Annotated in this window: 48 protein-coding genes and 1 riboswitch (1 of these 49 running past the window's edge); of the genes, 28 read left to right on the forward strand and 20 right to left on the reverse strand. The window is 69.4% G+C overall.

Translation table 11 applies throughout. The annotated features are described in order from the left end of the window. Positions 1–167: 167 nt before the first annotated feature. The 4 genes from ACZ6YV_RS26055 to ACZ6YV_RS26070 form a co-directional block, all read right to left on the reverse strand. Positions 168–1,733 (reverse strand): SMI1/KNR4 family protein, encoded by a 1,566-nt coding sequence (locus ACZ6YV_RS26055; RefSeq protein ID WP_465512106.1) that lies wholly within the window; start codon positions 1,731–1,733, stop codon positions 168–170. Positions 1,734–1,769: 36 nt separating this feature from the next. Next, a complete protein-coding gene (locus ACZ6YV_RS26060; RefSeq protein WP_465512107.1) occupies positions 1,770–4,076 on the reverse strand; it encodes an FdhF/YdeP family oxidoreductase in 2,307 nt (768 codons plus the stop codon). A 357-nt stretch (positions 4,077–4,433) separates the two neighbouring features. Further along, positions 4,434–4,778 (reverse strand): hypothetical protein, encoded by a 345-nt coding sequence (locus ACZ6YV_RS26065; RefSeq protein WP_465512108.1) that lies wholly within the window; start codon positions 4,776–4,778, stop codon positions 4,434–4,436. Between the two features lie 30 nt (positions 4,779–4,808). Next, positions 4,809–5,786, reverse strand: a complete 978-nt coding sequence (locus ACZ6YV_RS26070; protein ID WP_465512109.1) for a hypothetical protein — start codon at positions 5,784–5,786, stop codon at positions 4,809–4,811. A 119-nt stretch (positions 5,787–5,905) separates the two neighbouring features. Here ACZ6YV_RS26070 and ACZ6YV_RS26075 point away from each other — a divergent pair, with 119 nt between their 5' ends. Beyond that, entirely contained in the window at positions 5,906–8,539 is a 2,634-nt protein-coding gene (locus ACZ6YV_RS26075; protein ID WP_465512110.1) for a valine--tRNA ligase, read from the forward strand. A gap of 60 nt (positions 8,540–8,599) precedes the next feature. On the opposite strand, the gene ACZ6YV_RS26080 is transcribed toward ACZ6YV_RS26075, so the two are convergent. After that, a complete protein-coding gene (locus tag ACZ6YV_RS26080) occupies positions 8,600–9,475 on the reverse strand; it encodes an SGNH/GDSL hydrolase family protein (protein WP_465512111.1) in 876 nt (291 codons plus the stop codon). A 106-nt stretch (positions 9,476–9,581) separates the two neighbouring features. Further along, positions 9,582–10,211, reverse strand: a complete 630-nt coding sequence (locus ACZ6YV_RS26085; protein ID WP_465512112.1) for a class I SAM-dependent methyltransferase — start codon at positions 10,209–10,211, stop codon at positions 9,582–9,584. 72 nt (positions 10,212–10,283) lie between these two features. Between ACZ6YV_RS26085 and folC the strand changes: the two genes are divergently transcribed. From folC to ACZ6YV_RS26100, 3 genes are all read left to right on the forward strand, one after another. After that, entirely contained in the window at positions 10,284–11,960 is a 1,677-nt protein-coding gene (folC, locus tag ACZ6YV_RS26090) for a bifunctional tetrahydrofolate synthase/dihydrofolate synthase (RefSeq protein ID WP_465512113.1), read from the forward strand. Further along, positions 11,957–12,352, forward strand: coding sequence for a DUF4233 domain-containing protein (locus ACZ6YV_RS26095; RefSeq protein ID WP_465512114.1), 396 nt, complete (start codon positions 11,957–11,959; stop codon positions 12,350–12,352). Before folC ends, ACZ6YV_RS26095 begins: the two co-directional genes overlap by 4 nt. Positions 12,353–12,450: 98 nt before the next feature. Continuing rightward, positions 12,451–14,007: an alkaline phosphatase D family protein gene (locus ACZ6YV_RS26100; protein ID WP_465512115.1), complete on the forward strand. Its 1,557-nt coding sequence runs from the start codon at positions 12,451–12,453 to the stop codon at positions 14,005–14,007. Here ACZ6YV_RS26100 and ACZ6YV_RS26105 read toward each other — a convergent pair whose 3' ends face one another. Continuing rightward, a complete protein-coding gene (locus tag ACZ6YV_RS26105) occupies positions 14,008–14,868 on the reverse strand; it encodes an NAD(P)-dependent oxidoreductase (RefSeq protein ID WP_465512116.1) in 861 nt (286 codons plus the stop codon). Positions 14,869–14,980: 112 nt separating this feature from the next. On the opposite strand from ACZ6YV_RS26105, the gene ACZ6YV_RS26110 reads away from it, so the two are divergent. The 4 genes from ACZ6YV_RS26110 (at position 14,981) to ACZ6YV_RS26125 (ending at position 20,074) form a co-directional block, all read left to right on the forward strand. Next, positions 14,981–15,328 (forward strand): winged helix-turn-helix transcriptional regulator, encoded by a 348-nt coding sequence (locus ACZ6YV_RS26110; RefSeq protein ID WP_465512265.1) that lies wholly within the window; start codon positions 14,981–14,983, stop codon positions 15,326–15,328. Between the two features lie 64 nt (positions 15,329–15,392). Continuing rightward, positions 15,393–15,803, forward strand: a complete 411-nt coding sequence (gene ndk, locus ACZ6YV_RS26115) for a nucleoside-diphosphate kinase (protein ID WP_465512117.1) — start codon at positions 15,393–15,395, stop codon at positions 15,801–15,803. A gap of 54 nt (positions 15,804–15,857) precedes the next feature. After that, on the forward strand, positions 15,858–16,601 hold the full coding sequence (locus tag ACZ6YV_RS26120) for a maleylpyruvate isomerase family mycothiol-dependent enzyme (protein WP_465512118.1): 744 nt from the start codon (positions 15,858–15,860) through the stop codon (positions 16,599–16,601). 128 nt (positions 16,602–16,729) lie between these two features. Beyond that, a complete protein-coding gene (locus ACZ6YV_RS26125; protein WP_465512266.1) occupies positions 16,730–20,074 on the forward strand; it encodes a phosphodiester glycosidase family protein in 3,345 nt (1,114 codons plus the stop codon). A gap of 59 nt (positions 20,075–20,133) precedes the next feature. On the opposite strand, the gene ACZ6YV_RS26130 is transcribed toward ACZ6YV_RS26125, so the two are convergent. Next, positions 20,134–21,177 (reverse strand): M14 family zinc carboxypeptidase, encoded by a 1,044-nt coding sequence (locus tag ACZ6YV_RS26130; RefSeq protein ID WP_465512119.1) that lies wholly within the window; start codon positions 21,175–21,177, stop codon positions 20,134–20,136. A 118-nt stretch (positions 21,178–21,295) separates the two neighbouring features. On the opposite strand from ACZ6YV_RS26130, the gene ACZ6YV_RS26135 reads away from it, so the two are divergent. Genes ACZ6YV_RS26135 through ACZ6YV_RS26145 form a run of 3 tightly spaced genes read left to right on the forward strand, consistent with a single transcriptional unit; the run spans position 21,296 to position 23,857 of the window. Then, a complete protein-coding gene (locus ACZ6YV_RS26135; protein WP_465512267.1) occupies positions 21,296–22,210 on the forward strand; it encodes an ABC transporter ATP-binding protein in 915 nt (304 codons plus the stop codon). Further along, positions 22,210–23,025, forward strand: a complete 816-nt coding sequence (locus tag ACZ6YV_RS26140) for an ABC transporter permease (protein ID WP_465512120.1) — start codon at positions 22,210–22,212, stop codon at positions 23,023–23,025. Before ACZ6YV_RS26135 ends, ACZ6YV_RS26140 begins: the two co-directional genes overlap by 1 nt. A 1-nt stretch (position 23,026) precedes the next feature. After that, positions 23,027–23,857 carry an ABC transporter permease gene (locus ACZ6YV_RS26145; protein ID WP_465512121.1) on the forward strand — a complete coding sequence of 277 codons (831 nt, stop codon included), beginning with the start codon at positions 23,027–23,029 and terminating at the stop codon, positions 23,855–23,857. 43 nt (positions 23,858–23,900) lie between these two features. On the opposite strand, the gene ACZ6YV_RS26150 is transcribed toward ACZ6YV_RS26145, so the two are convergent. Beyond that, positions 23,901–25,361, reverse strand: coding sequence for a S8 family peptidase (locus tag ACZ6YV_RS26150; protein WP_465512122.1), 1,461 nt, complete (start codon positions 25,359–25,361; stop codon positions 23,901–23,903). Positions 25,362–25,896: 535 nt separating this feature from the next. On the opposite strand from ACZ6YV_RS26150, the gene ACZ6YV_RS26155 reads away from it, so the two are divergent. The 5 genes from ACZ6YV_RS26155 (at position 25,897) to proB (ending at position 32,499) form a co-directional block, all read left to right on the forward strand. Beyond that, a complete protein-coding gene (locus tag ACZ6YV_RS26155; RefSeq protein ID WP_465512123.1) occupies positions 25,897–29,049 on the forward strand; it encodes a translation initiation factor IF-2 N-terminal domain-containing protein in 3,153 nt (1,050 codons plus the stop codon). 169 nt (positions 29,050–29,218) lie between these two features. Continuing rightward, entirely contained in the window at positions 29,219–29,533 is a 315-nt protein-coding gene (gene rplU / locus ACZ6YV_RS26160; protein ID WP_465512124.1) for a 50S ribosomal protein L21, read from the forward strand. A gap of 38 nt (positions 29,534–29,571) precedes the next feature. Next, on the forward strand, positions 29,572–29,829 hold the full coding sequence (gene rpmA / locus ACZ6YV_RS26165; protein WP_003067129.1) for a 50S ribosomal protein L27: 258 nt from the start codon (positions 29,572–29,574) through the stop codon (positions 29,827–29,829). 106 nt (positions 29,830–29,935) lie between these two features. Beyond that, the gene (gene obgE, locus ACZ6YV_RS26170; RefSeq protein ID WP_465512125.1) at positions 29,936–31,393 is read left to right on the forward strand and encodes a GTPase ObgE; all 1,458 of its coding nucleotides are present in this window, start codon (positions 29,936–29,938) and stop codon (positions 31,391–31,393) included. Further along, positions 31,390–32,499, forward strand: a complete 1,110-nt coding sequence (gene proB / locus ACZ6YV_RS26175; RefSeq protein WP_378236591.1) for a glutamate 5-kinase — start codon at positions 31,390–31,392, stop codon at positions 32,497–32,499. Before obgE ends, proB begins: the two co-directional genes overlap by 4 nt. Before the next feature lie 154 nt (positions 32,500–32,653). Here the strand turns inward: proB and ACZ6YV_RS26180 are convergent, their stop codons facing one another. The 3 genes from ACZ6YV_RS26180 to ACZ6YV_RS26190 form a co-directional block, all read right to left on the reverse strand. Beyond that, the gene (locus ACZ6YV_RS26180) at positions 32,654–33,436 is read right to left on the reverse strand and encodes a hypothetical protein (RefSeq protein ID WP_465512126.1); all 783 of its coding nucleotides are present in this window, start codon (positions 33,434–33,436) and stop codon (positions 32,654–32,656) included. Between the two features lie 2 nt (positions 33,437–33,438). Further along, positions 33,439–33,930 carry a SigE family RNA polymerase sigma factor gene (locus ACZ6YV_RS26185; RefSeq protein ID WP_465512127.1) on the reverse strand — a complete coding sequence of 164 codons (492 nt, stop codon included), beginning with the start codon at positions 33,928–33,930 and terminating at the stop codon, positions 33,439–33,441. Between the two features lie 92 nt (positions 33,931–34,022). Further along, complete coding sequence (locus ACZ6YV_RS26190; RefSeq protein ID WP_465512128.1) at positions 34,023–34,658, reverse strand: TetR/AcrR family transcriptional regulator; 636 nt, start codon at positions 34,656–34,658, stop codon at positions 34,023–34,025. 88 nt (positions 34,659–34,746) lie between these two features. On the opposite strand from ACZ6YV_RS26190, the gene ACZ6YV_RS26195 reads away from it, so the two are divergent. After that, complete coding sequence (locus ACZ6YV_RS26195) at positions 34,747–36,021, forward strand: FAD-dependent oxidoreductase (RefSeq protein WP_465512129.1); 1,275 nt, start codon at positions 34,747–34,749, stop codon at positions 36,019–36,021. Here ACZ6YV_RS26195 and argS read toward each other — a convergent pair. The 3 genes from argS to ACZ6YV_RS26210 all read right to left on the reverse strand — a co-directional run bounded on the left by argS (position 36,016) and on the right by ACZ6YV_RS26210 (position 41,291). Further along, entirely contained in the window at positions 36,016–37,740 is a 1,725-nt protein-coding gene (gene argS, locus ACZ6YV_RS26200) for an arginine--tRNA ligase (RefSeq protein ID WP_465512130.1), read from the reverse strand. The two genes, ACZ6YV_RS26195 and argS, sit on opposite strands and share 6 nt — an antisense overlap. Positions 37,741–37,811: 71 nt before the next feature. Then, positions 37,812–39,098 carry an MFS transporter gene (locus ACZ6YV_RS26205; RefSeq protein WP_465512131.1) on the reverse strand — a complete coding sequence of 429 codons (1,287 nt, stop codon included), beginning with the start codon at positions 39,096–39,098 and terminating at the stop codon, positions 37,812–37,814. Positions 39,099–39,185: 87 nt separating this feature from the next. After that, positions 39,186–41,291 carry a RecQ family ATP-dependent DNA helicase gene (locus tag ACZ6YV_RS26210; RefSeq protein WP_465512132.1) on the reverse strand — a complete coding sequence of 702 codons (2,106 nt, stop codon included), beginning with the start codon at positions 41,289–41,291 and terminating at the stop codon, positions 39,186–39,188. Positions 41,292–41,452: 161 nt separating this feature from the next. Here ACZ6YV_RS26210 and nadD point away from each other — a divergent pair, with 161 nt between their 5' ends. The 7 genes from nadD (at position 41,453) to ACZ6YV_RS26245 (ending at position 47,980) form a co-directional block, all read left to right on the forward strand. After that, a complete protein-coding gene (gene nadD / locus ACZ6YV_RS26215) occupies positions 41,453–42,052 on the forward strand; it encodes a nicotinate-nucleotide adenylyltransferase (RefSeq protein WP_378236598.1) in 600 nt (199 codons plus the stop codon). A gap of 55 nt (positions 42,053–42,107) precedes the next feature. Further along, positions 42,108–42,512, forward strand: coding sequence for a ribosome silencing factor (gene rsfS / locus ACZ6YV_RS26220; protein ID WP_378236599.1), 405 nt, complete (start codon positions 42,108–42,110; stop codon positions 42,510–42,512). After that, positions 42,509–43,123, forward strand: coding sequence for a histidine phosphatase family protein (locus ACZ6YV_RS26225; protein WP_465512133.1), 615 nt, complete (start codon positions 42,509–42,511; stop codon positions 43,121–43,123). Before rsfS ends, ACZ6YV_RS26225 begins: the two co-directional genes overlap by 4 nt. A gap of 3 nt (positions 43,124–43,126) precedes the next feature. Further along, a complete protein-coding gene (gene octT, locus ACZ6YV_RS26230; protein ID WP_465512134.1) occupies positions 43,127–43,855 on the forward strand; it encodes a diglucosylglycerate octanoyltransferase in 729 nt (242 codons plus the stop codon). Between the two features lie 10 nt (positions 43,856–43,865). Further along, on the forward strand, positions 43,866–44,711 hold the full coding sequence (locus tag ACZ6YV_RS26235) for a DegV family protein (protein ID WP_465512135.1): 846 nt from the start codon (positions 43,866–43,868) through the stop codon (positions 44,709–44,711). 144 nt (positions 44,712–44,855) lie between these two features. After that, positions 44,856–45,578, forward strand: coding sequence for a ComEA family DNA-binding protein (locus ACZ6YV_RS26240; RefSeq protein ID WP_465512136.1), 723 nt, complete (start codon positions 44,856–44,858; stop codon positions 45,576–45,578). Further along, positions 45,575–47,980, forward strand: a complete 2,406-nt coding sequence (locus ACZ6YV_RS26245) for a ComEC/Rec2 family competence protein (RefSeq protein WP_465512137.1) — start codon at positions 45,575–45,577, stop codon at positions 47,978–47,980. The genes ACZ6YV_RS26240 and ACZ6YV_RS26245 overlap by 4 nt, the downstream gene beginning before the upstream one ends. A gap of 17 nt (positions 47,981–47,997) precedes the next feature. Here ACZ6YV_RS26245 and thrC read toward each other — a convergent pair whose 3' ends face one another. Next, positions 47,998–49,263 carry a threonine synthase gene (gene thrC, locus ACZ6YV_RS26250; RefSeq protein ID WP_378236605.1) on the reverse strand — a complete coding sequence of 422 codons (1,266 nt, stop codon included), beginning with the start codon at positions 49,261–49,263 and terminating at the stop codon, positions 47,998–48,000. A gap of 11 nt (positions 49,264–49,274) precedes the next feature. Beyond that, positions 49,275–49,407, reverse strand: a riboswitch (SAM riboswitch). A 135-nt stretch (positions 49,408–49,542) separates the two neighbouring features. On the opposite strand from thrC, the gene holA reads away from it, so the two are divergent. Next, complete coding sequence (gene holA / locus ACZ6YV_RS26255; RefSeq protein WP_465512138.1) at positions 49,543–50,526, forward strand: DNA polymerase III subunit delta; 984 nt, start codon at positions 49,543–49,545, stop codon at positions 50,524–50,526. A gap of 52 nt (positions 50,527–50,578) precedes the next feature. Here holA and rpsT read toward each other — a convergent pair whose 3' ends face one another. Beyond that, a complete protein-coding gene (gene rpsT / locus ACZ6YV_RS26260) occupies positions 50,579–50,839 on the reverse strand; it encodes a 30S ribosomal protein S20 (RefSeq protein WP_125786046.1) in 261 nt (86 codons plus the stop codon). A 331-nt stretch (positions 50,840–51,170) separates the two neighbouring features. Between rpsT and ACZ6YV_RS26265 the strand changes: the two genes are divergently transcribed. Together ACZ6YV_RS26265 and ACZ6YV_RS26270 are read left to right on the forward strand one after the other, a co-directional pair. Then, positions 51,171–52,076: an EamA family transporter gene (locus ACZ6YV_RS26265; RefSeq protein ID WP_465512139.1), complete on the forward strand. Its 906-nt coding sequence runs from the start codon at positions 51,171–51,173 to the stop codon at positions 52,074–52,076. 23 nt (positions 52,077–52,099) lie between these two features. Further along, positions 52,100–52,474: a VOC family protein gene (locus ACZ6YV_RS26270; RefSeq protein ID WP_465512140.1), complete on the forward strand. Its 375-nt coding sequence runs from the start codon at positions 52,100–52,102 to the stop codon at positions 52,472–52,474. On the opposite strand, the gene ACZ6YV_RS26275 is transcribed toward ACZ6YV_RS26270, so the two are convergent. Then, positions 52,471–53,088, reverse strand: coding sequence for a class I SAM-dependent methyltransferase (locus tag ACZ6YV_RS26275; RefSeq protein ID WP_465512141.1), 618 nt, complete (start codon positions 53,086–53,088; stop codon positions 52,471–52,473). The genes ACZ6YV_RS26270 and ACZ6YV_RS26275 overlap by 4 nt on opposite strands. 113 nt (positions 53,089–53,201) lie before the next feature. Between ACZ6YV_RS26275 and lepA the strand changes: the two genes are divergently transcribed. Next, positions 53,202–55,043, forward strand: a complete 1,842-nt coding sequence (lepA, locus tag ACZ6YV_RS26280; protein WP_465512142.1) for a translation elongation factor 4 — start codon at positions 53,202–53,204, stop codon at positions 55,041–55,043. Positions 55,044–55,096: 53 nt separating this feature from the next. Here lepA and ACZ6YV_RS26285 read toward each other — a convergent pair whose 3' ends face one another. Together ACZ6YV_RS26285 and ACZ6YV_RS26290 are read right to left on the reverse strand one after the other, a co-directional pair. Further along, on the reverse strand, positions 55,097–55,543 hold the full coding sequence (locus ACZ6YV_RS26285) for a pyridoxamine 5'-phosphate oxidase family protein (protein WP_465512143.1): 447 nt from the start codon (positions 55,541–55,543) through the stop codon (positions 55,097–55,099). Positions 55,544–55,600: 57 nt separating this feature from the next. Further along, positions 55,601–57,248, reverse strand: partial view of a family 20 glycosylhydrolase gene (locus ACZ6YV_RS26290; protein WP_465512144.1) — the 3' portion only. The gene runs 116 nt beyond the window's last position; only the last 1,648 of its 1,764 coding nucleotides appear in the window; its start codon lies beyond the right edge, outside the window; its stop codon occupies positions 55,601–55,603.

Consider the following 57,248-nt stretch of genomic DNA (forward strand, 5'->3'; position numbering starts at 1 on the left):
CCCCCGCAAAACACTGGAATGGCTTACACCCCAAGAGAAACTCAACATGCTACTGTCCTAAATAGAGCATGTTGCGACGACCGCATGAATCCGCCGCCTTTCCGTGAACGGGTCGCGTTTCACGGTGGACCCGGCCCGGCCTCGCCCGGCACCGCCAAGGGGGCAGCCTAAGGTGCGGCCAGCGTGCCCGAAGCCTCGATCACCTCCGGCGCGGGGCCGTCCGGACGCAGCCTTCGGCGCAACCGCACGATCTCCGCGAGCGGGGCCCCGCCGGTGATCTCGATCGCGGCCAGCGAAGGCAGCGTGACCCCGGCGTCCAGCAGCCGCCGGACCTGCCCGTCGTCCAAGGTGAGCACACGCAGCGAGGACAGCTCGCCGACGCGTTCCAGCTCGGGCACGTCGAGACCGGCCAGGCCCAGCCTGAGCAACCCCGGCAACCCGGCCAGCGGGCCGAAGTCGATCGGGTGCTTCACCCCGGCGAGCGAAAGACTCCACAGGGCGGGGTGCACGGCGAGCCTGGTGAGATCCACCTTCGAGGTTTCGATGCTCGCCGCTTCGAGCAGCGGGAACCCGGAGAAGTCCGCGACGACGGAATCGGCGCGGTTGACTCGCAGATGACGCAACGACGACAGCGGGTTCAGCGCCGCCAGGTCCACCGAACCCGGGTCGTTGAGGTACAGCTCCTGGACGAGTTCCGGATCGCCGACCTCGCCGAGGTCCGTCGTCCCGCTCAGCACCTGGTCGTGGGCGCGGGCGGACTCGTCGTGGAAGGAGGCGTCGGCGACGAGATAGGGCGACTCGGGCTCGTCGTTGTCGTACTCGTCCGCTTTCAGCGCACGGATGACTTCTTCCATCATCGCGGTGATCGAGGCCGCGACGTACCGGAGGGGACCCCAGACGTTGCGTCCGTATTCGAGAATCTGGCCGCTGTCACCGGCTTCCGCCGGATCGAGGTCGACGGCGACGAAATCGCCGGCGTGATCGCTGCCGAAGGTGATCCACCAGTCGTTGCGGGACAAGCGTTTCACCCGGCCCGCGGGCGAGGACTCGAAGACCACGCCCTCCTCGGAGACGGGATCTTCCCAGCCGTAGGAACCGGGATCGCCGTCGAGGTAGCGCTCGACGAGCAACGGGAGCGGATCGTGGGCGTACCGGCCCAGCAGCCCCGATTCGTTGTCCCAGCTCGTCACCCGGAACAGCGCGCGGAGATCCTCGGGCAGCCGCGCGCCTATCCGTTCCTCGGCGTCGGCGAGCTCGGCCTCCGTGTGGCCGGGCTCCCAATCCGGCGCGTGTCCCTTGATCTTCCCGTACAGCCCGGCGAATTCCGTGGCGAGGCCGGTGATCCGCGCGAGCACGGCCGGGTCGGTCGGCGCACCTGTCGGCCGGGAGCGCTCGGGCAGCGGGAGACCTGGCATCGGATGCCCCGGATAGCGGAAGCCGTCGTCGAACACGAGCCAGGCCGGGGACGTCGTGCCGACGTCCGGCGTCGCGAGGAAGGCGTACTCCCCGGCGTGGCTCAGCCGGACCTCGTAGATCGACGAAGGCAAGGACCGGAACAGCTTCGAGAGCCCCGCCATGTCGGGGCTCAGGTGACGGCCGCTCTTCGTCTCCGCCTGGATGGAGAGCCCGCCGCCGGTGTTGTGGATCCGCAGCACGGCGCTCGTGAACTCGACCGAACGCGTGCTTTCCCACAGAAGGCTCGCCATCTCGCGGGCGATGTCCCCAGGTTCCATGGGCGTGAACCTAGCGGGAGGGTCCGACAAAACCGGTCAGGACACCGGCTCCAACCGCACCACGACCGCCTTCGACACCGGGGTGTTCGACTTGTCCGCCACCGAATCCAGCGGCACCAAGGCGTTCGCCTCGGGGAAGTACGCCGCCGCGCAGCCTTGTGCCGTCGGATAGGAGACCACCCGGAAGTTCGGGGCCCGGCGGTCGCCGTCCCGCCACTCCGAGACCAGGTCGACCATCGCGCCGTCGGCCAGGCCGAGCGAGACCAGGTCGTCCGGGTTGACCAGCACCACGCGCCGGGCGTCCTCGATCCCGCGGTAACGGTCGGAAAGGCCGTAGATCGTGGTGTTGTACTGGTCGTGGCTGCGCATCGTCTGCAACAGCAGCCTGCCCTCGGGCACCTGCGGATACTCGAGTCCGGAGACGGTGAAGTTGGCCTTGCCGTTGGCGGTTCCGTTGAACTGCCGGGAATCGCGCGGCGCGTTCGGGAGGACGAACCCGTCGGGCTCGCGGACCCGCGCGTTGTAGTCGTGGCAGCCGGGGACGACGCGCGCGATCCGGTCGCGGACGAGGTCGTAGTCGCCGTGGAAGTCCCGCCACGGCACCGGATGCCCGGCACCGAACAGCGCTTCCGCGAGATGGCAGATGATCGCGACCTCGGAAAGCAGCCGCTCACTGGCCGGGGCCAGCCTGCCTCGTGAGGTGTGCACCTGCGACATCGAATCCTCGACGGTGACGAACTGGTCGCCGCCCGACTGGGTGTCGCGTTCGGTGCGGCCGAGGGTGGGCAGGATCAGCGCGGTCTTGCCGGGGACGACGTGCGAGCGGTTGAGCTTCGTCGACACGTGCGCCGTCAGTGAGCACGACTTGAGCGCCTTCTCGGTCAGCTCCGTGTCCGGGGTCGCGGAGGCGAAGTTACCGCCGACGGCGAAGAAGACCTTGCCCTTCCCGTCCCGCATCGCGCGGATCGCGGCGACGGTGTCGTAGCCGTGCTCACGCGGCACCTTGATGCCGAATTCGTCGTCGAGACTGTCCATGAAGGACTCCGGCATCTTCTCCCAGATGCCCATCGTCCGGTCGCCCTGGACGTTGGAGTGCCCGCGAACCGGGCACAGGCCCGCGCCCGGTTCGCCGATCATGCCGCGCATCAGCGCCAGGTTCGCGACTTCGGAGATCGTCTGCACCGCGTGCTTGTGCTGGGTCAGGCCCATCGCCCAGCAGTAGATGGTCCGCCGCGACGTCGCGATCATCCGCGCCAGCCGCTCGATCTGCTCACGCGGCAGCCCGGTCGCCGCGGCGACCTCGATCCAGTCGATCTCCCGCAGATGCTTCGCGTAGTCCTCGAACCCCTCGGTGGACGACTCGACGAACGCGCGGTCGACGATCGTGCCGGGCGTCTCCTGCTCCCACTGCAAGAGGAGATGTCCGATCGCCTGGAACAGCGCCAGGTCGCCGCCGAGCCGGATCTGCGCGAACTCGTCGGCCAGCGGGGTCCCCTTGCCGACCACGCCGCGGACGTTCTGCGGGTTCTTGAACCGCATCAGGCCGGCCTCGGGCAGCGGGTTGACCGCCATGATCTTCGCGCCGTTGCCCTTGGCCTCTTCCAGCGCGGACAGCATGCGCGGATGGTTGGTGCCGGGGTTCTGGCCGACCACCACGATCAGGTCCGCCTGGTGGATGTCGGCGAGCGTCACCGAACCCTTGCCGATCCCGGTCGTCGCCGCGAGCGCCGCCCCGGACGACTCGTGGCACATGTTGGAGCAGTCCGGGAGGTTGTTGGTGCCGTAGGAGCGCACGAGGAGCTGGTAGAGGAACGCGGCCTCGTTGCTGGTGCGCCCGGAGGTGTAGAAGATCGCCTCGTTCGGGTCCTGCAGCGCGCGAAGCTCGTCCGCGACCAGGGTGAAGGCGTCGTCCCAGGAGATCGGTTCGTAGTGCGAGGCGCCCTCGCGCAGCACGAACGGCTCGGTGATGCGGCCCTGCTGGCCGAGCCAGTAGTCCGTCTTGTCCGCGAGCTCATGGATGGAGTGCTCGGCGAAGAACTCGCGGCCGACCCGGCGCTTCGTGGCCTCCTCGGCGACGGCTTTCGCGCCGTTTTCACAGAACTCCGCGAGCTTGCGGTGCTCGCCGTCGACCTCGCGCGGCTCCGGCCAGGCGCAACCGGGACAGTCGAAGCCGTCGCGCTGGTTCAGCAGGCGCAGCGTCTTCACCGTGCGCGCGGCGCCCATCTGCTCCATGCCGCGCATCAGGGAGACGGCGACCCCGGGGATCCCGGCCGCCCAGCTCTTCGGTTTCCCGACCTCGAGCTGTGTCTCGTCAACGTCGTTCGCGGGTGCTTCGCGGGTCATGACCCCATCGTGCGCCTTGGCGCTTCCTTGCGCGACCGAGGGGTGCCCGGCTCGCCGTCGGGCGTCTCCTCGTGCGGGCTGTGACGGGCGGTGGGGCGTCGGCAGGGGTGGTCGTGAGTGGCGATTCGTGCTCTAACCCTCTTTGCCACTCGCGAGGCCCTGGACCTGCCCGGTTCCGGGTCGTTGGCCGCTTTCAGGTACGTGAAGGACTCCTTCATTGCGCCTAGCGCAATGAAGGAGTCCTTCACGTACCTGGGGGAGGGGTCCTTCACTCGCGGCTGGTGCGCGTGGTGCGCATGTGGCGATCCGCAAGTCCGTGAAGACACCCGCCCGGCGAGCGACGCTCAGCCGGCCCGGTCAGGCGTCGGTGACGAGCCGGGTGATCTGCGATTCGTCCAACGGGAACCACGGCGTCTCGTTGACGCCGCGTTCCTGCACCGCGTTCACCGTCACCGCGGCCACGACCAGCACGATCAGGCCGGCGATCGCGGCGATCCCGGGCCACCGGTTCGACCCCGGCTCGCGGTAGCCGCCACCACCGAAACCGGAGGCACCGGCGGCACCGGCCGCGCGCCGCTGCTTGCGCCGCTTCTTCTTGAGTTCCTTCTTCGCACCCAGCCAGGCGTCCAGCTCGGCGTGCTTCTGCCAGCTCGGGTCGACCAAGTCCGGATGGGTCTCGATCCGTCGGTCCTCTTCGTCCATCTCGGTCCTCAATCCCCAGGGGTCGGCCGGCTACCCGCAGTTACCCGTCGACGGCAAAGGTTTCGCCGGGTCGTAGGTGTCGGCTTCGTCGACCGCGATCGCACCGTCGACGGGTTTGCTCTTGTCAGCGTACTGGGGTGCGAGGATGCCGGTCTTGATCGCGTCACAGGCCATGTTCGAGTGGTAGCCCGCGCCTTCCCCGAAACTGAGCCCGGCGTCGGCCTTCTCGAACGGCGGCGCCTTGCGGATCACGTAGTCCTGCTCGTCGCGGAGGAACGGGACGATGTCCGCCGGTGACCGCGCCTCGCTCGGAAGCGCGTCGAAGGCGTAGGCGGTCGCGTAGCTCGCGTGAACGATCAGCTCACCCTTGTCGCCGGGCTTCGCCGTGAGAGAGCCGGTCATGCGCGGACTCACCTGCAGCAGCCGGTTCGGCCCGATGAGGGTCAGGTATTTGCCCTTTTCGACGGTCAGCGGGCTCTTGAGCGTCGGTTCGAGACGGACGCGTTCGTTCGGGGTCAGCAGGGCGAGCAGTTCCGAGCCGTCCGCGTTCTGCAAGGCCCGGGAGCCGAGTCGCGCGGCCGCGATGGCTTCCCTCACCGTCCGATACGCCACGTCGACCTCTTGCGCGGTGAAGCCGCCGACGGCCTGCCCAGGCGGCACGGCGATCCCGGCGACCCCCTCCGCCCACGTCGCGGCGGGAGTGTGGTCGAAAGGCCGGTTGAGGTCGACCCCGCCGGACACCGGGGCCGCTTTCGCGGGCTGCCCGAAGCCGGGGACGTCGTTGACACCGCGTCCCTGCACCTGGTGCACGACGACCGCCGTGGCCACGAGCGCGATCAGCGCCACGACCAGGACGGGACCGCCGGACACCCGGAAACCGCGGCGCGCCCTCCGCTTCCGCTGTTTCTTGAGGTCCTTCTTCGTGCCGAGCCAGGCGTCGCGTTCGGCGTGTTTCTGCCAGTCCGGATTCATCAGATCCGGATGCGTCTCCAACCGGCGGTCTTCCATGAACGAGCCCCTCCCCAGTGCTTCACGACAAATCCTCATCGGTGGGGAACGGCGAGCGTTACGGCCGGTGAGCAGTGCGGATGAAAAGCGGCTTACGGAGGTTCGTAGACTTGTCAACTGTGACCGAGAACGCCCAGCCGCAGCAGACCGACCTTCCGGGTACCTGGATCCCGGCCGACGAAGAAGCCTCGCTCTACCAGCGTTGGGTAGACGCCGGCTACTTCACGGCCGACCCCACGTCGGACAAGCCGCCGTTCACGGTAGTCATCCCGCCCCCGAACGTGACCGGTTCGCTGCACATCGGGCACGCGTTCGAGCACACCCTGATCGACGCCAGTACCCGCTACCACCGCATGCTCGGCGACGAGACGCTGTACCTGCCGGGCATGGACCACGCGAGCATCGCCGTCCACGCGCTGGTCGAGAAGCAGCTCCGCGCCGAGGGCACCAGCCGCCGCGAGCTCGGCCGTGAGGCCTTCGTCGAGCGCGTCTGGCAGTGGAAGAACGAGCACGGCGGCAAGATCCTCGCCCAGATGAAGCGCCTCGGCGAGGGCGTCGACTGGTCCCGCGAGCGGTTCACCATGGACGACGGCCTGTCCAAGGCCGTCAACACGATCTTCAAGAAGCTCTTCGACGACGGCCTGATCTACCGCGCCGAGCGGCTGGTCAACTGGTCGCCGGAGCTGCGGTCGGTGCTGTCCGACGCCGAGGTGAAACACGAAGAGGTCGAAGGCGAACTCGTCTCGATGCGCTACGGCGACGGCGAGAACGCGATCGTCGTGGCCACCACCCGGATGGAGACGATGCTCGGCGACACCGCCGTCGCGGTCCACCCGGATGACGAGCGCTACACGCACCTCATCGGCACCGAGGTCGAGCTGCCGCTGACCGGGCGCAAGATCCCGATCGTCGCGGACAAGCACGTCGACCCGGAGTTCGGCACCGGCGCGGTCAAGGTGACCCCCGCGCACGACCCGAACGACTTCGAGATCGGCCAGCGGCACGACCTGCCGATGATCACGATCATGGACGAGCAGGGCCGCATCGACGGCACCGGCACCGAGTTCGACGGCATGGACCGTTTCGAGGCCCGTGTCGCGGTGCGGGAGAAGCTGCGCGAGCAGGGCCGCATCGTCGCGGAGAAGCGTCCGTACCTGCACAGCGTCGGACACTCGGAGCGCTCGAAGGAGCCGATCGAGCCGCGGCTTTCGCTGCAGTGGTTCGTCAAGGTCGGCCCGCTCGCGAAGGCCGCCGGCGACGCGGTGCGCGACGGCCGGGTGAACGTCCATCCGCAGGAGATGGAGAAGCGCTACTTCGACTGGGTCGACAACCTGCACGACTGGTGCATCTCGCGTCAGCTGTGGTGGGGCCACCGCATCCCGGTCTGGTACGGCCCGAACGACGAGGTCGTCTGCGTCGGACCGGACGAGGAGCCGCCTTCGGGCGAGGGCTGGACCCAGGACCCGGACGTCCTCGACACCTGGTTCTCCTCGGGCCTGTGGCCGTTCTCCACCCTCGGCTGGCCGGAGAAGACCCCGGACCTGAACAAGTTCTATCCGACGTCGGTGCTGGTCACCGGCTACGACATCCTGTTCTTCTGGGTCGTGCGGATGATGATGTTCGGCCTCTACGCCACCGGCGAGGCGCCGTTCAAGACCATCGCGCTGCACGGCATGGTCCGCGACCAGTTCGGCAAGAAGATGTCGAAGACCGCGGGCAACGGCGTCGACCCCATCGAGTGGATGGACCGCTACGGCACCGACGCGCTGCGCTTCACCCTCACCCGCGGCGCCAACCCGGGCACCGACGTGCCGATCGGCGAGGAGTGGGTCGCGGGCTCCCGGAACTTCACCACGAAGCTCTGGAACGCCACCAAGTTCGCCATGATGAACGGCGCGGACGCGAACGCCACGCTGCCCGCCGCGGCCGAGCTCACCGAGGCCGACCGCTGGATCCTCGGCAGGCTCGACAGCGTCGTCACCGACGTCACCGGCTACCTGGCGGACTACCAGTTCGCGAAGGCCACGGACCTGCTCTACCAGTTCACCTGGACCGAGCTGTGCGACTGGTACCTGGAGCTGTCGAAGGTCCAGGTCTTCCAGGGTGACGAGGCCCGGGTGACGGCGACGCGCGCGGTGCTCGGGCACGTGTTCGACACGGTGCTGAAGCTGCTGCACCCGTTCATCCCGTTCATCACCGAGAAGCTGTGGACGGCGCTGACCGGCCGCGAGTCGCTGGTGATCGCCCCGTGGCCGGTGGCGGACGGCTCCTACGCCGACGGAGTCGCCGACAAGCGGATCGCGGACGTGCAGAAACTGGTCACCGAGGTCCGCCGGTTCCGCGCGGACCAGGGCCTCAAGCCCAGCCAGAAGGTGGCCGCGCGGCTGTCCGGCGACGGGTTCGCCGAGATCACCGGGCACGACGAGCCGATCCGCTCGCTGGTCCGGCTCACGCAGCCCGAAGACGGCTTCGCGCCGAGCGCGTCGATCGAGGTCGGGCTGTCGGCCGGTGTCGTCACCGTCGAGCTGGACCTGTCCGGCACGATCGACGTCGCCGCGGAGCGCAAGCGTCTGCAGAAGGACCTCGGCGCGGCGGAGAAGGAACTGGCGCAGGCCGAAGCCAAGCTCGGGAACCAGGCCTTCATCGACAAGGCGCCGGAGCCGGTGATCGGCAAGATCCGGGCCCGCAAGGAGACCGCGGCCGCCGACATCGAGCGCATCAACGCCCGGTTGGCCGCCCTTCCCGCCTCCTGACGCGTGTTATGAATGGGACTTTCATGGCAAAATTTGCGATGAAAGTCCCATTCATAACATTCAGCGGAGGTGGCGCAGGATCACTCCGGCTACGCCCGCCATCCCGGTGCGGTACGGGTGGTAAGCCGCCGCGGCGAGCAGTTTCGTGTGCTGCCCGTTGATCCACGCGGCCCCCTTCGGCGCGCACGCGTCGTGCCCGGCGGACGGACCGAACGTGTCCACAAAGGACGCCTTGCCGTCGGCGTTGACCGCCTTCTCGATCGCCGAGTTCAACGCCTTCTCGACGTCGTTGAGCCAGGCGTAGTCGCCCTCGGCGAACGGCAGGATCTTCGGGCAGTAGCCGGATTCCGGCGCGATCCGCGGGTAGCCGATGACGAGCACGTCGGCGCGCGGCGAGCGGGCGTGGATCCCGGCCAGCACCTTCTCGACGTTCTTGCCGGTTTCGGCGATCTTGGCCTTCATGGTGTCGACGCCGCCGACGGTGAACTCGTCCTGGCACGGGTTCCCGGCGGGGTCACTCGCGCGCAGGGACGGGCAGGTGCCGACAAGCGTGCCGAAGACGCCGTAGTCGTTGCCGCCGATCCCGACGGTGACCAGGTCGGTGTTCGCGCGCAGGGCGCTGAACTGAGGCGGGTTGCTGCCGAGGATCACGCTCTGCCGCTCGGTCATGTCGCCGGTGTCGGCGCCGCCGCAGCTGATGTCGGTGAAGGAGCGGACCCGCAGCGCCGCGGCGAGGAGCGACGGGTAGTTCTGTGTCGATTTGCCGCAGAAGAGCGGGTCGAGGCGGGGGAGCGGGATGAGTGGTCCGGAAGTGTAGGAATCACCCAGCGCGACGTAATTCCGGTAGGACCGCCCGGCGGCGGTGGCCGCCGTGGTGGAGGCGATCAGCAGGACGACGGTCGATACGGCCGCGAACAGGACGCGTCTGAAGCGCATTTGGACCCCGATCTCCGACTGGATGGCCTCTCAAAAATGAACCGCATCCGCACCGGTCGGCGCCGCCGATCGGGTGGTCGAGCGCCGGGTTCACCCGCTTGGGGTGTCACATCGGGTGATCACCTTCCGGTCTGCGGTAGACCAGGAGAAAGCGGTAGAAGAGCAGGTTCCGGACCTTGCTCCCCGGCAGCAGCCGGGCCGCGTCGCGCCGGATCCGGTTCATCGGCGGGAAGCTCTCGTGGACGGGTGCCGTCGGCAGCGGATCGATCCCGCCGTTGAGCCGCTCGCCCGCGTACACGATGACCCTGGCCAGCGCGTTGACCGGCGAGGCCACGAGGGCGCGTGCGTAGTCGGCGGCCGTGCTGGGCCTGCCGAGACCGAGCACGGCCAGCACACCGCCGGGGACCAGCGCCTCCCGCAGCCTCGTGACCGTGTCGAACGGCACATGGTGGAGCGAAGCGAGGCAGGAGATGAAGTCGTACGCCCCGTCCGGCAGCTTCTCGCCCGCGACGTCGGCCTGCCGGTACGAGATCGTGCCGGGACCGGGCGAGCCGGCCGCGCGGGCGAGGTCGATCATCGGGCCGGACCTGTCGATCGCCTCGACGTGCATCCCGGTCGCCGCGAGCCGCCGGGCGAACCGCCCGCTGCCGCAGCCCACGTCCAGCGCCACTCCCGGGCCGGGAGGCAGCTGGTCGAGCAGCAGCGGGTGGTAGTGGTCGTTGTGGTTGAACCCCATGCGTCGAGAGTGCCAGCAAAAGCCGCACGTAGACTCGGTCCGACAGGGAGCAAGGCTTTAAGAGGAGAGTTCGTGCCGCGTGGTGACGGCCGGGATTCCGAAGAATTCGCGGAATCCCCGGACCTGGCAGATCTGGACAGTTTCGCCGGCGTCGACGAATTGGGGGCACGTGCCCACGATCCGTCCGACGACACCGACCCGGATCTGGACGCACCCGACGCCGCGTACCAGGCCGGCGGCGGGGCAGGCGGCGGGATCGGCGGGATCGGGCAGCTGGGGGACAACCTCGCGCTCGGCCCCGTGCCGGACCTCGTCGTACCGGAGGACGTGGAACTGCACGAGCTGGACGATCAGGGTGACGAGCTCGCCGCGGGCGACCCCGACGGGCAGCAGGCGCGCCGCGAACTGCTCGCCGTCGAGGCCGAGCTGAACCTGCGCTGGCCCGAGACCAAGATCGAGCCGTCCCTCGCCCGGATCGCGGCCCTGGTCAACCTCATGGGTGAACCGCACCGCGGCTACCCGGTGCTGCACGTCGCCGGGACCAACGGCAAGGGCTCGACCACCCGGATGATCGACGCGCTGCTGACCCGCATGGGCCTGCGTGTCGGCCGATACACGAGCCCCCATCTGCAGCTGGTCACCGAGCGGATCGCGCTGGACGGCGTCCCCGTCTCCGCCGCCGCGTACGTCGACCTGTACCGCGACGTCGCGCCGTACGTGACCATGGTGGACAACGCCGGCGGGCCCGACGCGGTACCGATGAGCAAGTTCGAGGTGCTCACCGGGATGGCCTTCGCGGCCTTCGCCGACGCGCCCGTCGAGGCCGCCGTCATCGAAACCGGTCTCGGCGGCTCCTGGGACGCCACCAACGTCGTGGACGGCGACGTCGCCGTCATCACGCCGATCGGCGTCGACCACGTCGAGTACTTCGGCGGCGATCCGGCCAAGGCCGCGGTGGAGAAGGCCGGGATCATCAAGCCCGGCAGCGTCGCTGTCATCGCCGAGCAGGAACCCGAAGTGCAGAAGATCCTGCTGGAACGCGCCGTCGAGGTCGACGCGGCCGTCGCCCGCGCCGGCAACGAGTTCGGCGTGCTGGAACGCGAGATCGCCGTCGGTGGGCAGATGCTGAAGCTGCAGGGCCTCGGCGGGGTCTACGACGAGATCTTCCTGCCGCTGCACGGCGCGCACCAGGCGGCCAACGCCGCGCTCGCGCTGGCCGCCGTCGAAGCCTTCTTCGGCGCGGGCAAGGACAAGCAGCTGGTCGTCGAAGCCGTCCGTGAAGCCTTCGCCGAGGTCGAGACCCCCGGCAGGCTGGAACGCGTCCGCGCCGCGCCGACCGTGCTGCTCGACGCCGCGCACAACCCGCACGGCGCCAAGGCACTCGCCACCACCGTCGCCGAGGAGTTCGCCTTCCGCCGCCTCGCCGCCGTGGTCGGCGTGATGGCCGAGAAGGACGCCCGGGGCATCCTGGACGCCCTCGAACCGGTCGTCTCCGAGATCGTCGTCACCAAGAACTCGTCCCCGCGCGCGATGCCGCTCGACGAACTCAACGACATCGCCATCTCGATCTTCGGCGAAGACCGCGTCGTGGCCGAGCCCAGCTTGGACGCCGCGATCGAAACCGCCATCGGCCTCGTCGAGCAGAGCGACGACCCCGAGGAGCCCCTGGCGGGCGGAGGCGTGCTGGTCACCGGCTCGGTCGTCACCGCGGGCGAGGCCAGGACCCTGTTCGGTAAGGAGCCGGCGTGACCGACGTGACCCCGAAGCCGCCCGCCAAGGACCCGATGAAGTCCTTCCGCGGCGTGATGGCCGGTTCCCTGATCATGGAGGGCATCACCGTCGCGCTCGCGCTGCCGGTGGTGGCGAAACTCGGCGGCGGGGTCGGCACCGTCACGGGCTGGTCGATGATCGTGATCGCGATCGTGCTGATCGTGCTGTGCGGTTTCCTGAAGAAGCCGTGGGCGGTGCCCGCCGTGCTCGTCCTGCAGGTCGCGCTGATCGCGTTCTTCGTCGCGCTGCCCGCCGTGGCGATCCTCGGGGTGATCTTCCTCGGGTTCTGGCTGTGGCTCCTGTGGCTGCGGCGGGACGTGGCCCGGCGGATGGCGGCCGGGACCCTGCCGAGCCAGCAACAGGCTCAGTAGCCCCGGCCGAACGGGTTGAGTCGGCTACCGTCCGTTCGTTCATCACCAGGTCAACCGCCGTTGGCCCACCGGCCGTGACCGCGGGATAGAACCGCGCCATGACCGCTTCCCACCACAATCGCCGCACGCTGCTCAAAGCCGGTCTCACCGGCGCCGGGGCCATCGCGGGCGGCCTGCTCCTCCCCGGAACCGCGACCGCGAACCCCGTCCCGCTGATCCGCCGTGACCGCCCGGTGCTCACCCACGGTGTCCAGTCCGGCGACGTCACCCCCGGCTCCGGCATCGTCTGGTCGCGCGCCGACAAGCCTTCGCGGCTGATCGTGGAGGTCTCCAGGGATCCCTCGTTCCGGCACGCGCGCCGCGTGCGCGGGCCGGTGATGAGCCCGGAGACCGGCGGTACCGGCAAGGTCCGCGTCGCCGGCCTGCTGCCGGGGACCGAGGTCCACTACCGCGTGACCGCCGAATCCCTCGACGGCCGCAGCTGCAGCGAGGCCGTCACCGGCCGGTTCGCCACCGCCCCGCTCGGCCGCTCGGACGTCCGTCTGCTGTGGTCCGGTGACGTCGCCGGGCAGAACTGGGGCATCAACCCCGAACGCGGCGGCATGACCATCTACCGCGCGATGGCCGACCGCCGTCCGGACCTGTTCCTCCACTGTGGGGACACGGTGTACGCCGACGCGCCGCTCACCGAGACCGTCGCGCTCCCGGGCGGACGCGTGTGGCGCAACATCGTCACCCCGGAGAAGTCGAAGGTCGCCGAGACGCTCGACGAGTACCGCGGCCAGTTCGCCTACAACCTCCTCGACGATAACCTCAAGCGCTTCACCGCGAACGTGCCCGCCTACGTCCAGTGGGACGATCACGAAGTCGTCAACAACTGGTGCCCGGGTGAGATCCTCAACGACCGCCCCGAATACACCGAGAAGCGCGTCGACGTGCTCGCCGCGCGCGCGTTCCAGGCGTTCCACGAATGGCACCCGATCGACCGGCGCCAGGCCGTCGACGGCCGCGTCCACCGCAACTTCCGGTACGGCTCCCGCGCCGAGGTCTTCGTGCTGGACATGCGGACCTACAAGGACGCCAACACCGCGGACCAGACCAAACCGGGCCGCATCCTCGGCGACCGGCAGGCGCGCTGGCTCGTCGACGCGCTCGACCGCAGCACGGCCACCTGGAAGATCGTCCAGGCCGACCTCCCGATCGGCCTCACCGTCCCGGACGGCAAGGGCATCGAGGGGGTCGCGAACGGCCTGCCCGGCGCGCCCGGCGGCCGTGAGACCGAACTGGCCTGGGTGCTGCGGGAGATCTCGCGGCGCCGGGTGCGCAACGTCGTCTGGCTGACCGCCGACGTGCACTACACCGCGGCGCACCACTACTCGCCGGATCGCGCTTCCTTCACCGACTTCGACCCGTTCTGGGAGTTCGTCTCCGGTCCGCTCAACGCCGGCGCGTTCGGTCCGAACACGCTCGACCCGACCTTCGGACCGGAGGCGGTGTTCGTGCACGCGCCGCCCGCCGCGAACACCTCGCCCGCCGATGGCTTCCAGCATTTCGGCGAGGTGAACATCGACGGCCGCAGTGGCGCGCTCACGGTCGATCTGCGGGACGTGACGGGCGCTTCGCTGTGGTCGAAGACCCTGCAGCCCCAACGATGATCAAGGCCGGCTGAGCAGTTCCGTCAGGATCGCGATGCTGCGGTCCCCGTGCCCGGCCTCGGCCGCTCGCCGTACGAGGTCGTGCATCGGACGTTGCCAGTCGACGTCGACGCCTTCCTCTGCCAGTTCGAGGTCGGCGGCGGCGCCGGCGTGGAAGATGTCCACCGACGCGGCGGGAGCGGAGTAGTCGCGGTTGTCGATTTCCTTGGTGTACATCGGAAGTGCCGAGATGATCATCTCGAACCACTTGGTCGCGTACGGCAGCAGCGTTTCGGCTTCGAGCCCGCGTGACCGCAGCAGGGCGGCACCCTGGAAGAACCCGACCAGCGCGGGCAACAGGGTGCCGCCGACGGCCATTTCGTACACCGCCGCGAGGTCGGTCTCCTCGCCGAGGTGGACGGTGTCGCCGCCCAGTACGCGCAACGTGTCCACGTGTTCCTCGAAGACCGCCTTGTCGCCGCCGTAGTACAGCAAGGTGTCCGGCGCGCCGACGGCCGACGGGATGTTCTTGACCGCGCCGTCGAGGAACCGCGCGCCCCGGCCCGTCGCCCACTCGGCCATCCGGCGCGCTCCCGCCGGTGAGCCGGTGTTCAAGGTGACCAGGGCCCGTCCCGTCAGCGAAGCCGGTTCCAGTACCGCGCGCGTGTCCTCGTAGGTGGTCAGGCAGACGATGACCAACGGGCTCGCGCGCACCGCGTCCTCGGCCGTTCCGGCTCGGCGTGCTCCGCGTGCGACAAGGGGATCGGCCTTCGAAGCCGTCCTGTTCCACACCGTGGTCGGATGCCCGGCCGCGAGGAAAGCCTCCGCCAGGGCGGAGCCCATCGATCCGAGCCCCAGGACGGTCACCGCTGTTTTCGGCATTTTTCGCTCCAGTCAAAGGAAACCTTCGGAATGACTTCATGCTGGGGCGTCGCGTACCTTTGATCAAGTACCTACTATTTTGCCGGGTACTGACAAAGAGGTAAGTGTGACGATGACCAAGAACCGCACGTTCACCTGCGGCCTCGACGCCGCGATCGCCGTCATGGGCGGGAAATGGAAAGGGCTCATCCTGTTCGCCCTCCAGGACGGGCCGGTGCGCTTCGGGGAGTTGCGGCGCGCGGTGCCCGGAATCAGTGAACGGGTGCTGATCCTGCACTTGCGCGAGATGGAGGCCACGGGGCTGCTCCATCGCGAGGTGTACCACCAGGTCCCGCCGAAGGTGGAGTACTCGCTGACCGAGTTCGGTCATTCGCTGAACACCGCGATGGCCGTGCTCGGGGCGTGGGGCGAGGAGCACATGGAGCGCATCGAGGCCATTCCCTGGTCCGACGTGAAGTGAGCGGCGAACCACCCAGTAGGCTCCGGGCGAATAGCACGAAACCCACCCAAGGAGATATACCGCCGTGACTGAACGCACGCTGGTCCTCGTCAAGCCCGATGGCGTCGCGCGCGGCCTCGTCGGCGAGGTCATCGCTCGCATCGAGCGCAAGGGCCTGAAGCTCGTCGCCCTCGAACTGCGCACCGCCGAGCGCTCGGTCGCCGAGGAGCACTACGCCGAGCACAAGGAGCGCCCGTTCTTCGGCGACCTCCTCGAGTTCATCACCTCGGGCCCGCTGGTCGCGATCGCCGTCGAGGGCCCGCGCGCCATCGCCGCCTTCCGCCAGCTCGCCGGCGGCACCGACCCGGTCGAGAAGGCCATCCCGGGCACCCTGCGCGGCGACTTCGCCCTGGAGACCCAGTACAACCTGGTGCACGGTTCGGACTCGCCGGAGTCGGCCGAGCGCGAGCTCAAGCTCTGGTTCCCCGAGGTCTGACAGACTCGTGGACGGCGCGGGATCGCCGCGCCGTTCACGAATCGGGGGGCCGTGATGACACCGGACGAGTACCTGGCACGACTGAGAGAGCTCACCACCGGTTTCGCGCAGGTGGCGCGCACCGGTGACCACGCCGCGCCCGTGCCGTGCTGCGGCGACTGGCGGCTGCGTGACCTGATCGTCCACCTCGGCAACGTCCACCGCTGGGCGACGGAGATCGCCCGGACCGGCGAACCCGCCCCGCAGGACTTCGCCGTCGAACCGGGCGCGGATCTCGCCGCCTGGTACGCCGAATGCGCGGACGGCCTCGTCGAGGCGATGCGCGAGGCTTCGCCGGAAGACAGCGCCTGGAACTTCACCGCCGCCCCCAAGATCAAGGCTTTCTGGTTCCGCCGCCAGGTCCACGAGACCGCGGTGCATCTGCTCGACGCGCATCGCGCGGCAGGGACCGAACACACCCTCGACCCGTTCGTCGCCGCCGACGGCGTGGACGAGGTCCTCATCGGCATGCTGCCGAAGGTGAAACGCTGGCACACCCCGCCCGCGGTCACCGTTCCGTTGCTGCTGAAGACATCCGACACCGGACACGCCTGGTTGATCACACCGCCGGGCGAAAACGACGTTCCCGGCTCGCGGCAGGCAGACCCCTCCGAGGCGGCAGGCGCCGTTGTCGAAGGGCCCGCGGAAGGGCTGGACTTGCTGCTGTGGCAACGGGTCGGGCTCGCCGAGTCGGGTCTCGAGATCACCGGCGACGTCGCGGCGGCGGAGGCTTTCCTCGCCGGGCCTTTCACTCCCTGAGCTTCGGCGCCCTACGCCGTTCGGTTCACGTTCACCCCGGGGTCTTCTCCTGGCGGTTCGCGTCCGCTGTGCTGAGCTGAGCCGCCTGTCACTCGATCGTGGGGTAATCCGTGAGAAGATCACGCCTGTTGTTGCTCGCTGCCCTGCTGCCCGGATCGTTCGTCGCCACCCCGGCGTACGCCGATCCGCTGGCCGCTCCGCTCGGTCCGGCGCCCGTCGAAGCCGCCCCTGCGGCCTCCTCGGCGAAGGAGGGCCCGTCCGCGTACGCCGTGGCCGCGCCCGACGACGGTCTCGTCACCACCAGCGCCACTTCGCGCGTGGCGCCGGGGCTGAGTCTCACCGAGTTCGACCGGTACGACCCGGCGGGCTGGATCCGCGGCGACACCCTCGCCGTCGACCTGACCAGCAAGACGCTCAAGCCGACGTATCTCAGCCCTGGCACGGTTTCCGCGCGGACACCGCTTTCGCAGCAGATCACCAGGGCGGGCGCGGTCGCCGGGGTCAACGGGGACTTCTTCGACATCAACGCCAGCGGCGCGCCGATCGGCGTCGGTGTCGACGCCGGGAAACTCCAGACGGCGCCCGCGCGCGGCCACAACCTGACCGCGTCGATCACCGAAGAAGGCAAGGCGCGCCTCGCGGAGGTGTTCCTCGACGCGTCGGTCACCTTGCCCGACGGCAAGGTCGTGCCCGCGTCGAACTTCAACAGCCCCGTGCTGAGCGGTGCCGCGATCGGCGTCTACACACCGCTGTGGGGCGCGGCTTCGCGGCGGACTTCGGTCGCCGGAGCCCGGCGAGTCGTCGAGATCGAACTCCGCGACGGGGTCGTCACGCAGGTCCGGCCCCAGCCCGCGGACGGCCCGATCGCCGCCGGGAGCACGATCCTGCTCGCCCGTGACGGCGGCGTGGACACGTTGTCCGGCTTGAAGATCGGCGACCGGGTGGGTGTCGCGTACGCACCGAAGAGCGATGCCGGGAAGCTGTCCGTCTCGGTCGGCGGCAATGTCGTCCTGCTGCGCGACGGCGCGATCCAGCCGGTCGACAACGTCGCCATGCACCCGCGGACCGCGGTCGGGTTCTCCGCCGACGGCACGAAGATGTGGCTGGCCACGGTCGACGGCCGCCAGGCGGACAGCCGCGGCATGACCGAACTGGAACTCGCCCGGCACCTGAAGTCGCTCGGCGCGGACGACGCCATCAACCTCGACGGCGGCGGTTCCTCGACCCTGCTCGCCCGCGAGGAGGGCGAGCAGGCGCCGCTGGTGCGCAACTCGCCCTCGGACGGCGGGGAACGCCTGGTGCCCAACGGGATCGGCGTCGCCACCGTACCCGGCAGCGGCCGCCTGACCGGGTTTTCGCCCCGTCCCGCGCAGGACACCGCCGACGCGACGCGCGTGCTTTCCGGGCTGACGCGGAAACTCGCCGCCGGGGGCCACGACGAGACCGGTGCCGCCGTCGACGGCAAGGCCCAGTGGCTCAGTACCAATCCCTTCCGCGGCACCGTGACGAACGGTGTCTTCACCGCGCACGCCGACCGGTTCCGGCCGGACGCGCCCGCGAACGTCGACGTGCTGGCGAAGCGTGGCGGCGTCCTGGGCAAGTCGACGCTGAACGTCCTCGGCTCGCCGGTCCGGCTGGGCACCAGCACCGAACAGGTCGCGTTGTCCGGCGAAGGCGCGAAGAGCACCTTCAAGGTGTTCGGCTACGACGCCGACGGCTACGGCACGTGGATCGAGCCGGACGACGTCAAACTCGACTACGACCCTGCCGTGGTGCGGATCGAGCCGTCCGGTGACGGGTTCGCTGTCACCGCGCTGAAGGCCTCGGGCGCTTCGGCGATCACAGCCACCGCCGGCGGGAAGGCGACGCATCTGGCGGCGTCCGTCGGCACGGAATCCCGGGTGGCGGCGTCCTTGGACGGCCCGGCGGGCTGGTCCGCCAGCGTCTTCCCCGCCGTCGTCGGCGCCGCGCTTTCCGAGGCACCCGGCCGTGACGGCGGCCGCGGTCTCGCGCTGGACTACCGGCTGAACGGGACCAACGCCACGCGCGCGGCCTACATCAACTCTGCGGCACCGATCGCGGTGCCGCCCGGCACCCAGCGCGTCGGACTGTGGGTCAACGGTGACGCGAAGGGCGCCTGGCTGCGGGCGGAACTCCGCGACGCCGCCAACGTTCCGTCCATTGTGGACCTTTCGCTGAGCGTCGACTGGACGGGCTGGCGCTACGTCCGCGCGGCGATCCCGGCCGGGCTCCCCGACGGGCAGCGGCTGACGAAGTTCTACGCCGTCGAGAACGTCCCGGACCAGCAGTACGAAGGACGGCTGGTCTTCGACGACCTCACCTTCGAGGTCGCGCCCGCGGCCGCCGTCCCCGCCGACCCGGCGCCGCGTGACCCGGCGCTGATCACCGACGGCGTCGCGACCGGCGGACTGCGGATCGCCGTGGTCAGCGACGCGCAGTTCACCGCCGACGACCCGAACGGCCCGCTGGTCGCCCAGGCCCGGCGCTCGCTGCGCGAGGCGGTGGCGGCGAAACCGGATCTCGTGCTGATCAACGGCGACTTCGTCGACCGCGGCACGGCCGCCGATTTCGTGCTGGCTCGCTCGGTCATCGACGAAGAGCTCGTCGGCAAGGCGCCCTGGTACTACGTTCCAGGCAACCACGAGGCCGACGGCGGACACGGGATTTCGGAGTTCCAGGCGGCGTTCGGAGAGACCCATCGCGTCGCCGACGTCGCCGGGATCCGGCTGGTGCTGATGGATTCCTCGCGCGGTTCGCTGCGCGCGGGCGGGTTCGACCAGATCCGGATGCTGCGCGAGGCGCTGGACGGCGCGAAGGCGGACAGGCGGATCCGCGGCGTGGTCGTCGCGATGCACCATCCGGTCAAGGACCCGAGCCCCACCGGGAACTCACAGCTGGCCGACCGCAAGGAAGCCACCATGCTGACCGGCTGGCTGACCGCCTTCGAACGCGAATCGGGGAAGCAGGCGGCCGCGATCGCCTCGCACGCGGGCGTGTTCAGCCTTTCGCGCGTCGACGGCGTGCCGTACCTGGTGAACGGCAACTCCGGGAAGTCGCCCGCGGCGGCCCCCGGTGACGGCGGGTTCGTCGGCTGGACGATGGTCCGGTTCGAGCCGGGGGACAAGGCGCAGCCGGTGCGGTTCGAGACGCGGCCGAACGTCGATTCCCTGACGCTGTCCGGGCCCGCGTCGCTGGCCCGTGGCCAGAAGGCGGACATCCGGGCCGTGGTGACGCAGGGCGCGCGTCAGGTGCCGGTTTCGTACCCGGTCAGCGCGGACTGGAAGGGCGGCTGGGGCACGCACGTCGCCGAGGGGTTCCTGCCCGCGATGCCGTGGGACGTCGCGTCCTTCGACCCGGCGAGCGGGGTGCTGACCGCGTTGCGGCCGGGCGTGGCGAACCTTTCGGTCACCGTCAACGGGGTGGCGAAGAGTCTCTCGATCACCGTCCGGTAGTGCTATGAAAGGCCCGTTACTGGCAAATTTCGCCAGTAACGGGCCTTTCATAGCGCCCCTCAGGCGGCTTCGTGCGCCTCTTCGCCCGAGCCGGGCAGCGCCGGACCCCGCGGCGGGATCGCGTCGGCGGCGGCCGGGTCCACCTTCCGCACCGAACCGTCGGCCGCGCTCCGCGCGATCGCCAGCATCGAGGCCAGCGCGTCCTGGATCTGCTGCTGTTCCCGGTCCGGGATGAGGCTGAGCTCGATCAGCACGCTGCCGTTGCCGAGCAGTCCGTACCCGTTGCGCGCGATGCCCTGGTAGTCACCGCCGGGGTACTGCGAGACGTAGCCGCCGTTGCCGTCGATCGACCGCTGCACCACGACCGCGATCTGCTTCGCGAAGTCCACATCGGACGGTTTGACGCCCGCGTTCGTCGGCCACAGCGTCGAAGCGGTGATCTCCTTGCCGTCGGCGTCCCGGTACCGGCCCTGCATGTGGTAGTCGACCATGATGTCCGGCTTGAACGACGCGTTCCGCCGCTGGATCAGGCTCGCCTCGGTGGCCGGGTTGTCCTTCGGCGCCACGGCCGGGTCGTGGTAGCGGTTGATGTCGTACCCCTTGCCCTTCTCGCCGTACTCGGGAGTGGCGTCGGGGTCGAAGTTGTAGCGCCAGTCGTGCTCGTTCCCGTCGGGGTTGGCGCGCACGACGATGTCGACGGTCACCTTCGAGAGCAGCTTCTGCGCCCAAGGACTGTGCCCGACGCCGACCTCGCGCAGGAATTCAAGCGCGGCCGGGGTGCCGAGCGGCTCGTCGCCGTGCTGCTGGGTGACGTACTGGATCCGCGTCTTGCCGTGGCCGACCCTGGCCGCCCAGACCGGGCGCCCCTCGTTGCTGCGGCCGATCTTGTCCACCCGGATCTTGCCGTGGCTGAGCAGGGCCAGCTTGTGCAGTTCGAAGGCCAGCTTGGCGGTGGACGGCCGCGGGTCGACGGTCCGGCCGTCCACAGTGGTCTCGGCGGTCTCGGCGGTCTCGGCGGTCTCGACGGCCTGCGCGGCGGGCGCCACCAGGAGCCCGGCGCTGACAAAAACGGACAACAGGGCGATTCTGGGCTTGAGACTCATGGTCGGTGAGTATCGACGAGCCGGGAGCGTCCAACAAGGGTGCGCTTAAACCGGTCGAATTTTGTCGGTGGCAGGTTCTAGGGTGCCTACCGTGGGTGACTCAGAGCACGAACCGGCGATGGTGCAGGCGAAGGCGTTGGTCAAGCGTTTCGGCGACTTCGAGGCCGTACGCGGTATCGATGTCGAGGTCCGCCCGGGGGAGGCCTTCGGCTTCCTCGGGCCCAACGGCGCGGGCAAGTCCTCCACCATGCGGATGATCGCGAGCGTGTCCCCGCGCACCGACGGTGACCTGCGGATCCTCGGCATGGACCCGGACGTCGAGGGGCCGAAGATCCGCGCCCGGCTCGGGGTCGTGCCGCAGCAGGACAACCTGGACGCCGAGCTCACCGTCCGGCAGAACCTGCAGATCTACGGCCGCTACTTCGGGCTCTCCCGCGCGCACGTGCGGAGCAAGGCCGAGGAGCTGATGGAGTTCGCCCAGCTCACCGACAGGGCGAACGCCGAGGTCGAGTCGCTCTCCGGCGGGATGAAGCGGCGGCTGACCATCGCGCGGTCCCTGGTCAACGACCCGGAGCTGCTCCTGCTCGACGAGCCGACCACAGGCCTGGACCCGCAGGCCCGCCACCTGTTGTGGGACAGGCTGTTCCGGCTCAAGGCGGGCGGGACCACGCTGATCATCACCACGCACTACATGGACGAGGCCGAGCAGCTCTGCGACAGGCTGGTCGTGATGGACAACGGCCGCATCGCCGCCGAAGGCCCGCCCGCGGACCTGATCAGCCGGTACTCCACCCGCGAGGTCGTGGAACTGCGCTTCCCGAACGGCGAGCAGGAAGCCGCCGCGAAGCAGATCGAGGGCCTCGCCGAACGCGTCGAGGTACTGCCGGACCGGGTCCTGCTCTACACGATGACCGGCGAGGCCACCCTCGAACAGGCGCACGCGCGCGGGCTGCGTCCGCTGTCGAGCCTGGTCCGCCGGAGCTCACTGGAAGACGTCTTCCTCCGCCTCACCGGCCGGACGCTGGTGGACTGATGGCCACAGCGCAGACGAAAGCGTCGACGGGCCGCGTGGTCTCGCGCTGGGCGGGAGCCTGGCTGCGGGTCGAAGGCCATTGGATGTGGTACCGCCGGTACTGGGTGTCCACCCTGTATTCGACAGGTCTGCAGCCGGTGCTGTTCCTGGCCGCGATGGGGCTCGGATTCGGCTCCCAAGTCCAGGCAGGCGCGGCGACGGGCGGGTTCTCGTACCTGGAGTACGTCGCCCCCGCCCTGCTCCTCGCCGGCTCCGCGCAACTGGCGGTGGGGGAGTCGAGCTATCCGGTGCTGTCGGGTTTCAAATGGCAGCAGGACTACGTCGCCGTCACCGCCACCCCGATCACCCCGGGGCAGGTGCTCGGCAGCCAGATCCTGTGGGTGAGCCTCCGGCTGACCCTCGCCGGCACGATCTACGCCGTCATCGCGGCTTTCTTCGGCTCCTGGACGAGCTTCGGCGTGCTCGTGGTCATCCTGATCGGCACGCTCACCGGCATCGCCTGCGGCACCCCGGTGATGGCGCTCGCCGCGACCACCTACGACGAGGGCGCCCGGTTCGGCCTGGTGTTCAGGTTCGTCCTGATCCCGATGACGTTGTTCTCCGGAACGTTCTTCCCGATCACCGAGCTACCGGCCCCGCTGATGTGGATCGCTTGGCTTTCCCCGCTGTGGCACGGAAACGAGGCAGCCAGGGCTGTCAGCCTCGGCACCGTCGGACCGCTCGCCACGCTGGGCCACCTCGCCTTCCTGGTCGTGCTGGCCGGGGCGGGCTGGGCACTGGCGCACAAGTACTTCTACCGACGGCTGGTGGTCTGAAATGGCAGTGCTCACCAGTGGAAAGCCGAAGCGTGGCGTGCTGCTGCGCGTCCTGCCGCCGTCGATGTACAGCGGCCGGTCGAAGGCGGTGCTGGAACGCACGTTCCTGACGTACTCGCACTTCTGGATGCTGTTCGTGTCCGGCGCCTTCGAGCCGCTGTTCTACCTGATGGCTTTCCAGCTGGGCTTCGGCAAACTCGTCGGCGAGGTCGTCGGCCCCGGCGGCCAGCCGATGAGCTACGTCGCCTTCGTCGCGCCCGGCCTTCTCGCGGCGTCGGCGATGAACGGCGCGATCCTCGACTCGACGTACAACCTGTTCTTCAAGTTGAAGTACGCGAAGCTGTACGACGCCATGCTCGCCACCCCGATCGGGCCGCTGGACATCGCGCTCGGCGAGGTCGGCTGGTCGGTGCTGCGCGGCGGGATCTACTCGGTGACCTTCCTCGGCGTGATGACGGCGATGGGGCTGCCCGGGTCGTGGTGGGCCGTGCTGATGATCCCGGCGGCGCTGTTGATCGCGATGGCTTTCTCGGCCGTCGGCATCGTGCTGGTGACCTTCCTGCGGTCGGTGTCGCAGTTCGACTACATCAACCTCGTGCTGATGCCGCTGTTCCTGTTCTCCACGACCTTCTACCCGCTTTCGGTCTACCCCGAGGCGATCCAGTGGATCGTGCGGATCTTCCCGCTGTACCACGGGATCGAGCTGATGCGCGGCCTCTCGGCAGGCGTGCTGTCGTGGAGCATGGCCGGGAACATCGTGTACCTGCTCGCGCTGGCGGCGATCGGCATCTACGGGGCGTCGAAGCGGTTCGGCAAACTCCTGTTGCGCTGACCACTTCTCGCGTTCAGAGGACGAAACGCGGGAAGTCAGAGGCTCATCGGGCCGGGTTCGAGCTCGCCCGCCGGGGCGCCACCGCGGCCAGCGCGTCGACCATGCCGTGCCCGTAGAAGCCGTTGAACCCGGCGTACCCGGTGCAGTAGGCGTCCTGCGTGCCGTCGCCGGTCAGGTCGTAGTCGGCGGGGCAGGCGATGGGTGCCGCTTGCGCGTCCAGCGTCCGTTTCAGCTGACGGGCGCCGTACCCGGGGTGTTTCGAGGCGAGCAACGCCGCGACACCGGCGACGTGCGGCGCCGCCATCGACGTCCCGCACAGCGGCGCGTACCCGCCGGGAACGGTCGAAAGCACGCACTGCCCGGCTTCGCCGCCGGGAGCGGTCACGTCGATCACACCCAGCCCGTACGAGCTGTAGCCGGCCTTGACCCGCTCCGCGCTCACGGACGACACCGCGACGACGTCCCGCAGGCCGGCGGGCAGCGCCTGACAGCCTTCGGCCTGGGTCCGGGAGCCCGACCGCGGCGACGGGGCGAGCCCGACGGCTTCGTTGGTCGCCGCCGCGACGTTGAGCGTGCCCTCCGAAGTCGCGTACTCGACGGCGCGCGCCATGACCTCGTTCACCACGCCCCGCTCGTCGTCGTGCGCGCACGAGAGCGACCACGGATCGACGAAGTAACTGCTGTTCGTCACGGCCATGCCCTGTGAAACGGCCCACATCAGGCCGCAGACGGCGGCCTCCGGGTCGGCGTACCCGCGGTCGTCGATCACCTTCACCGAGGCGACCCGCACCCCGGGCGCCACTCCGGTGACGCCCTTGCCGTCGTCGGCCGCGGCGATGATCCCCGCCACATGCGTGCCGTGCACCGACGTCGTCGCGGCCCAGTTCCGGTCGGGGGCGCCGGTCAGGCAGCCCGCGGACTTGCCGGGGTCGAGGGCGGTCTTCAGCTCGGGGTGGGCGGCGTCGATGCCGGAGTCGAGGACGCCGACGACGACGTCCGGGCTGCCCGGCTCGATCACGTGCGCCTTGTCGGCGCCGATCGCGCGCATGTCCCACTGCTCGTCGGTGCGGTCGGCGGAGGGCACCTTCGCCGGATCTGTCGGTTCGAGTCCGGCGCGCGCGGGCGCGGCCTTGGCGGACGGGGTCCTGGTGGACGGGGTCTTGGTGGATGGCGTGCCGTTGGCCCGCTGCACCGCCAGCCGTTCCGCCTGCGCGCTGAACGCGGCGGCGGGCCGGACCAGTTCGGCGAAGTCCTTCTCGGCTGAAGTCGCCACGGCCACCGCGATCTGCGGGTAGTAGGTCGTCGTGCTGCCGCAACCGCCGGTGACGGCCGCCCTGGCCTCGGCTTCGGAGGTGCCCCGGTCGAAGGCGACGACGTAGCGCAGCGCCCGGCCTTCGGGATGGCACGAGGCCTCGGCCTCGGCCGTCGCGACAGCGGCGACCGAGCCGCAGAGCACCATGAAGGCGCAAACGGCCGCTCGCAGGGACTGCCCCAGCAGGGACACCGGACCTCCCACCGGAGAACAGAGGACGACGGGGGTACCGCGGCCTCGGCTGGGCTGGACTTCGGGACCCCCGAGCGGCACGCTAGCCACCCTCGGCCGGGTCGACAAGCTCTCCCGCGAAGTTCGCTCGGCCGGTGGCCGCGGCGCGCCCGGGAGTCAGGTCTGTGGCACCGAGTACACCGGAGTGGGGCAAGGGTGTGGGATACTCGCGGTGGCCGCTGGCCGACGGGCACACGTGAGAGGTGGCGCGCGCGGTCTTGGGGCCCGGTGGTGTGCTGCACATCCTCCACACGCGTCGCCGCTGCATGCGGCTCGACGACGTGGCGGGCGGCCCGATGTCGCGAACGTGGCCAGCGCTCCGCCGAGCAGACCTTCAGCCGTACGCGGCGCCCGGACCATCCCGGCGCCGTCGCGGTGCCGGGCAAGGATTCCCGCTGCTGGTGACCACCACGGCGGAACGAACAGAAAGGGGCCCCTGCGCGGCCGCGTCGAGCCGGTGTGAGCCAGCCGACGCGCCCGGGGGCGGAGGAGATATATGTCGAACGCGGACTCACCCGCCGTCACCGGCGGGAATACCGCCACACCCATCGCAGGCCAGCTGGCCGAACTGCCTCCCCGGATCCGGGTGCACGCCCTGGCGAAGCTCCTGGGATCCAACAGCCGTGAACTGATGGCCAAGCTCGGTGAGCTTGGCGAGACCGTCCGCAGCGCGCAGTCCAGCGTCACCCGCGATGTGGCCCTCAAGCTCGCCGAAGCCCTCACCGGCGGAGACGAGCCCGAAACCACCGAAACCACCGAAGCCGCCGAAGCGGCCCCGGCGGTCGAAGCTCCCGTCGTCGAGACCCCGAAGGCCCCCAAGGCCGAGGTCAAGCCGGAGCCCGAGGCCGAGCCGGAGCCCGCTCCGCAGGTCGAGGCGCCTTCGCGGCGTGTGCCGCCCGCGCTGGCCGCCCCGGTGAGCCCGGAGCCGCCGCACCGGACCACCAGGCCCGCGAAGGCCGCCGTGCACGTCCCGGTGTTCGCGGCGCCGTCGCCGGTGTTCCTGCCGCCGGAGCCCGTCGTGGCGAAGCCCACCCGCAAGCCGGAGCCTGCCTTCGCCCCGGTCGAAGAGACCGGCTCCGACGAGGACGAGACGCAGGACGAGCAGGCCGAGGGCCACGGCATCGACGAGGACGGTGACGACGCCAACAGCCGTCGCCGTCGTCGTCGCGGACGCCGTGGCCGTGGCCGGGGCAAGGGCGGCGACGAGAACTCGGCCGACTCCGAGAACGAAGACGAGCAGCCCGAAGAGCCGCGGGCCCCGCGTGGCCGTCAGCAGCGTGCGAAGGACAAGGACGCCGAGGTCGAAGAGGCCGGAGCCGAGAACGCCGAAGAGGCGTCCGCCGCGTCTGATTCAGCCGCGTCTGATTCAGCGGAGTCCGATCCGGACAACGACGGCGATTCCGACAACGGCAGCAAGCGCCGCCGTCGCCGTCGCCGCCGCAAGGGCGGGGACGACGACAACGCCGAGGCCACCAGCGACGACCCGCCCAACACGGTCACCCACGTGCGGCAGGCCAAGGCCGCCGAGAACGAGCGCCCCGCGCGCGACGAGGTCCGCAGCGTGCGCGGCTCGACCAGGCTCGAAGCCAAGCGCCAGCGCCGCCGGGACGGCCGCGAGGCGGGCCGCCGTCGTGCGCCGATCCTGTCCGAGGCCGAGTTCCTCGCTCGCCGCGAGTCGGTCGAGCGCACCATGGTCGTCGCCGAGAAGGGCGACTCCACGCAGATCGGCGTGCTCGAGGACGGCGTCCTGTGCGAGCACTTCGTGACCTCGTCGGGCACCGGTTCGATCGTCGGCAACGTGTACCTCGGCCGCGTGCAGAACGTGCTGCCGTCGATGGAGGCCGCCTTCATCGACATCGGCCGCGGCCGCAACGCCGTGCTCTACGCCGGTGAGGTCGACTGGGACGCCGCCGGTCTCGAGGGCAAGGCCCGCAAGATCGAGCAGGCGCTGTCCACCGGCGACTCCGTGCTGGTCCAGGTCACCAAGGACCCGGTCGGCCACAAGGGCGCCCGGCTGACCACGCAGATCTCGCTGCCGGGCCGCTTCCTGGTCTACGTGCCCGCGGGCGGTGCCACCGGCATCTCCCGGAAGCTCCCGGAGAACGAGCGCCGCCGCCTGAAGGACATCCTCAAGCGCATCGTCCCCGAAGACGCCGGTGTGATCATCCGCACCGCGTCCGAGGGCATCAGCGAGGAAGAGCTGGACCGCGACGTCCGCCGCCTCACGGCGCAGTGGGACGTCATCAAGGAGAAGGCCGAAGCCGGCAACGGCGGCAAGAAGAACAGCGCCCCGGTCATGCTCTACGAAGAGCCGGACCTGCTGGTCAAGGTCGTGCGTGACCTGTTCACCGAGGACTTCGCCAAGCTGGAGATCCAGGGCGACAAGGCCTGGGACACCATCTACAACTACGTGCAGCACGTGGCGCCGGACCTGGCGGACCGGGTCAAGCGGTACACGGGCACCGGTTCGGCCTTCTCCGACCACCGGATCGACGAGCAGATCACCAAGGCGCTGGACCGCAAGGTCTGGCTGCCCTCGGGCGGCTACCTGGTCATCGACCGCACCGAAGCGATGACGGTCATCGACGTCAACACCGGCAAGTTCACCGGATCGGGTGGAAACCTCGAAGAGACGGTGACCAGGAACAACCTGGAGTCGGCGGAGGAGATCGTCCGCCAGCTCCGGCTCCGGGACATCGGCGGCATCATCGTCATCGACTTCATCGACATGGTGCTCGAATCCAACCGTGAGCTGGTGCTGCGCCGCCTGACCGAATGCCTCGGCCGCGACCGCACCCGCCACCAGGTCGCCGAGGTCACCTCGCTCGGCCTGGTGCAGATGACCCGCAAGAAGATCGGCACCGGGCTGATCGAGGCGTTCTCGACGCCGTGTGAGCACTGCAAGGGCCGCGGTGTGGTCATCTCGACCGAGCCGCAGCGCACCGGTGGCGGTGGCAACGGCCACAGCCACGGTGGTGGCAGCGGCAGTGGCGGGGGCGGAAAGGAGCAGGGCTCCCGCCGGTCCCGTGGCCGGGGCAAGGGCGAAGACCAGGGGCAGAACGAGCCCGTGGCGGCCAAGACCGAGGCTCCGCCGGCTTCCGGCCAGCGTGAAGCCGTGGTTTCGGCGGTCCACGCCGTCGCCAACGCCGCCAAGGCAGCCAAGGGCGAGCACCCGCACGAGGTCACCGAGAACGTCGAAGGCGCCGCGCTCAACGGCCACGCCCCGCAGGCGGCTGAGTCGTCGAAGGAAGCTGAGGGGTCTTCGGAGCCCATTGCCGAGGCGACCGTCGAGCAGGCGGCCGAGGCGGCCGCTGAGCCGGTTTCCGAGCCGATCGCCGAGGCACCCGCGACCGAGGTCGCCGGCGAACCGGTGACGACTCCGGACGACGAGGCTCCGGCCGCGCGCGAAGAAGAGGTCGCCGCTGTCCGGGAATCGAGCCCGGCGCCCGAAGCCCCCGAGGTCCCGGTGACTCCTGAGGCTGTGGTGACGGAAGAGGTTTCCGAGCCCGAGGTTCCGGTGGCTCGGGAAGAGACCGAACCCGAGGTGGACGTCCCGGCCCCGGCCGGTCGCTCCACCACCCGCCGTCGTCCGCGACGGACGGCTTCGCGGCCGGCCGGTCCGCCGGTCGAGGCGTCGGAAAAGAGCTAGTGAACACCGTGGGGCACCCCGGTGTGATCGCACCGGGGGACCCCACGTAACCTATAGAACGGCCCGCCACCTAGAGGCGGGCACCTTGCGCAGAATCTGGACCACCGAGAATTCCCGGTGGGCCGGTCACGCAAGCCCCCACCCGTTGTCGAGTAAGCAGGAGACTTCCGTGTCGGCGTACGCGATCGTCAAGACTGGCGGCAAGCAGTACAAGGTGGCCGTCGGCGACGTCGTCGAGGTCGAGAAGCTCGAAGGCGAGCCTGGTACCGAGCACACCTTCCCCGCAGTCCTTTTTGTGGACGGTGGCGACGTCACCACGGACGCCGAAGCGCTGGCGAAGGTTTCGGTCACCGGCAAGGTCGTCGAGCAGACCAAGGGTCCGAAGATCCGGATCCACAAGTTCAAGAACAAGACCGGCTACCACAAGCGCCAGGGTCACCGGCAGAAGCTGACCCGCGTCGAGGTCACCGGCATCTCCAAGTAGAACTTTCTCCGGATCTTCGTCAGAAAGAGGATTGAGCCATGGCTCACAAGAAGGGTGCGTCCAGCTCCCGCAACGGTCGCGATTCGAACGCGCAGCGACTGGGCGTCAAGCGTTACGGCGGCCAGGAAGTCAACGCGGGCGAGATCCTGATCCGCCAGCGTGGCACCAAGTTCCACCCCGGCGTGAACGTCGGCCGCGGCGGCGACGACACGCTGTTCGCGCTGGCCGCCGGTGCGGTCCAGTTCGGCGAGAAGCGTGGCCGCAAGACGGTCAACATCGTGCCGTCCGAAGCCTGAATTTCGGCTTCGAGTTAGAACCTCTGACGAGGGGTGGGCCGGAATATCCGGGCCCACCCCTCGTTTGTTTTGTATATCCCTTCTCGCGAGTGAATAGAGGCAAGTCATGGCGTCCCGTTTCGTGGACCGCGCGGTGATCCATCTGACCGCCGGTGACGGTGGGAACGGCTGCGCCTCGGTGCACCGCGAGAAGTTCAAGCCGCTCGGCGGCCCGGACGGCGGCAACGGTGGCAACGGCGGCGACGTCCTGCTGATCGTCGACCCGAACGTGCACACCCTGCTCGACTTCCACTTCCGCCCGCACGCCCGTGCCGGCAGCGGCAAGATGGGCCAGGGCGGCAACCGCGCCGGAGCGGCGGGCGACACGCTGGAGATGCGTGTCCCGTCCGGCACCGTGGTGATGACCGAGGACGGCGAGATCCTGTCCGACCTGGTCGGCTCCGGTGCCACCTTCGTCGCCGCGCAGGGCGGACGTGGGGGGCTCGGCAACGCGTCCCTGGCCTCCAGCACGCGCAAGGCCCCTGGGTTCGCGCTGCTGGGCGAGCCGGGGGAGAGCCGGAACCTCGTCCTGGAGCTGCGTTCGGTCGCCGACGTCGGCCTGCTCGGCTTCCCGTCCGCGGGCAAGTCTTCGCTGATCTCGGTGCTGTCCGCGGCCAAGCCGAAGATCGCCGACTACCCGTTCACCACCCTGGTGCCGAACCTGGGCGTGATCACCGCCGGATCGACCGTGTTCACCATGGCCGACGTGCCGGGCTTGATCCCGGGGGCGAGCGAGGGCAAGGGCCTCGGCCTGGACTTCCTGCGCCACATCGAGCGGTGCGCGGTGCTGGTGCACGTCATCGACTGCGCGACCTTCGAGCCAGGGCGTGACCCGCTGTCCGATATGGACGCTCTCGAAGACGAACTGGCCCGCTACACCCCGAGCCTCGGCGGGGACCTCGCCGACCGGCCGCGAGTGGTGGTGCTCAACAAGATCGACGTCCCGGACGCCGCCGAACTCGCCGAGTTCGTCCGCCCGGAACTGGAAGCCCGCGGGCTCAGTGTGTTCGAGATCTCCACGGCGTCCCGCCAGGGGCTGAAGGAACTGACCTACGCGCTCGCCGCCGTGGTCGAGAAGTACCGCGCCGAGCAGCCGGAACCGGAGCCGGAGAAGGTCGTGCTGCGGCCGATGGCCGTCAACGACGCGGGCTTCACCGTCGAGATCGACCCGGAGGAGGAAGGCGCCTTCATCGTGCGCGGCGTCCGCCCCGAGCGGTGGATCCGCCAGACGACCTTCGGCAACGACGAGGCCGTCGGCTACCTCGCGGACCGGTTGCAGCGGCTCGGCGTCGAAGAGGCGCTGGCCCGCAAGGGCGCCGTACCGGGGAGCCCGGTCACCATCGGCGACGTCCAGTTCGAATGGGAGCCGTCGACCCCGGCCGGGGTCGCGGTGCATATGTCGGGCCGTGGCACGGACCTGCGGCTGGAGAACAACAGCCGGATCGGTGCCACCGAGCGCAAGGAAGCCCGCCGGATCCGCCGTGACGGCCCGGACGGCGTCGAAGACGAGACGGACGACGAGTGAGCCCGACCCGGGCGGCGATCGCCGACGCGAAACGCGTGGTCGTCAAGGTCGGTTCCTCAGCGCTGACCACCGCCGGCGACGGTCTCGACGTGGCCAGGCTGGACGCGCTGGTGGACGCGATCGCCGACCGGGTCTCCCGCGGCGCGCAGATCGTGCTGGTGTCCTCGGGCGCGATCGGCGCGGGACTCGCGCCGCTCTCGCTCGGCAAGAGGCCGCGTGACCTCGCCACCCAGCAGGCCGCGGCCAGTGTCGGGCAGCTCGCGCTGGCCCACGCCTACGCTGAGTCGTTCGGCCGGTTTTCCCTGACGGTGGGCCAGGTTCTGCTGACGTCGGACGACGTCGTGCGCCGCGCGCACTACCGCAATGCGCAGAACACGTTCACCCGGCTGCTGGCCCTCGGCGCGGTTCCCGTGGTCAACGAGAACGACACCGTGGCCACCGAAGAGATCCGCTTCGGCGACAACGACAGGTTGGCCGCCTTGGTGGCCCACCTGATCGGCGCCGACGCGCTCGTCCTGCTGTCCGATGTGGACGGTCTGTACGACGGGGATCCCCGTGACGGCGCGACTCGCAAGATCGCCGAGGTCGCCGGGGAGTCCGATGTGGACGGGATCACCGTCGGCATGTCGAGCTCCGGGCTCGGAACCGGTGGCATGGTCTCGAAGCTCGCCGCGGCCCGCACCGCCGCCGGCGCCGGGATCCCGGTCCTGCTCGCCGCCGCCTCCGAGGCCGCACGCGCTCTCACCACCGCCGAGGTCGGCACCGCGTTCGCCGCCGCCGACTCCCGGCTTTCGGCCCGCCGGTTCTGGCTGGGCTACGCCGCGGGCGCGTCCGGAAAACTGCACCTCGACGACGGCGCGGTCGCGGCCGTCGTCCGCCGTCGCCGCTCCCTGCTCGCAGCCGGGATCACCGGTGTCGACGGCGACTTCCAGGCCGGCGACGTCGTCGACCTGGTCGACCTCCGGCAGCGGACCGTGGCGCGGGGGGTCGTGGCCTTCGACTCGGGAGAACTGCCCGACCTCGTCGGCCGATCCAGCCACGACCTCCCCGCGGAACAGCGGCGCGAGGTCGTCCACGCGGACGACCTCGTCCCCCTTCGCCGCTGAATGTCAAGCTTTTCCCTCGGGGGAGCGGGGGACCTTTGCTATCGCCGTTCACAGCATCTGGTGGGTCGGTGGCGACGGCAGGGCCAGATGTGGTGGCGAAATCAACCTGGGTTGACGCATGACGTGCCCGGTCACGCGGTTTCGGGTGTACTGGTCACGGGGTCAGGCCGTCGGTCAGCGCCATGTCGCGGACCTCGGCCTCGGTCACCGGGGGTGCCGGACTGTCCACGGGGTCGTTGAGCCCGTCGCCCTTGGTCAGGACGCCGCTGTTGTTCGCGGCGACGATGAGGATGTACTTCGGTGTGGTGAGAGTCGCCGCGTGGAGGATCAGGCCTTTGTCGTTGCGATAGGTGAGCTCCGTCAGCAGCCCTCGGGGGTACTGGTGAGCCGAGCACTTCTCCGGTTTGGGTGTGCTCTCGTCTTTGCAGTCATACGCCATGGTTCCGGGGAACGGCAACAGCTTCACGTACACCGACCCCGCGCCGTGCTCGTCGCTCACGCGCACGCCCATGTGGTAGATGAATCGACCGCTGCCCTGGTCTTCGACCGGATCGGCGATCAGCAGGAAGGGGTCCGCGGGCGGGGTCTCGCCGGGAATCGTGAGCCTCTCGATTCGTGTGCCGGGGGCGATCCGTGACCGCACAGCCGCGCTGACCACACAGCTCAAGCGGAGTTTCGTCTGCTCCGGAGTCTCGACGGTGGACTTCGGCTTACACGTGGACCCCACGACTTCACTGACCGGCACAGGAGTGGCGATCGCGTAGGTCGCTCCGATCGCCGCCACTACGGCCAGCGCCACCCCCGCGACGGCCGTCGCGAGGCGTCGCCGTCGTGACCGCCGGCCGGCGGCGAGTACCGCTTCTCCGGTGAGTCCGATCGGAGGTTCGGCTTCGAGCACATAGGTGTTCAGTGCGGAGCGGACATCGAGATGATCCATGGTCACTCCTTGGTCGTAGGGGAGGGCAGGACGGCGCGCAGGGCTGCGATCCCACGAGCCGTCTGGCTTTTGACGGTGCCTTCGGCGACGCCGAGCAACTTGGCCACCTCGGTGACTGGAAGGTCTTCGAGGAAACGGAGCACGACCATCGCGCGCTGGCGTGGGGTCAGGTCGCCGAGAACCCGCTCGAGGTCGATCCGGTCGTCGCTGTCGTGGCCCGGCCGCACGGGACGTTCCGGCGGCTCCGCGGTCACTCGCTCACGGCCGCGTTTCCGCCGCCCGGTGAGAAAGGCGTTCACCAGGATTCGGCGCGCGTAGGCGTCGACCGTGTCCGGGCGGACGCGCCGCCAGTGCCGATACAGCTGGACGAACATGCCTTGCACCAGGTCTTCGGCGCTGTGCCAGTCTCCGCACATCGCGAAGGCGAGCCTCCGGAAGCGCTGCACGCGCGCGGCGAAGTACTCGCTGAAATCGATGTCTCTTGGTGTGCCCACTCGGTGCCTCCCCTGGGGTCTTGCCCCTGACTAGGGCGTGAGAGGCGCCAAAGGTTCAAGCGATTCCCGAATTTTGCGAGACGGGACCTTGGTCACCGCTTCCCGGGATCGGCGAGGTGGCCGACGAGCCGCGCCAGCTGTTCGCCATAGGCCTCGGCGAATTCGGCCGAGTTCGGGTCCTGGCCCGAGACGGCCCGGACGACGCGGGGGAATGCCAGCGCGGCACTGGACGCGGCCATGAAGATCACCAGCAGGAACGCCGGATCGAGGTCTGCGGGGAAGTCGCCCGCGGCCTGGCGGGCTCGGACGTACTCCACCTGCCGCTGGAGGAATCCGCGCTGGCCATCGACGCCGATCGCGTCGGGCGCGCCGTCGGTCAGGTTCTCCCAGAGGAACAGTTTGGCGAGATCGTGGTCCCGGATCCCCGACTGGACGAAGAACCGGACCACCTCCGCGAACGGTGTCGAGTCGTCGGAGGCCGCGACGTAGTCGTCGTACATCGTCGCGGTCAGCGCGTTGTAGAGCCCTTCCTTGCCGCCGAAGTAGTACGAGATCAGCTGCTTGTTCACGCCCGCCCTCGCGGCGATCTCGCTGACGCGTGCCGCGGCATAGCCCTTCGCACCGAACTCGGCCTTCGCCGCCTCCAAGAGCTGTGTCTTGGTGCGCTCGGGATCGCGCTGGCGTTCGACGGGGGCGCGGCGAGGGCTGCGCGGGGCGGCTTCGGACATGGGGTCACCTTAGTCGCTGACTCTTTCAAACGTTTGGTTGACTTTATTATCTGTCTGGTTGATAGTTGCGGCGGAGAGAGGAGATCTCATGACCACGAGAATCGCGATCATCGGCGGCGGAACGGGTGGGCTCTGCTTGGCGCAAGGGCTGCGCAAGGCGGGGATCGACGTATCCGTCCACGAACGCAGCCGTACCCGGACCGAGCGGCTGCAGGGCTATCGCGTGCACATCAACCCGCACGGTTCGGCCGCGCTGCACGAATGCCTGCCACCCGAACGCTGGGAACGGTTCCTCGCCACCACCGGCACCACGAGCGGTCCGTTCAGCTTCGTGACCGAGCGGTTGAAGGACCTGATGGTGATCGACAGTGAACTCACGTCGAGCCCCGATCCCGCGTCGAGTCACCACTCGGTCAGCCGGATCAGCCTGCATCAGGTGCTGTCCGACGGGCTCGACGGAGTTCTGCACCACGGCAAGGAGTTCGTCGGCTACCGCCGCGAGGGCGAGGTGGTCGTCTGCGAGTTCGCCGACGGCGGCACCGTCGAGGCCGACCTGGTCATCGGCGCCGACGGGGCCAACTCCCGGGTACGCAAACAGTTCCTTCCCACGGCCGAGCGGGTGGACACCGGGATCATCGCGATAGCGGGCAAGCACCCGCTGGCCGAAGAGACCCGCAAACGCTTGCCCGCCAAGCTCACCGACGGTCCGAGCATGGTGATGCCGCGTACCGGGGCGGGACTGTTCAGCGCGCCGCATGAGCTGAACGGCGCCTCGTCGGTCAACGACGAGACCGCGAGCCACGACCCCGTCCTGTTCGACAACACCTCGAGTTACCTCATGTGGGCTTTCGCCGCGGACAACCGACGCTACCCGGACAACGTGTCCTCATTGGACGGTGAAGCCCTGCGGACTCTCGTGCTGGACCTGATCGACGGCTGGGATCCCGCGTTCAAGGAACTGGTCGCCGGCTCGCCCGCGGGGTCGGTGTCCCGGCTGCCGATCTTCACCTCGAAGCCCGTCGAGCCGTGGCCGACGAGCAACATCACCCTGCTCGGTGACGCGATCCACAGCATGACACCGTTCCGCGGCATCGGCGCGAACACCGCGCTCCGGGACGCGCGACTGTTGTGCCGCAACCTCGTCGCGGCACGCGAGACCGGCGCGACGCACACCGCGATCGCCGACTACGAGCAGCAGATGCGGGAGTACGGTTTCGCGGCGGTGCGCGACTCGGAGCGCAGCGCCCGCCAGTTCGTGTCGGAGAACCGCGCGGGCCGCACGATGGCGCGGGGGATGTTCCGCTTCTTCCAGGCCGTTCCACCATTGAAGCGCAAGGTCTTCAGCGACCACGGCGACTCATAGCCGGGCAGGAGTGGAAATACCCAGCAGGGACAACCCCAGCGTCAGTGTTTTCGCGGTGAGCTCGGCCAGCAGCAGACGTGAGGCGCGGACGCCGGATCCTTCCGCGTCCAGTACCGGGCACTGTTCGTAGAACCGTGAGAACACGACCGCGGTCTCGTAGAGATAAGTGCACAGCTTGTGGGGGAGATGTCCGGCGGTCGCCGCGCCGACAGCCTCGGGGAAGCGCGCCAGAGCGAGCGCCAGCGCCCGTTCGGCGGGATGGCCGAGCAGCACCCGCGCACCGGTGAGGTCTTGATCCGCCTTCGCCAGCACGGAGCGGATCCGCGCGTTGGCGTACTGCAGGTAGACCGACGTGTTCCCGTTCTTGGAGAGCATCCGCTCCCAGGAGAAGACGTAATCACGCTCGCGATCGCCGGAAAGGTCGGCGTACTTGATCGCCCCGATCCCGATCGCCTTGGCGACCTCTTCCCTGATCTCGGGGGAGAGGCCGCCCCGGCCGTCGATCACTTCGGCGGCATGGGAAACCGCCTCGGTGAGCAGATCGGAAAGACGGATCGACTCACCCGCCCGGGTCTTCATGGCACGGCCGTCTTCGCCGAGCACAGAGCCGAACCCGATGTGCTCGGCCCGATGTTCCTCGCGTAGCCAGCCGGCGGCCCGGCAGACCGCGAACACCATCGCGAAGTGCTGCGCTTGCGGCGCTCCGACGACGTAGAGCAGATCGGTGACCCCGCGTTGTCCCGTCCAGTACCGCAGAGTCGCGAGGTCGGTGGCCGCGTAGCCGTAACCGCCGTCCCGTTTCCGCACGATGAGCGGCAGCGGTTCGCCTTCCCGGTTACGGAAACCGTCAGGGAAGACGCAGACCGCGCCGTCGCTGATCTCGGTCAGCCCGGCGGCGGTCAGATCGTCCACGACCGCGGCGAGGAACGGGTCGTAGAAGCTCTCGCCGTAGACGTCCTCACCCGACAGGCCGATCCCGAGAAGCTCGTAGACCTGAGTGAAATGCCGTGTCGACTCGTTCACCAGACGCCGCCACAACGACAACGTCTCCGCGTCGCCGCTTTGAAGGAGCACAACACGTTCCCGCGACCGGGTCGCGAAGTCCCCGCCGGTTTCGAACTTCGACCGGGCGGCCTGATAGAAGCCGTTGAGATCCCCGATCGTGTAAGGACCCGACGGGCGTTCGTCGAGCAGATGCTCGATCAGCATGCCGAACGGAGTACCCCAGTCGCCGAGATGGTTGTGGGGGAGGACGTCGTGCCCGGCGAACCGCAGCAGCCGCGTGATCGCGTCACCGATGACGGTGGACCGGAGATGCCCGGCGTGCATTTCCTTCGCCACGTTCGGGCTGCTGTAGTCGATGGCGATCCGCCGCGGCCGCGACGTCGTCGTCACGCCCAGCCGTGGGTCTCCGGCGAGCGCGGTTGTCCGGTCCGCCAGCCAGGACGAGCGCAGCGTGAAGTTGAGGAAGCCCGGCCCCGCGACTTGGGGAGGCTCGGCGAGATCGGCGACGTCGAGGTGTGCCACGAGCCCGGCGGCGATCTCCCTCGGCGGCTTGCCGAGCCGTTTACCCAGGCTCATCGCGAGATCGCACTGATAGTCGACCCCGCTCTGCGAGGAGATCCGTACCAGGGCGGACGGCGGCTCGATGTCGCTGACATGACGAAGGGCTTCCACCACGCGTCGCGCCAATTCCTCGCTCACATCGCCGAACAACACGGTGTCCCTCCTTCGCGCTCGTCGTAGGAGCGCGAGGGTAGCCACCTCGTCCGTCGTCGGCGACGGAGTTTTCAGCGCAGGTCGCTGCCCTTGGTCTCCGGCAGGGTCCGGATGACGAAGAACGCGATCGCCGCTCCGACGGCCACATACCAGAAGAACAACGTCGACAAGCCGGCGTCGGACAACGCGGTGAGCACCAGGGGAGCGGTACCGCCGAACAGCGCGACGGTCAGGTTGTACCAGGCGCCGATGCCCAGACCGCGCAGTTCGGTGGGGAACAGCTCGCTCATGATCGCGGGCGCGATCGACGTCATCGCCGTGTACAGGCAGAGCCCGACACAGAACACGACCAGCAGCCCCGGCAGCCCCGGGCGGACCAAAGTGGACAGCGGGACGATGAGGATCGCGGTCGCCGCCGACCAGACGAGCAGCTGTGGCTTACGGCCGAAGCGGTCCGACAAGGCACCCATCGGGTATTGAAGCGCGACGAACAACGCCGTCGCGATCGACAACGCGAGGAACACGTCGACGTCGTCGGCCTTGCGGGTCTTGACCGCGAACGAGGTCAGGGCGCTGAAGAACGTGTAGTAGCAGAGGGTCGACAGCATCGAGAAGCCGACGAGCTGTACGACAGCGCGCGGGTGCTCGCGAAGAGTGGTTCGCAGCGGCCGCTCGACCCGGCTTGCGGTCGACTTCTTCTCCTCGAAGATCTCGGTCTCGGCGAGACTGCGCCTCAGCCACAGGCCGATGATGCCGAGAACACCGCCGAGCAGGAACGGGATCCGCCAGCCGTACGCCGTCAAGTCCGCTTTGGACATCGTCCGCGCGAGCACGAACCCGAGGACCGAGGCGATGAGGACGGCGGAACCGGTCGAGATGTAGAAGAAAGCGGAGTACCGCCCGCGACGGGAGGGTGGCGCGATCTCACCCAAGTACGCCGAAGCGTTGGAGACCTCGCCGCCGAGCGACAGCCCCTGTGCCACCCTCGCCAACAGCAACAGGATCGGGGCCAGCCAGCCGACCTGGTCGAACGTCGGCAGGAGACCGATGGCCACCGAACCGCCCGCCATCAGCACGATGGTCAGGATCATCGCCGGCTTCCGGCCCCTGACGTCGGCGAAGCGGCCGAGCAGCATCCCGCCGAGCGGCCGGAAGAAGAACGCCAGCGCGTACGTGGCGAAGGTGTTGATCATCGCCAGCGCGTCGTTGCCCTTCGGGAAGAACTCGCTGGCGAAGTAGATGCTGAAGGTCGCGTAGATGGTCCAGTCGAACCACTCCAGAGCGTTCCCGACACTGGCGGCGAACAGTTTCTTCACCGGGAGCCGATGCCCGAGCCGCTCCGTCGTTGAGTCCGCCATCGGCACCTCCGTACTCGCACGTGGACGGAACCTTGCCAGAAAGTCCGCACGCGGGAAAGAACCTGTCGGATACCGGGACCAGGTGACTCAGGAGGTGCTGGCCAGAGCGAACGGCAAGACGGCGCGAGCCCCGGCCTGGCGCAGCAGGCGTGCGGCCAGCGTCACCGTCCACCCGGTGTCGATCAGATCGTCGACCAGCAGGATGGGGCCCTCGGCCGCGGCGACCTTGGCGGCGAGGTCCTCGGGAAGGCTGAGCCGCTTCCACAGATCGGCCAGCCGTTGCGCGCTGTTCGCCTGACGCGGAGGCGGCCCCGCGGAGGCGATGGTACCCAGATACTCCAGACGTCCGATCGAGGCCAGCTTCGTCGCCAGACTGTGGACCAGCTGGGGCCTCGTGGCGGACGGCACTTCCACCACCGCGACCGGCCGCTCCGTCCATTGCCAGCCCTTGAGCACCTCGATACAGGCTTGGAAGACCGCATCGGGGAGCTCCGTGTCCGCCGCGGACGGACCGACGAGTTCACGCAGCCGGGTGCCCCAGCCGACGTCGGTCACCCGGCCGACGACCTGGCCGGTTTCGGCCTGCTCGCCCGCGGGCAGCCGCCCGGACAGCGGGACTTCCAGGCCGGCCATCCCCGTCGGCCACATCTTGCGCGGCGCGACCTCGACCCCGGGACGGCGCAGCCGTTGCCGGGTGGCATCGACGACGTCGTCGGAAATCGCGGTGTCCCACTGCTTTCCGGTGCAGTTGTCGCACCGTCCGCAGGGGGTCGCTTCGGGATCGTCCAGCTGCTTCCGCAGGTACTCCATCCGGCAGCCGGTGGTTTCGAGGTACGCGAGCATGGCGTTCTGTTCGTTGGTCCGCGCCGCGCTCACGCGCGCATAGCGTTCCTTGTCGTAGCGCCACTCTTCGCCGGTGCCTTCCCAGCCGCCCTTCACCCGGCGGACGGCGCCGTCGACGTCCAGCACCTTGAGGACCATCTCCAGCCGGGACCGGGACAGCTCGACGAACGGTTCGAGCGCGGGTGTCGACAGTGGACGGTCCGCGTACGCCAGCGCGTTGAGCACCTGGGTCACCCGCAGCTCGTCCGGGAACGCCAGCGAGCCGAAGTACGCCCAGATGTCCTTGTCCTCGTGGCCCGGCAACAAGATCACTTCGGCGCGATCGACGCCACGTCCGGCACGGCCGACCTGCTGGTAGTACGCGATCGGGGACGACGGGGCGCCGAGGTGGACGACGAAGCCCAGGTCCGGCTTGTCGAACCCCATGCCCAGCGCCGAAGTGGCCACCAGCGCCTTGACGTTGTTGTTCAGCAGATCGTCTTCGGCCGCTTGCCTGTCCGCCGGGTCGGTCTTCCCGGTGTACGCGGCGACCGGATAGCCACGCTCGGTCAGCAGGCCCGCCACGTCGTGCGCGGCCGCGACGGTGAGCGTGTAGATGATCCCGGATCCGGGCAGTTCCTCCAGGTGCTCGGCCAGCCACGCGAGCCTGGCCTGCGACGTCGGCAGCTTGGCCACCGACAAATGGAGACTTTCGCGGTCGAGGGTGCCGCGCAGGACGAGGGTGCCACCCCCGTTGCCGATGCCGAGTTGCTCGGCGACGTCCGTGGCCACCCGGTCGTTCGCGGTCGCGGTGGTGGCGAGCACGGGAACGCCTTCGGGCAGATCCTTCAGCAGGGTCCGCAGCCGCCGGTAGTCCGGCCGGAAGTCGTGGCCCCAGTCCGAGATGCAGTGCGCCTCGTCGACCACGAGCAGGCCGGCGCTCGCGGTCAGCTTCGGCAGGACGGTGTCACGGAAGTCCGGGTTGTTCAGCCGCTCCGGGCTGACCAGGAGGACGTCGACCTCGCCCGCCGCGATCGCGGCCTGCACGTGGTCCCACTCCTGCTGGTTCGCGGAGTTCATCGTCACCGCGCGGATACCCGCTCGCGCCGCCGCGGAGATCTGGTTGCGCATCAGCGCGAGCAGCGGCGAGATGATCACCGTCGGGCCGTTGCCGCGCTCTCGCAGCAGCGCGGTGGCCAGGAAGTACACCGCCGACTTGCCCCAGCCGGTGCGCTGCACGACGAGCGCTCGACGGCTGTGCGCGACCAGCGCCTCGATCGCCGTCCACTGGTCCTCGCGCAGGCGGGCGCCCTCGCCCGCCAAAGACTGGAGGAGGGTCTCGGCGCGGTCCCGGAGAGTCGATGTGTCCACGTCCCCACCTCTACCCCATGCCACCGACGAAGTCGCGGTCGGCATGTCGTGAACGGACCGTTCATCCATGGAACGGACTGTAATGTGATCCAGATCACCCCCGGTCGGTGGGTTCGGCGACCCGCGCGTGAAGCCACCTGCGGTGTATAGGCTCACGACCCATGTCACCACGCAGGATCGGGGTCATGGGCGGCACGTTCGACCCCATTCACCACGGGCACCTCGTCGCGGCCAGTGAGGTCCAGTCGCGGTTCGCGCTCGACGAGGTCATCTTCGTGCCCACCGGCCAGCCGTGGCAGAAGTCGGACAGGGTGGTCACCCGCGCCGAGGACCGCTACCTGATGACGGTGATCGCGACGGCGTCCAACCCCGTGTTCTCGGTCAGCCGGGTCGACATCGACCGCGTCGGGCAGACCTACACCGTCGACACCCTGCGCGACCTGCGCGCGGAGTACCCGGACGATCAGTTGTTCTTCATCACCGGTGCGGACGCGCTCGAACAGATCCTCACCTGGCGCAACGCCGACGAGCTGTTCGACCTGGCGCATTTCATCGGCGTCACCAGGCCCGGCTACCGGCTCAATTCGCAGCATCTGCCGAGTGGGAAGGTGAGCCTGGTCGAGGTGACCGCGATGGCGATCTCGTCCACCGCCTGCCGCGAGCGGGTCGAAGGCGGGGAACCCGTCTGGTACCTCGTCCCCGACGGTGTGGTGCGCTACATCGCCAAAAAGGACCTCTATCGCAAAGACCCGGGTGCCTGACCGGGTACCCTCGTCGGGCGCACCCGCGAGTAAAGCAATCTGTTTGAGGAGAACTGTGACAGCCACGTCCGAGGCACGAGAGCTGGCCGTAGCGGCCGCCCATGCGGCGGCGGACAAGAAGGCGAGCGACGTGGTCGTGCTGGACGTGTCCGACCAGCTGGTCATCACCGACGCCTTCGTGATCGCGTCCGCGCCCAACGAGCGACTGGTCGGCGCCATCGTCGACAACGTCGAGGAGCAGCTGCGGATCGGCGGGCACAAGCCCGTCCGCCGTGAAGGCGCCCGTGAAGGCCGCTGGGTCCTGCTGGACTACGTCGACGTCGTCATCCACGTCCAGCACCAGGAGGAACGCTCCTTCTACGGTCTCGAGCGGCTCTGGAAGGACTGCCCGCGGATCGAGGTCGAAGGTTTGGAGACACCTGCCGAGGAGGACCCCGCCGACGCGCAAGGCGCCTCGTGAGTCCGCGGCGGCTGGTGCTCTGGCGCCACGGCGAGACCGACTACAACGCGGCGGGCCGGATGCAAGGGCATCTGGACTCCGCGTTGACGCCGGTCGGCTGGAACCAGGCCAGGTTCGCCGTCCCCGCGCTCGCCAGGTTCTCCCCGGATCTGGTGATCGCCTCGGATCTGCGCCGGGCGACCGACACGGCCACCGTGCTCACGGAGGCCCTCGGCGTCCCGCTGCGGATCGACAAGCGCCTCCGGGAAACCCATCTGGGTGAATGGCAGGGCTTCACCGGTCAGCAGGTCGACGAGGCCTACCCCGGTGAACGCGCGCGCTGGCGGGTCGACGCGACCTGGGCGCCGCCCGGCGGCGAGTCGCGGGTGGACGTCGCCGAACGCGCGATGGAGGTCGTCGCGGACCTGGACCAGCCCAATGCCGACGCCGGCGATGCCGTACTGCTGGCGACGCACGGCGGTCTGATCATCGCGCTGACCGCGAAACTGCTCGGCCTGCCGGTCGCGTCGTGGCCGACGCTGGGCGGGATCGTCAACTGCCATTGGGTCGAGCTGACCCGGCGGGACGGGAATTGGCGCCTGGCCGCCTACAACGCGGGAATCACCGGCTGATCCATGGCCCCGCGCCTGCTGGTGTTCGGCGATTCCCTCAGTTTCCACGGCCCGGACGGACCGCTCGCCGCCGACGACGCGCGCCTGTGGCCCAACATCGCCGCCGAAGCGCTCGGTGGCGGCGGTGTGGACCTCGTCGCCGGGTTCGGCTGGAACGCTCGCGACGCCTGGTGGTCGTTGATCGGTGACCCGCGTGTCTGGGCCGATCTCCACCACGCCGACGCCGTCGTGCTGGCCGTCGGGAGCATGGACACACTGCCATCGCCGCTGCCCACCTACCTGCGCACCGGCCTGCGTTACCTGCGTCCCGACCCGCTGCGGCGGGTGGCGCGCAAGGCGTATCTCGCCGCTCAGCCGCGGCTCGCGATCGCTCTTCGAGGGCGTCCGGTGGTCTTGCCTTCGAAGCTGACCGTCCAGTACCTCGACACCGCCGTCGGCGCTTTACGAGTGCTGCGACCGGAACTGCCGATCTTCGGCATCCTGCCGTCCGTCCACCGGTCCGACGCCTACGGCCGCGTCCACACCGCCCGGGCCGGTGCCGTCGCCGCCATCGCCGGATGGGGGCGGCGCGTGGACGTCCCGCTGCTGGATCTCGGAGCCGTCGTCGGCGACCACGTGCTGAGCGGCCGCGGCAATCCGGACGGGATGCACTGGGGCTGGGAAGGACATGCCTCCGTTGGCGCCGAAATGGCCCGCCTGATGGCCCCGGTGCTGCGCCCCGCGGCAACGTAGGCTGACTGCCGTGTCGGTCGCCGTTGTCACGGATTCCACCGCCCACCTGCCGGAAGGCTTCGCCGAACGGAACGGGATCCGGGTGGTCCCGTTGCACGTCCTCGTCGACGGCGTCGTGTTTCTCGACGGCGTCGAAATGGGCCCCGCGGCCTTGGCCGAAGCACTCGGCAAACGCAGCCTGGTGACGACGTCCCGGCCGACACCCGCCGAATTCGTCAAGGAGTTCCGGGCGGCGCTGGCCGAAGGCGCGGACGCCGTTGTGTCGGTCCATCTGTCCCGGGAGTTGTCCGGGACCTGGGAAGCGGCGGTGCTCGCGGCCCAGGAGGTCGGTCCGGACAAGGTGCGCGTGGTCGATTCCCGCAGCACCGCGATGGGGCTCGGCTTCGCCGCCCTTCGAGCGGCGAGTGCCGCCGCGGACGGGGCCGATCCGGCCGAGGTGGAGGCCGCGGCGGTCGACGCGGTGAGCCGCTCGGAGACCCTGTTCGCCGTCGAGACCCTCGAATATCTGCGCCGCGGTGGACGGATCGGCCCGGCGGCCGCCCTGCTCGGCACGGCACTCGCGGTGAAACCGGTGCTCCACATGTCCGAAGGCAGGATCCAGCCGCTGGAGAAGGTGCGGACGATGAACCGCGCGGTGGCGCGGCTGGTCGAACTCGCCGTCAAGGCGGCCGAAGGCGGGCTCGCCCACATCGCCGTCCATCACCTGGCCTCGCCGGAGCGCGCCGTCGAACTGGCCAACCGGCTGGAAGAGTCCATCAGCTGCCCGGAGGGATGCGTGGTCTCGGAGATCGGCGCCGTCATCGGGGCCCACACCGGTCCCGGCGTGCTCGGCGTCGTGATCCAGCGGGCGGGTTAGAAACCGGCCAGCGTCCCATACGACCCCGACGGAAACCGGCGATCCGGTCTCGGCAGGGGCCGGGTTGTCCACAACACCCCACTTGTCCACAGCTTCGGGAATCACCGCTGCCGCCCGCCGCCCCCGCTCCGTAGCGTCGTTCACGTGTTCGACCAAACCGCCCGGTCATCGGGTCCCTCCGTCAACGCCAGGCTGGCGTGGCTGGCCGCGCAGCTGTCGCCACCCACCCAGGGCCCGCCCGTGAGCAGGCTCGTGCGCCGCTGGGTGCCCGCCCGGTTCACGGCGGACGGGATTCCGGTGAACCGGCGGTGGCTCGCCGTGGTGGCCGTGCTGGTCGCGGTGGCCGTGATCGTGACCGGCGCGGTCGCTTTGTTCGGACACCGGCCAGGGGCGGAGACCCCACCGCCCCTGCCGTCGGCGAAGGCCGCCGGAGACGCCCCCGCCGCGGCGGTCAAGGCGCCTCTGGTGATCAGCGTCGTCGGCCGGGTGCTCAAACCCGGCCTGGTCACCGTCCCTCCGGGCGCACGGGTCGCCGATGCCCTTACGGCGGCCGGTGGGGCACCGCCCGGAACGGATCTGACCGGGCTGAACCTGGCCCGGCGGCTCACCGACGGCGAGCAGGTGGCCGTCGGTGTCCCCGGTCCGGCCGCGGCCGGACCGGGGACACCAGTGGGGAAGCTCGACCTGAACACGGCCACGGCCGAACAACTCGACACCCTGCCCGGGGTCGGCGAGGTGATGGCCAAACGCATCGCCGGCTGGCGGTCCGAGCACGGCGGGTTCACCACGGTCGAGCAACTCCGTGACGTAGAAGGGATCGGCGAATCCAAATTCAAGAAAGTCCGGGAATTGGTGTCCGTCGGATGAACCCGTCCGCCGATCCGTCCGAAGTGGACACCACGTCGTGGCGAGGTCAGGACCTGCGGTTGTTACCGGCCGCGGCGACGGCCTGGCTCGGCACTCTTTCCGGGCTGCTCGGCGGCTGGTGGATCACGATGCTCTGCGGTGCGGCCGCCGTGGTGCTCGCGATCATCGCCGGTGTCCGTGCCCGCCGGACGGCGCCCCGGTGGGTGGCGGGCCTGGGCGCGCTCGCGGTCCTCGGTGTGCTCACCGCCGGTCCGGTGGCGTTGCGGATCCGGGCCGCCGAGCACGACGACCTCCGTGCCGCCGCCGCACGGGGGAGCGACGCCACCGCGAGGGTGGTGGTCACCGAGCGGCCACGTCCGGTCCGCGGTGCCGGATACGCCGATCGCCGGGCAGGCACCCGCCTGGTGGTCATCGCCGCGACGGTGGACACCGTGGTGGCGGCGGAGCGGGTGGTGGATTCGGTCGGCCGGATCCTCCTGCTCGCTCCCGCCGAGGGGTGGGTGGACCTGCTGCCCGGGCAGCAGGTCAACGCCTCCGGGCGGCTCGCACCGGCGAAGGGGGCCGAACTGACGGTCGCGGTCCTCTCGGTGCGAGGCCCGCCGTCGGCCCTTTCGCCGGCGCCCTGGTGGCAGCGGGCCGCGGAATCGCTGCGCACCGGGCTCCGGGGCTTGTGCGCGGTCCTCCCGGAGGAGCAGGCCGGTCTTGTGCCCGGACTGGTCGTGGGGGACACGAGCACGCTGTCCCCGAGGGTCGAGCGCGAGTTCACGGACTCCGGCATGTCCCACCTGATGGCCGTGAGCGGTGGGAACGTGGCGATCGTCTGCGGCTCGATCCTGCTCCTGTTGAAAGTGCTCCGGGTCGGGCCGCGGACGTCCGCCGCCGCGGCCGCCGCGGGGCTCGCCGGGTTCGTGGTCCTCGCCGGACCCGCGCCCAGCGTGCTCCGCGCCGGGGTGATGGGGGCGGTCGGGTTGCTGGCGCTGGCCCTGGGACGCCGGGGTTCGGCGCTGCCCGCGCTGGCGTTCGCGGTGTCGGGGCTCGTCGTGGCCGATCCCGCGATGGCCGCCGATTTCGGGTTCGCCCTTTCGGTGCTGGCGACGGCGGGGCTCGTGCTGCTGGCCCCGCGGTGGGCCGAGTGGCTGGTCGGACGCGGTGTCCCGGCCGGCTATGCCGAGGGGCTGGCCATCCCGCTGGCCGCGTTCGTGATGACGGCGCCGGTCATCGCGGGCATGGCGGGATCGGTCAGCCTCGTTTCGGTGGTGACCAACGTGCTCGCCGCGCCGGTGGTCGCCCCGGCCACCGTGTTCGGCGTGCTCGCCACCGTCGTCGGCCCGTGGTGGCCTTCGGCGGGCAGGCTGCTGGTCCGGTTGACCGAACCCGAGGCGAGCTGGCTCATCACCGTGGCCCGCCACGGTGCCCGGGCGCCGGGAGCGGTCGTGGACTGGCCGGACGGCTGGTGGGGTGGCCTCTTGGTGGCCGGGCTGCTCGTCGTGGTGCTCGTCGCCTTCCGGCTCCGTCACGCCAGGATCCTGCTGGCGGTCGCGCTGGCGGGCGGACTGCTCGTCTTCGTGCCGGTGCGGGTGCTGGCCCCGGCTTGGCCACCGGCGTCGTGGAGCGCGGTCGCCTGCGACGTCGGGCAGGGCGATGCCGTCGTCCTGGCCACGGGTGAGCCGGGGAGGGCGATCCTGGTCGACACCGGCCCGGAACCGGGGCCGGTCGACGAATGCCTGAGCAGGCTCGGTGTGGACCGGGTTCCGCTGATCGTGCTGAGCCATCTGCACGCCGACCACATCGGCGGTCTCGAATCCGTCTTCGAGGGCCGGTCGGTCGGGGCGGTCGCCGTCGGCCCGGGCCGGGCACCCGCGTGGGCGTGGCAGCAGGTCGCGGACGAGACCGCGCGCCGCGGGATTCCCTTGCTGGAGCTGGGGATCGGGCAGCGGCTGGACTGGCCGGGGCTGTCACTGGACGTACTGGGGCCGCGTTATGTCACCCGCCGCTCGGTTCGCGAACAGGACGGCACGGTGATCAACAACGGTTCGGTCGTCCTGCGCGCCGTGACCCCGGCGGGCCGGTTGCTGCTGACCGGCGACGTCGAACTCGCCGCGCAGGCCGATCTGATGGCCGAGGGTGCCGATCTGCGTGCCGACATCTTGAAGGTCCCGCACCACGGAAGCCGCTACACCGCACCGGATTTCCTCAACGCCGTCGCGCCACAGGTCGCATTGGTGAGCGTCGGTGCCGGAAACCCTTACGGTCATCCGAACAAGTCCACTTTGGACAGTTTGACTGCCGTCGGTGCTTCCGTCGCCAGGACGGACACGGACGGCGACACCGCTGTCGTCGCCGACGCGCGGGGTCTTGCCCTGGTGCGCCGGGGTGAGCCCCGCGGCCCGCCTCGTTCTTGAGGCGGGCCGGCGGGAACTCAGATGCCGAGAGCCTCGCGGACCGCGTCGGCCGAGGCGCCGACCGTGGCCTTCGGGCCGACCTTGTCCTCGATGGCGTCGAGGGTCTTGAGGCCGTCACCGGTGATGAGGAGCACGATCTCCTCGTCCGGGTTGAGCTTGCCGGTCTCGATGAGCTTCTTGGCCGTCGCGACGGTGACCCCGCCTGCGGTCTCGGTGAAGATGCCCTCGGTGCGGGCGAGCAGCCGGATACCCTCGACGACCTCTTCGTCGGTGACGTCTTCGATCGCGCCGCCGGTGCGGTTGACCACGTCGAGGACGTAGGGGCCGTCGGCCGGGTTGCCGATCGCCAGCGACCGGGCGATCGTGTCCGGCTTGACCGGCTGGACGACGTCGTGACCCGCGCGGAAGGCAGCCGAGACGGGGGAGCAGCCGGTGGCCTGCGCGCCGAACACCTTGTACGGCGTTTCGTCGACGAGGCCGAGCTGCCCGAACTCGCGGAAACCCTTGTCCACCTTGGTGAGCTGGGAACCGGAGGCGATCGGAACCACGATCTGCGGGGGAATCCGCCAGCCGAGCTGCTCGGCGACCTCGAAGGCCAGGGTCTTGGAGCCCTCGGAGTAGTAGGGCCGGACGTTCACATTGACGAACGCCCAGCTCTCCTGCTCGGCCGCGAGCTGGGTGGCGAGCCGGTTCACGTCGTCGTAGTTGCCGTCGACCGCGATCAGGTCGCCGTCGTACACGGCGGTGGTGAGGATCTTGGCGCGCTCGAGGGTCTTCGGGATCAGCACGACCGACCGCCAGCCGGCGCGGGCGGCCGCGGCGGCGACCGCGTTGGCCAGGTTGCCGGTCGACGGACAGGCGAGCACGTCGAACCCGAACTCGCGCGCGGCCGCCAGCGCGACGGCGACCACGCGGTCCTTGAACGAGTGGGTGGGGTTGCCGGTGTCGTCCTTGACCCAGACCTTCTTGACGCCCAACGCTTTCGCGAGCCTGTCGGCCTGGACGAGCCGGGTGGCGCCGGGCTCGGTGTTGGGGATTTCTTCGACGTTCGAGGGAACGGGAAGGAGTTTCTTGTAGCGCCAGATGTTCTTCGGCCCGGCTTCGATGTCCTCGCGGCGCACGCGGCCGAAGTCGTAGGCGACTTCGAGCGGCGAGAAGTCCTCGGCGGAAACGAATTCGGGGGCGAGCGGCTGCCGGTGTCCCTCTTCCTTCGACACCAGTTCGACAGCCGGTCCGAGATCCGGGGTCTTGGTGGTGGAGGTCGTGCCGAGGGTTGCGGTCATCGCGAGGTCCTTCCTCATCTGCCCCGCCGTGGCGGGCCGGAATTGGCACCGTGTTCGTCAGCTATCCCGCGATCGCGGGATGACAGGCTGACGCCGGTTGCCGGGGCTTCATCGGGCCGTTCCCTCTGCCCCTCTGGATGAGCGGTATCCGATTGTCGGCACGCACATGATCGCGTCGCCTCGCCAACACCGTACGACATGAGCCTCAGGTGGGGCCACCGTGCCCGGAACACATCACCGGACAAAGCACACGAGAGGAGGAGTGGCAGGATCGTCACCGTGACGACGCAAGCTTCCGCCCCATCGCCGCTGGTCCTGGTTCTCGGTGAGGAAGAGCTGCTGATCGAACGCGCGATCCGCGCCTCTTCGGACGCGGCCAAAGCGGCCGATCCGACGGCGGATCTCACCCGGATCCGGGTGTCGGACCTCACAGTCCCCGCCCTCGCGGAGATGGTCAGCCCCTCGCTGTTCGCCGAGGGCAGGGTGATCGTCCTCGAATCCGCGCACGACATCTCGCAGGAGCTCTCCGACGGGGTGATGGCCTACGTCAAGGCGCCCGCCGACGGCATCGTGCTCGTCGTGGTGCACAGCGGAGGCGGCCGGAGCAAGGCCGCGAAGGCGCTTCCGGCGGCCTTGAAGAAGGCCGGGGCGGAGGTCGTCGAATGCCCGAAACTGACCAAGGCCGCCGAGCGGGAATCCTTTGTCCGCAACGAGGTCCGCCGGGTCGGCGGGAAGATCGACGGTGCGGCCGTGCTCGCGCTGATCGACGCCGTCGGCTCGGACCTGCGCGAGTTGTCGTCGGCCGCGACCCAGCTCGTCGCGGACGCCGGTGGAACGGTCGACGAGCAGGCGGTCCGCCGCTACCACCGGGGCCGTGCGGACGTGAACGGGTTCGCCGTCGCCGAGAAGGCCGTCGCGGGCGACATGGCGGCGGCCCTGGAATCGCTGCGCTGGGCGATGCAGCTGGGTGTTCCGCACGTGCTGGTCGCGGACGCCCTCGCCGACGCCGTGCGGACGATCGCGCGGGTGTCCGGTGCCGGCCGCGGGAACCCGAACCAGATGGCGGGCGAGCTGGGGATGCCGCCGTGGAAGGTGCGCAAGGCGCAGGGGCAGGCCCGTGGCTGGGGTCAGGACGGTCTCGCCACCGCGATGCGGGTCGTCGCCCGGCTCAACGCCGAGGTCAAGGGGGCGGCGGCCAACCCCGAGTACGCGCTGGAACGTGCCGTCCTGCAGGTCGTCGACGCCCACGGCACAGGACGCTGAACATGGCGAAGGGCCCTTGCGACTCGCGTCGCAAGGGCCCTTCGAAAGCCGATCAGAGAGAGTTCGCGCGCTTCGCGAGCGCGGACTTCTTGTTGGCGGCCTGGTTGGCGTGGAGAACGCCCTTGGTGACGGCCTTGTCCATCTTCTTGGCCGCGTCCTTCTGCAGCTCCAGGGCCTTGGCCTTGTCGCCGGCGTCGGCCGCCTCGCGGAACTTGCGGATCGCGGTCTTCACCGAGGACCGGATCGCCTGGTTGCGCTGACGCGCCTTCTCGTTGGTGGTGATGCGCTTGATCTGCGACTTGATGTTGGCCACGGGGGCGCTCCTCTTGAATCTCTCGGTGGTTTCACCGCCGCGCTGTGACGGCCCTGCGCGCTTGTGAAAGCGGCGCGGGTTTCCTCCATGACGGAATGCCACACAGCGGTGAAGGGCCAGCTTAACAGCCGTCCCGGGGCGGATCGTGGCCGCCTCCGCACGTGCTGGTGCGGTACGGTGAAGATCGTAGTGCCTAGGGTTCCGCCGCCTGTCCGCTCAGCGAAACACACAATCAGGACAGGCGGGACAGGTCCGAGCGGCACCATCGGCGGGGCCGGAAGCGTCGTCGTTCATCTGACGGGACAAAAGCCTGGAGGACCGGGTTTTCCGCATGCGCGGAAAACGTGAAAGGTCCGTCGTGAACGCCACCGCTCTGTCCCTTGTCATCGTCGCCGCCGTCATCCACGCGGGCTGGAACCTGGCCGCCAAGCGGATCCGCCGGGGCGGCGCCAGGTTCGTCTGGGCTTACTACAGCGTCTCCGCGATCCTGCTCATCCCCGTCATGGCGGTCTCGCTCGCCGTGGAGCCGCAACGTCCACAATGGACATGGCTGCTCGCCGCCGCGGTCACCGCGGTGTTCCACGTCACCTACGGAGTCGTCCTCCAGCGGGGTTACGCCGTCGGTGACCTGTCCGTCGTCTATCCCGTCGCCCGCGGGACCGGACCGCTGATCTCGGTACTCGCGGCGGTCGTGCTGCTCGGCGAGCGGCCGGGGGTGCTCGGCCTGGTGGGCGCGTTCCTCGTGGTCGCCGGGGTGCTGGTCATCGGCACCGGGCGAGCACCGGCCCACGCCGACGCCGCTGATCACGCCGCTCGCCGCAAAGGTGTGGCGTACGGGCTGCTGACCGGGCTCACGATCGCCGCCTACACGCTGTGGGACGCGCATTCGGTCACCGGTCTCGGTGTCCCGCCGATCGTCTACTTCGGGACCGGCGCGATCGTGCAGAGCCTGCTCATGGCGCCGTACGCCCTGAAGGACCGCGAAGAGGTCTCGTGGCTCTGGCGTGAGCACAAGCGTGAAGTCCTCATCGTCGGACTGCTCTCACCGATCGCCTACCTGCTGGTCCTCTACGCCCTCCAGATCGCCCCAGTGAGCCTCGTCGCTCCCGCGCGGGAGCTGAGCATCGTCCTGGGCGGCCTGGCCGCGTGGCTGGTCCTGGGGGAGGCGAACGCCGTCCGGCGGCTGGCAGGGTCGGCGGTCGTGCTGGCGGGGATCACCGCGATTGCGATGGCCTGAACCCATCGGGTAGGGATTGAGCCATGGACGTGCTGAGCAGCAGGGTGCTGATCCACCCGAAGGACCTCGACGTGTCGACGGCGTTCTATCGGGACACCCTGGGCCTGGCCATCGACAAGGAATTCCCCGGCGGGACGGTGTTCTTCGCCGGGAACGGGTCGATCGAGATCGTCGGCACCGGGAAGACCGGCCCGACTCCCGACGTCGCCTTGTGGCTCCAGGTCCGGGACCTGCCCGCGGCGCTCCAGGAGCTCGCCGCGAAGGGCCTGGATCCGGTCCGCGGAGCGCGCCGTGAGCCCTGGGGCCTGGACGAAGCGTGGATCGCCGATCCGGACGGCACCAGGATCGTGCTGGTCGAGGTCCCGCGTGAGCATCCGTTGCGCACCGACCCGCGTTAGGCCGTGGGTTCGACCGCGAAGGATTTGACCGCGCAGGGTTTGACAGCGCGCAGCTGAGCGGCGAGGGAAGCGCCGATGCCCGGCGGGTCCCAGGTCCAGGTCTGCAGGTCGGTGAAGCCGGCTGCCGCAGCCTCGTCGGCCAGCTCGTGCCGGGAGACCGGCAGCCACTTCTCGTGCGCCGACAGCAGCAGCCTGCCACCGGGCCGTAGCACGCGGACCAGCTCGGCGAACCCGGCCGCCCGGTCTTCCCACAGCTGCACGTTGTTGACGGTCAGGACCACGTCGACACTCTCGTCCGGCTCGCCCGTGGAGTCCGCGGTACCGGCCTTCAGCTCCACCTTGTCGCCGCACCGGCGCCGGGCGCGGGAGAGCATCTCCGGGGACGGGTCGACGCCGATCGCGCGGCCGGCGCGCTCGGCGGCCGCTTCCAGGCCGATCCCCGGGCCGGGGCCCACGACGAGGGCGGTTTCATCGGATTCGATCGACGCCAGTTCCACGACGCGAAGTTCGGTGGCAGCGTTGCCGTGCGCCATCGCCAGGCCACCGAACCGGCCGAGCAGTCCCCTGGGATGGCCGAACGTGCGATCGAGCATTTGGGACAGTGAAGTACTCATACTTCGAGGGCACCACAGCGCACCACGGGCCGCATCGGGGATGACCCCCACTCGCACCCGGAGCGGCATGCCACCATAGGGGTGGCACACCCCGACCTTCGCGAGGAAACCCGTTGACGACGTTCGCCGACACGACCTTCACGCCCCCGGAACTCATCCGGAACTTCTGCATCATCGCGCACATCGACCACGGCAAGTCGACCCTGGCCGACCGGATGCTGCAGCTCACCGGTGTGGTCGAGGAACGGGCCATGCGCGCGCAGTACCTCGACCGCATGGACATCGAGCGGGAACGCGGGATCACCATCAAGGCGCAGAACGTGCGCCTGCCCTGGAAAGTCGACGGTCAGGACCACGTCCTGCACATGATCGACACCCCCGGGCACGTCGACTTCACCTACGAGGTCTCTCGCGCGCTCGAAGCGTGTGAAGGGGCGGTTCTGCTGGTCGACGCCGCGCAGGGGATCGAGGCGCAGACGCTCGCGAACCTGTACCTCGCGCTGGAGAACAACCTCCAGATCATCCCGGTGCTCAACAAGATCGACCTGCCGTCGGCCGACCCGGACAAGTACGCCGCCGAGATCGCGCACATCATCGGCTGTGAGCCGTCGGACGTGCTGCGTGTGTCCGCGAAGACCGGTGTCGGGGTCGGCGAGCTCCTCGACGCGGTCGTGCAGCAGGTGCCCGCACCGCAGGGTGACGCGGACGCCCCGGCACGCGCGATGATCTTCGACTCGGTGTACGACACCTACCGGGGCGTCGTGACCTACATCAGGGTCGTCGACGGCAAGATCACCCCGCGCGAGCGGATCAAGATGATGTCCACCGGCGCCACGCACGAGCTGCTGGAAGTCGGGATCATCTCGCCTGAGCCCAAGGCCAGCAAGGGGCTGGGCGTCGGCGAGGTCGGCTACCTGATCACCGGTGTGAAGGACGTCCGCCAGTCCAAGGTCGGTGACACGGTGACCTCCGAGCGCAACGGCGCGAAGGAGGCCCTCGCGGGGTACCGCGAACCGAAGCCGATGGTCTACTCCGGGCTGTACCCGGTGGACGGTTCGGACTACCCCGAGCTGCGTGAGGCCCTGGACAAGCTCCAGCTCAACGACGCCGCGCTGGACTACGAGCCCGAGACGTCGGTGGCGCTCGGCTTCGGCTTCCGTTGCGGCTTCCTCGGCCTGCTGCACCTGGAGATCACCCGTGACCGGCTGGAGCGCGAGTTCGGCCTCGACCTGATCTCCACCGCGCCGAACGTGGTCTACGACGTCGTGCTGGACGACGGCAAGGAAATCCACGTGACCAATCCCTCGGACTGGCCGACCGGGGACAAGATCGACAAGGTGCTCGAGCCGGTCAGCAAGGTGAGCATCCTGGCACCCTCCGAGTTCATCGGCACGATCATGGAGCTGTGCCAGAACAAGCGCGGCCAACTGCTCGGCATGGACTACCTGTCCGAGGATCGCGTCGAGCTGCGGTACAACATGCCGCTGGGTGAGATCATCTTTGACTTCTTCGACACGCTGAAGTCGCGGACACGCGGTTACGCGTCGCTGGACTACGAAGAGGCAGGCTCGCAGGCGGCGGATCTGGTCAAGGTGGACATCCTGCTGCAGGGCGAGGGCGTCGACGCGTTCTCCGCGATCGTGCACAAGGACGACGCGTACAACTACGGCAACCGCATGGTGAACCGGCTTCGCGAGCTGATCCCGCGGCAGAACTTCGAGGTGCCGATCCAGGCCGCCATCGGGGCTCGCATCATCGCCCGCGAGACCATTCGCGCGATCCGCAAGGACGTGCTCGCGAAGTGCTACGGCGGTGACATCTCGCGTAAGCGCAAGCTGCTGGAAAAGCAGAAGGAAGGCAAGAAGCGGATGAAGACCGTCGGCCGGGTCGAGGTCCCGCAGGAGGCCTTCGTCGCCGCACTGTCCACAGAGGATTCGGGTACCAAGAAGAAGTAGGCGCTACTCACGGAAAAGGCCGCCCGGCAACGCTTCGGGCGGCCTTTTCCGGTTCAGCGATTCCCGCTGACGCGGTTCGCCGTGACGATGACGGCGACGCGGCGTTCGGCGGCCATCGCGCGGTCGTACTCGTCCCAGTCGTCGTGGGTCCCGGTCGCCGCGACGAAGACCTCGCGCAGCAGCCGGGGGAGCCCGGCAGGGTCGAAGCCCGGATCCGGGTCGTCAGGGCCGATGAGGTGGGTTTCGCCCTGGACCGCCGCCCATTCCCAGCCACGCCGGAAGGTGATCGTGGCGTGGCCCGCCCGGCGGAACAGGTCGAGTTTCTTCACCCCGCCCATCGCGACGAAGGCGACTCCCGGCGCCTTCGTGACCGGGTCTTCGAAGACCCCGGCGTTGACCACCGAGGAGTGGACGGTGCCGTCCGCGCGGACCGTCGAGACGGTCGCGAGTCCGTTTTCGCGCAAGGAAAGGGTGCGGACGAGTTCGAGGTCTGCGGCCATGGAACCACCGTAGCCCGCCCGGCCGGTACTGGGGGCCGAGCGGGCGAGGGGAGGGGATCAGCAGGTGCCGTCGTCGCGCCAGACACCCCATTCGCCGGTGGTTCCGGGCTCTTCGGCCCGCGTCCACCACTTCGCGTACCACTTGTGCCCGTTGTGGGAGACGCTCGTGCCACCCGTGTAGGCGGCAGCGCGGTCCCATGCCGGGAGTGCGCAGGTACCCGGGTTGCCGGATCCGGTTTCCCAGGGCACCTGGCTCGACTTGTAGTAGCCGAGGCCCTGCGCCTGCCAGCGCGGGGCTTGCGCGCCGAGGCGCACCCGGAAGGCGTTCCAGTCGTGCGTCGCCCACGGCGACCAGCCGAGTTCGGCGTGCGCCGGGAGCCGCGGGAAGGCGAGGTAGTCGATGTTCGCCGGGGTCACCACGGTTTCGGTCCACAGCGGGGATTCGACGCCGCGGACGGCGGATTCGGGCACGCCGGAGAGGTAGGCGCCCGGATTCCAGTTGTAGGCGTCCTGGACCTCGATGTAGCCCGCCCACGAGAGCCCGATCGGCGTGCTGGAGTTGTACTTCATGTCCAGGTACGCCTTGTTGGCCGGCGACATGATCACCTTGCTGCCCCTGGCGACGGCGTTCGAGACCTCCGTGCTGGACGTCGTCGTGCCCCAGAACTGCGGGGTCGCCGTGGCGGGCAGGGTGGCCTTGCCGATCTCGTGCCAGCCGACGACCTGCTTGCCCGCGGCGGCGACCATCGGCAGCACGCGGTTCATGAAGGTGCGGTAGTCGGTGTCGCTGGTGGCCTGGGCCTCGTCACCGCCGAGGTGGAAGTACGGCCCGGGGGTCAGCGCGGCGATCTCCCGGATGACGTCGTTGACGAAGGTGTAGGTGTTCTCCTTCGAGATGCAGAGCGAGCTGTAGCCGACAGCGGTGTCGGTGCGCAGCGGGGGAGCGGTGTTGTTGCAGTTCAGCTCGGCGTACGACGCCTGGGCGGCGTTGGTGTGCCCTGGCATGTCGATCTCCGGGATGACCGTGATGAACCGCGAAGCCGCGTAGTTCACGATCTCCGTGTACTGGGCCTTGGTGTAGTAACCACCGGCGCCGCCACCGACCTGGGTGCTGCCGCCGTAGGTGGCCAGCTTCGGCCAGCTGTCGATCTGGATGCGCCAGCCCTGGTCGTCGGCCAGATGCAGGTGCAGGTTGTTGATCTTGTACTGCGCGAGCTGGTCGATGTACCGCTTGACGCTCGCGACCGGGTGGAAGTGCCGGGCGACGTCGAGCATCGCGCCCCGGTAGCCGAAGCGCGGGTAGTCCAGGATGTCGGCGCCCGGGATCGTCCAGGGGCCTTCCTGGACCGTGGAGCTCTCGATCTTTCCGGGCAGCAACTGGCGCAGTGTCTGTACGCCGCCGAAGAGGCCCTGGGCCGTCGTCGCGCGCAGGACGACCGAAGAGGACGTCGATTTCAGCTGGTAGCCCTGGTCGCCGACGCGCGCGTCGGCGCCGGACAGCAGGAGCGAGATGCCATCGGTGGGCGTGCCCGAGGGCGCGTCGGAGACGGGCAGGGCGAAGCCGGTGGACGTGCGGAAGACCCCGGCGAGGTAGTCGCCGACGGCCTTGGCCGGTGCCGAGCCGGCCTGCGTGTAGATCTTGGTGTTCGCGGTCAGGGAGTGGTCGGCGCCGGTGACCGCTTGGGCCGAGACCGGTACCGGGACG

The organism is Amycolatopsis sp. NPDC102522 (assembly GCF_055584485.1).

Excerpts from the sequence above, each read along its gene's own strand:
- ACZ6YV_RS26285 (WP_465512143.1), bottom strand. The coding sequence starts at position 55,543 with ATGGCCGCAGACCTCGAACTCGTCCGCACCCTTTCCTTGCGCGAAAAC.
- ACZ6YV_RS26085 (WP_465512112.1), bottom strand. The coding sequence starts at position 10,211 with ATGGGGTTCAACCACAACGACCACTACCACCCGCTGCTGCTCGACCAG.
- ACZ6YV_RS26065 (WP_465512108.1), bottom strand. The coding sequence starts at position 4,778 with ATGGACGAAGAGGACCGACGGATCGAGACCCATCCGGACTTGGTCGAC.
- ACZ6YV_RS26180 (WP_465512126.1), bottom strand. The coding sequence starts at position 33,436 with ATGGATCATCTCGATGTCCGCTCCGCACTGAACACCTATGTGCTCGAA.
- ACZ6YV_RS26080 (WP_465512111.1), bottom strand. The coding sequence starts at position 9,475 with ATGCGCTTCAGACGCGTCCTGTTCGCGGCCGTATCGACCGTCGTCCTG.
- ACZ6YV_RS26100 (WP_465512115.1), top strand. The coding sequence starts at position 12,451 with ATGACCGCTTCCCACCACAATCGCCGCACGCTGCTCAAAGCCGGTCTC.
- ACZ6YV_RS26130 (WP_465512119.1), bottom strand. The coding sequence starts at position 21,177 with ATGAGTCTCAAGCCCAGAATCGCCCTGTTGTCCGTTTTTGTCAGCGCC.
- ACZ6YV_RS26140 (WP_465512120.1), top strand. The coding sequence starts at position 22,210 with ATGGCCACAGCGCAGACGAAAGCGTCGACGGGCCGCGTGGTCTCGCGC.
- ACZ6YV_RS26055 (WP_465512106.1), bottom strand. The coding sequence starts at position 1,733 with ATGGAACCTGGGGACATCGCCCGCGAGATGGCGAGCCTTCTGTGGGAA.
- obgE (WP_465512125.1), top strand. The coding sequence starts at position 29,936 with ATGGCGTCCCGTTTCGTGGACCGCGCGGTGATCCATCTGACCGCCGGT.
- ACZ6YV_RS26110 (WP_465512265.1), top strand. The coding sequence starts at position 14,981 with ATGACCAAGAACCGCACGTTCACCTGCGGCCTCGACGCCGCGATCGCC.
- ACZ6YV_RS26190 (WP_465512128.1), bottom strand. The coding sequence starts at position 34,658 with ATGTCCGAAGCCGCCCCGCGCAGCCCTCGCCGCGCCCCCGTCGAACGC.
- thrC (WP_378236605.1), bottom strand. The coding sequence starts at position 49,263 with ATGACCGCAACCCTCGGCACGACCTCCACCACCAAGACCCCGGATCTC.
- ACZ6YV_RS26270 (WP_465512140.1), top strand. The coding sequence starts at position 52,100 with ATGGACGTGCTGAGCAGCAGGGTGCTGATCCACCCGAAGGACCTCGAC.
- ACZ6YV_RS26145 (WP_465512121.1), top strand. The coding sequence starts at position 23,027 with ATGGCAGTGCTCACCAGTGGAAAGCCGAAGCGTGGCGTGCTGCTGCGC.
- ACZ6YV_RS26135 (WP_465512267.1), top strand. The coding sequence starts at position 21,296 with ATGGTGCAGGCGAAGGCGTTGGTCAAGCGTTTCGGCGACTTCGAGGCC.
- ACZ6YV_RS26120 (WP_465512118.1), top strand. The coding sequence starts at position 15,858 with ATGACACCGGACGAGTACCTGGCACGACTGAGAGAGCTCACCACCGGT.
- ACZ6YV_RS26070 (WP_465512109.1), bottom strand. The coding sequence starts at position 5,786 with ATGGAAGACCGCCGGTTGGAGACGCATCCGGATCTGATGAATCCGGAC.
- ACZ6YV_RS26205 (WP_465512131.1), bottom strand. The coding sequence starts at position 39,098 with ATGGCGGACTCAACGACGGAGCGGCTCGGGCATCGGCTCCCGGTGAAG.
- ACZ6YV_RS26060 (WP_465512107.1), bottom strand. The coding sequence starts at position 4,076 with ATGACCCGCGAAGCACCCGCGAACGACGTTGACGAGACACAGCTCGAG.
- ACZ6YV_RS26155 (WP_465512123.1), top strand. The coding sequence starts at position 25,897 with ATGTCGAACGCGGACTCACCCGCCGTCACCGGCGGGAATACCGCCACA.
- ACZ6YV_RS26195 (WP_465512129.1), top strand. The coding sequence starts at position 34,747 with ATGACCACGAGAATCGCGATCATCGGCGGCGGAACGGGTGGGCTCTGC.
- ACZ6YV_RS26105 (WP_465512116.1), bottom strand. The coding sequence starts at position 14,868 with ATGCCGAAAACAGCGGTGACCGTCCTGGGGCTCGGATCGATGGGCTCC.
- ACZ6YV_RS26245 (WP_465512137.1), top strand. The coding sequence starts at position 45,575 with ATGAACCCGTCCGCCGATCCGTCCGAAGTGGACACCACGTCGTGGCGA.
- octT (WP_465512134.1), top strand. The coding sequence starts at position 43,127 with ATGGCCCCGCGCCTGCTGGTGTTCGGCGATTCCCTCAGTTTCCACGGC.
- rpmA (WP_003067129.1), top strand. The coding sequence starts at position 29,572 with ATGGCTCACAAGAAGGGTGCGTCCAGCTCCCGCAACGGTCGCGATTCG.
- ACZ6YV_RS26275 (WP_465512141.1), bottom strand. The coding sequence starts at position 53,088 with ATGAGTACTTCACTGTCCCAAATGCTCGATCGCACGTTCGGCCATCCC.
- ACZ6YV_RS26265 (WP_465512139.1), top strand. The coding sequence starts at position 51,171 with ATGCGCGGAAAACGTGAAAGGTCCGTCGTGAACGCCACCGCTCTGTCC.
- nadD (WP_378236598.1), top strand. The coding sequence starts at position 41,453 with ATGTCACCACGCAGGATCGGGGTCATGGGCGGCACGTTCGACCCCATT.